The 57126-nt window shown below is 74.4% G+C and carries 52 protein-coding genes and 1 pseudogene (1 of these 53 only partly in view); 31 read left to right on the top strand and 22 right to left on the bottom strand.

What is annotated here, in order from left to right:
* From VGH76_RS12270 to VGH76_RS12285, 4 genes are all read right to left on the bottom strand, one after another.
* Window positions 1–778 (bottom strand): DNA-formamidopyrimidine glycosylase family protein (locus tag VGH76_RS12270; protein WP_331556961.1); only part of this gene is annotated, 778 nt, incomplete at its 3' end.
* Window positions 779–823: 45 nt separating this feature from the next.
* Window positions 824–2545: an MFS transporter gene (locus VGH76_RS12275; RefSeq protein ID WP_331556962.1), complete on the bottom strand. Its 1722-nt coding sequence runs from the start codon at window positions 2543–2545 to the stop codon at window positions 824–826.
* Window positions 2546–2735: 190 nt separating this feature from the next.
* Window positions 2736–3506, bottom strand: coding sequence for a type II CAAX prenyl endopeptidase Rce1 family protein (locus tag VGH76_RS12280; protein ID WP_331556963.1), 771 nt, complete (start codon window positions 3504–3506; stop codon window positions 2736–2738).
* Between the two features lie 125 nt (window positions 3507–3631).
* Window positions 3632–5479, bottom strand: a complete 1848-nt coding sequence (locus VGH76_RS12285) for an alpha/beta hydrolase (protein WP_331556964.1) — start codon at window positions 5477–5479, stop codon at window positions 3632–3634.
* A gap of 223 nt (window positions 5480–5702) precedes the next feature.
* On the opposite strand from VGH76_RS12285, the gene VGH76_RS12290 reads away from it, so the two are divergent.
* From VGH76_RS12290 to VGH76_RS12300, 3 genes are all read left to right on the top strand, one after another.
* On the top strand, window positions 5703–6509 hold the full coding sequence (locus VGH76_RS12290; protein WP_331556965.1) for an IclR family transcriptional regulator: 807 nt from the start codon (window positions 5703–5705) through the stop codon (window positions 6507–6509).
* A 339-nt stretch (window positions 6510–6848) separates the two neighbouring features.
* On the top strand, window positions 6849–7505 hold the full coding sequence (locus VGH76_RS12295; RefSeq protein WP_331556966.1) for a hypothetical protein: 657 nt from the start codon (window positions 6849–6851) through the stop codon (window positions 7503–7505).
* Between the two features lie 16 nt (window positions 7506–7521).
* Window positions 7522–8538 carry an adenosine deaminase gene (locus VGH76_RS12300; protein ID WP_331556967.1) on the top strand — a complete coding sequence of 339 codons (1017 nt, stop codon included), beginning with the start codon at window positions 7522–7524 and terminating at the stop codon, window positions 8536–8538.
* A 13-nt stretch (window positions 8539–8551) separates the two neighbouring features.
* On the opposite strand, the gene VGH76_RS12305 is transcribed toward VGH76_RS12300, so the two are convergent.
* Genes VGH76_RS12305 through VGH76_RS12315 form a run of 3 tightly spaced genes read right to left on the bottom strand, consistent with a single transcriptional unit; the run spans window position 8552 to window position 14506 of the window.
* Window positions 8552–9529, bottom strand: coding sequence for a hypothetical protein (locus tag VGH76_RS12305; RefSeq protein ID WP_331556968.1), 978 nt, complete (start codon window positions 9527–9529; stop codon window positions 8552–8554).
* Between the two features lie 31 nt (window positions 9530–9560).
* The gene (locus VGH76_RS12310; protein WP_414637717.1) at window positions 9561–14333 is read right to left on the bottom strand and encodes an ATP-dependent helicase; all 4773 of its coding nucleotides are present in this window, start codon (window positions 14331–14333) and stop codon (window positions 9561–9563) included.
* A gap of 29 nt (window positions 14334–14362) precedes the next feature.
* Window positions 14363–14506, bottom strand: coding sequence for a hypothetical protein (locus VGH76_RS12315; RefSeq protein ID WP_331556970.1), 144 nt, complete (start codon window positions 14504–14506; stop codon window positions 14363–14365).
* A gap of 71 nt (window positions 14507–14577) precedes the next feature.
* On the opposite strand from VGH76_RS12315, the gene VGH76_RS12320 reads away from it, so the two are divergent.
* From VGH76_RS12320 to VGH76_RS12345, 6 genes are all read left to right on the top strand, one after another.
* On the top strand, window positions 14578–14772 hold the full coding sequence (locus VGH76_RS12320; RefSeq protein ID WP_331556971.1) for a DUF3046 domain-containing protein: 195 nt from the start codon (window positions 14578–14580) through the stop codon (window positions 14770–14772).
* 219 nt (window positions 14773–14991) lie between these two features.
* The gene (recA, locus tag VGH76_RS12325; protein ID WP_331556972.1) at window positions 14992–16032 is read left to right on the top strand and encodes a recombinase RecA; all 1041 of its coding nucleotides are present in this window, start codon (window positions 14992–14994) and stop codon (window positions 16030–16032) included.
* A 4-nt stretch (window positions 16033–16036) separates the two neighbouring features.
* Window positions 16037–16702 (top strand): regulatory protein RecX, encoded by a 666-nt coding sequence (locus VGH76_RS12330; protein WP_414637718.1) that lies wholly within the window; start codon window positions 16037–16039, stop codon window positions 16700–16702.
* A gap of 217 nt (window positions 16703–16919) precedes the next feature.
* Complete coding sequence (locus VGH76_RS12335) at window positions 16920–17753, top strand: hypothetical protein (protein ID WP_331556973.1); 834 nt, start codon at window positions 16920–16922, stop codon at window positions 17751–17753.
* The gene (locus VGH76_RS12340; RefSeq protein WP_331556974.1) at window positions 17753–19747 is read left to right on the top strand and encodes a fumarate reductase/succinate dehydrogenase flavoprotein subunit; all 1995 of its coding nucleotides are present in this window, start codon (window positions 17753–17755) and stop codon (window positions 19745–19747) included. The genes VGH76_RS12335 and VGH76_RS12340 overlap by 1 nt, the downstream gene beginning before the upstream one ends.
* Window positions 19748–19749: 2 nt before the next feature.
* Window positions 19750–20601 (top strand): succinate dehydrogenase/fumarate reductase iron-sulfur subunit, encoded by an 852-nt coding sequence (locus VGH76_RS12345; protein WP_331556975.1) that lies wholly within the window; start codon window positions 19750–19752, stop codon window positions 20599–20601.
* Between the two features lie 67 nt (window positions 20602–20668).
* Here VGH76_RS12345 and VGH76_RS12350 read toward each other — a convergent pair whose 3' ends face one another.
* Complete coding sequence (locus VGH76_RS12350) at window positions 20669–21103, bottom strand: nuclear transport factor 2 family protein (protein WP_331556976.1); 435 nt, start codon at window positions 21101–21103, stop codon at window positions 20669–20671.
* Window positions 21104–21231: 128 nt separating this feature from the next.
* Here VGH76_RS12350 and miaB point away from each other — a divergent pair, with 128 nt between their 5' ends.
* The 5 genes from miaB (at window position 21232) to VGH76_RS12375 (ending at window position 25023) form a co-directional block, all read left to right on the top strand.
* On the top strand, window positions 21232–22752 hold the full coding sequence (gene miaB, locus VGH76_RS12355) for a tRNA (N6-isopentenyl adenosine(37)-C2)-methylthiotransferase MiaB (RefSeq protein ID WP_331556977.1): 1521 nt from the start codon (window positions 21232–21234) through the stop codon (window positions 22750–22752).
* Window positions 22749–23216: a hypothetical protein gene (locus VGH76_RS12360; RefSeq protein ID WP_331556978.1), complete on the top strand. Its 468-nt coding sequence runs from the start codon at window positions 22749–22751 to the stop codon at window positions 23214–23216. Before miaB ends, VGH76_RS12360 begins: the two co-directional genes overlap by 4 nt.
* 85 nt (window positions 23217–23301) lie before the next feature.
* Complete coding sequence (locus tag VGH76_RS12365; RefSeq protein ID WP_331556979.1) at window positions 23302–23472, top strand: hypothetical protein; 171 nt, start codon at window positions 23302–23304, stop codon at window positions 23470–23472.
* Window positions 23473–23506: 34 nt separating this feature from the next.
* Window positions 23507–24130 carry an allophanate hydrolase subunit 1 gene (locus VGH76_RS12370; protein ID WP_331556980.1) on the top strand — a complete coding sequence of 208 codons (624 nt, stop codon included), beginning with the start codon at window positions 23507–23509 and terminating at the stop codon, window positions 24128–24130.
* On the top strand, window positions 24127–25023 hold the full coding sequence (locus VGH76_RS12375; protein WP_331556981.1) for a biotin-dependent carboxyltransferase family protein: 897 nt from the start codon (window positions 24127–24129) through the stop codon (window positions 25021–25023). Before VGH76_RS12370 ends, VGH76_RS12375 begins: the two co-directional genes overlap by 4 nt.
* Before the next feature lie 26 nt (window positions 25024–25049).
* Here the strand turns inward: VGH76_RS12375 and VGH76_RS12380 are convergent, their stop codons facing one another.
* Window positions 25050–26738, bottom strand: coding sequence for a DUF349 domain-containing protein (locus tag VGH76_RS12380; protein ID WP_331556982.1), 1689 nt, complete (start codon window positions 26736–26738; stop codon window positions 25050–25052).
* A gap of 354 nt (window positions 26739–27092) precedes the next feature.
* On the opposite strand from VGH76_RS12380, the gene miaA reads away from it, so the two are divergent.
* The 4 genes from miaA to VGH76_RS12400 all read left to right on the top strand — a co-directional run bounded on the left by miaA (window position 27093) and on the right by VGH76_RS12400 (window position 31882).
* Window positions 27093–28049 carry a tRNA (adenosine(37)-N6)-dimethylallyltransferase MiaA gene (gene miaA / locus VGH76_RS12385; RefSeq protein ID WP_331556983.1) on the top strand — a complete coding sequence of 319 codons (957 nt, stop codon included), beginning with the start codon at window positions 27093–27095 and terminating at the stop codon, window positions 28047–28049.
* A 22-nt stretch (window positions 28050–28071) separates the two neighbouring features.
* Window positions 28072–28974, top strand: a complete 903-nt coding sequence (gene dapF, locus VGH76_RS12390) for a diaminopimelate epimerase (protein WP_331556984.1) — start codon at window positions 28072–28074, stop codon at window positions 28972–28974.
* Window positions 28975–29037: 63 nt separating this feature from the next.
* The gene (hflX, locus tag VGH76_RS12395) at window positions 29038–30585 is read left to right on the top strand and encodes a GTPase HflX (RefSeq protein WP_331556985.1); all 1548 of its coding nucleotides are present in this window, start codon (window positions 29038–29040) and stop codon (window positions 30583–30585) included.
* A 121-nt stretch (window positions 30586–30706) separates the two neighbouring features.
* A complete protein-coding gene (locus VGH76_RS12400) occupies window positions 30707–31882 on the top strand; it encodes a hypothetical protein (RefSeq protein WP_331556986.1) in 1176 nt (391 codons plus the stop codon).
* Window positions 31883–31910: 28 nt separating this feature from the next.
* Here VGH76_RS12400 and lexA read toward each other — a convergent pair whose 3' ends face one another.
* The gene (gene lexA, locus VGH76_RS12405) at window positions 31911–32753 is read right to left on the bottom strand and encodes a transcriptional repressor LexA (protein ID WP_331556987.1); all 843 of its coding nucleotides are present in this window, start codon (window positions 32751–32753) and stop codon (window positions 31911–31913) included.
* Window positions 32754–32993: 240 nt separating this feature from the next.
* Between lexA and VGH76_RS12410 the strand changes: the two genes are divergently transcribed.
* The 3 genes from VGH76_RS12410 (at window position 32994) to VGH76_RS12420 (ending at window position 37499) form a co-directional block, all read left to right on the top strand.
* Window positions 32994–33614: a hypothetical protein gene (locus VGH76_RS12410; RefSeq protein WP_331556988.1), complete on the top strand. Its 621-nt coding sequence runs from the start codon at window positions 32994–32996 to the stop codon at window positions 33612–33614.
* Between the two features lie 380 nt (window positions 33615–33994).
* Complete coding sequence (gene nrdR, locus VGH76_RS12415) at window positions 33995–34615, top strand: transcriptional regulator NrdR (RefSeq protein WP_331556989.1); 621 nt, start codon at window positions 33995–33997, stop codon at window positions 34613–34615.
* A 4-nt stretch (window positions 34616–34619) separates the two neighbouring features.
* Window positions 34620–37499: a vitamin B12-dependent ribonucleotide reductase gene (locus tag VGH76_RS12420; protein ID WP_331556990.1), complete on the top strand. Its 2880-nt coding sequence runs from the start codon at window positions 34620–34622 to the stop codon at window positions 37497–37499.
* A gap of 187 nt (window positions 37500–37686) precedes the next feature.
* Here VGH76_RS12420 and VGH76_RS12425 read toward each other — a convergent pair whose 3' ends face one another.
* The 5 genes from VGH76_RS12425 to VGH76_RS12445 all read right to left on the bottom strand — a co-directional run bounded on the left by VGH76_RS12425 (window position 37687) and on the right by VGH76_RS12445 (window position 41570).
* Window positions 37687–37839: an RGCVC family protein gene (locus VGH76_RS12425; protein WP_331556991.1), complete on the bottom strand. Its 153-nt coding sequence runs from the start codon at window positions 37837–37839 to the stop codon at window positions 37687–37689.
* 359 nt (window positions 37840–38198) lie between these two features.
* Window positions 38199–38606: a VOC family protein gene (locus VGH76_RS12430; protein ID WP_331556992.1), complete on the bottom strand. Its 408-nt coding sequence runs from the start codon at window positions 38604–38606 to the stop codon at window positions 38199–38201.
* A 50-nt stretch (window positions 38607–38656) separates the two neighbouring features.
* Window positions 38657–39520: an ABC transporter permease subunit gene (locus tag VGH76_RS12435; RefSeq protein WP_331556993.1), complete on the bottom strand. Its 864-nt coding sequence runs from the start codon at window positions 39518–39520 to the stop codon at window positions 38657–38659.
* On the bottom strand, window positions 39517–40485 hold the full coding sequence (locus tag VGH76_RS12440; RefSeq protein WP_331556994.1) for an ABC transporter ATP-binding protein: 969 nt from the start codon (window positions 40483–40485) through the stop codon (window positions 39517–39519). Before VGH76_RS12440 ends, VGH76_RS12435 begins: the two co-directional genes overlap by 4 nt.
* Before the next feature lie 26 nt (window positions 40486–40511).
* Window positions 40512–41570, bottom strand: coding sequence for an outer membrane lipoprotein carrier protein LolA (locus tag VGH76_RS12445; RefSeq protein ID WP_331556995.1), 1059 nt, complete (start codon window positions 41568–41570; stop codon window positions 40512–40514).
* A 73-nt stretch (window positions 41571–41643) separates the two neighbouring features.
* Between VGH76_RS12445 and VGH76_RS12450 the strand changes: the two genes are divergently transcribed.
* The 6 genes from VGH76_RS12450 to VGH76_RS12475 all read left to right on the top strand — a co-directional run bounded on the left by VGH76_RS12450 (window position 41644) and on the right by VGH76_RS12475 (window position 45788).
* Complete coding sequence (locus VGH76_RS12450) at window positions 41644–42309, top strand: response regulator transcription factor (RefSeq protein ID WP_331557028.1); 666 nt, start codon at window positions 41644–41646, stop codon at window positions 42307–42309.
* 227 nt (window positions 42310–42536) lie between these two features.
* A complete protein-coding gene (locus VGH76_RS12455) occupies window positions 42537–43814 on the top strand; it encodes a HAMP domain-containing sensor histidine kinase (RefSeq protein ID WP_331556996.1) in 1278 nt (425 codons plus the stop codon).
* A 60-nt stretch (window positions 43815–43874) separates the two neighbouring features.
* On the top strand, window positions 43875–44117 hold the full coding sequence (locus tag VGH76_RS12460) for a hypothetical protein (RefSeq protein WP_331556997.1): 243 nt from the start codon (window positions 43875–43877) through the stop codon (window positions 44115–44117).
* Complete coding sequence (locus VGH76_RS12465; RefSeq protein ID WP_331556998.1) at window positions 44114–44614, top strand: GNAT family N-acetyltransferase; 501 nt, start codon at window positions 44114–44116, stop codon at window positions 44612–44614. Before VGH76_RS12460 ends, VGH76_RS12465 begins: the two co-directional genes overlap by 4 nt.
* A 29-nt stretch (window positions 44615–44643) precedes the next feature.
* Window positions 44644–45414 carry a HipA family kinase gene (locus tag VGH76_RS12470; RefSeq protein ID WP_331556999.1) on the top strand — a complete coding sequence of 257 codons (771 nt, stop codon included), beginning with the start codon at window positions 44644–44646 and terminating at the stop codon, window positions 45412–45414.
* Window positions 45411–45788: a DUF3037 domain-containing protein gene (locus VGH76_RS12475; protein ID WP_331557000.1), complete on the top strand. Its 378-nt coding sequence runs from the start codon at window positions 45411–45413 to the stop codon at window positions 45786–45788. The genes VGH76_RS12470 and VGH76_RS12475 overlap by 4 nt, the downstream gene beginning before the upstream one ends.
* 3 nt (window positions 45789–45791) lie before the next feature.
* Here VGH76_RS12475 and VGH76_RS12480 read toward each other — a convergent pair whose 3' ends face one another.
* A complete protein-coding gene (locus tag VGH76_RS12480) occupies window positions 45792–47900 on the bottom strand; it encodes a prolyl oligopeptidase family serine peptidase (RefSeq protein WP_331557001.1) in 2109 nt (702 codons plus the stop codon).
* Between the two features lie 268 nt (window positions 47901–48168).
* Between VGH76_RS12480 and VGH76_RS27995 the strand changes: the two are divergent.
* Window positions 48169–48741 (top strand): annotated as a pseudogene (locus tag VGH76_RS27995) (DUF222 domain-containing protein); the annotation flags it as partial.
* A 589-nt stretch (window positions 48742–49330) separates the two neighbouring features.
* Here the strand turns inward: VGH76_RS27995 and VGH76_RS12490 are convergent.
* A complete protein-coding gene (locus VGH76_RS12490) occupies window positions 49331–50281 on the bottom strand; it encodes an alpha/beta hydrolase (protein WP_331557029.1) in 951 nt (316 codons plus the stop codon).
* A gap of 238 nt (window positions 50282–50519) precedes the next feature.
* The gene (locus VGH76_RS12495; protein WP_331557003.1) at window positions 50520–51170 is read right to left on the bottom strand and encodes a PadR family transcriptional regulator; all 651 of its coding nucleotides are present in this window, start codon (window positions 51168–51170) and stop codon (window positions 50520–50522) included.
* Window positions 51171–51671: 501 nt separating this feature from the next.
* Here VGH76_RS12495 and VGH76_RS12500 point away from each other — a divergent pair.
* Entirely contained in the window at window positions 51672–52868 is a 1197-nt protein-coding gene (locus VGH76_RS12500) for a nucleotide disphospho-sugar-binding domain-containing protein (protein ID WP_331557004.1), read from the top strand.
* Window positions 52869–52884: 16 nt separating this feature from the next.
* Here the strand turns inward: VGH76_RS12500 and VGH76_RS12505 are convergent, their stop codons facing one another.
* The 4 genes from VGH76_RS12505 to VGH76_RS12520 all read right to left on the bottom strand — a co-directional run bounded on the left by VGH76_RS12505 (window position 52885) and on the right by VGH76_RS12520 (window position 55400).
* On the bottom strand, window positions 52885–53142 hold the full coding sequence (locus VGH76_RS12505; protein ID WP_331557005.1) for a DUF6295 family protein: 258 nt from the start codon (window positions 53140–53142) through the stop codon (window positions 52885–52887).
* Entirely contained in the window at window positions 53142–53891 is a 750-nt protein-coding gene (locus VGH76_RS12510) for a dienelactone hydrolase family protein (protein ID WP_331557006.1), read from the bottom strand. The genes VGH76_RS12505 and VGH76_RS12510 overlap by 1 nt, the downstream gene beginning before the upstream one ends.
* Window positions 53892–54006: 115 nt before the next feature.
* The gene (locus tag VGH76_RS12515) at window positions 54007–54549 is read right to left on the bottom strand and encodes a FumA C-terminus/TtdB family hydratase beta subunit (RefSeq protein WP_331557007.1); all 543 of its coding nucleotides are present in this window, start codon (window positions 54547–54549) and stop codon (window positions 54007–54009) included.
* Window positions 54546–55400 carry a fumarate hydratase gene (locus VGH76_RS12520; protein ID WP_331557008.1) on the bottom strand — a complete coding sequence of 285 codons (855 nt, stop codon included), beginning with the start codon at window positions 55398–55400 and terminating at the stop codon, window positions 54546–54548. The genes VGH76_RS12515 and VGH76_RS12520 overlap by 4 nt, the downstream gene beginning before the upstream one ends.
* Before the next feature lie 63 nt (window positions 55401–55463).
* Between VGH76_RS12520 and VGH76_RS12525 the strand changes: the two genes are divergently transcribed.
* Both VGH76_RS12525 and VGH76_RS12530 read left to right on the top strand, forming a co-directional pair.
* A complete protein-coding gene (locus tag VGH76_RS12525; RefSeq protein WP_331557009.1) occupies window positions 55464–56255 on the top strand; it encodes a hypothetical protein in 792 nt (263 codons plus the stop codon).
* 128 nt (window positions 56256–56383) lie between these two features.
* On the top strand, window positions 56384–57126 hold the 5' portion of the coding sequence (locus VGH76_RS12530; RefSeq protein WP_331557010.1) for a hypothetical protein. It continues 385 nt past the right edge of the window; the window shows 743 of its 1128 coding nt (coding positions 1–743); the start codon lies at window positions 56384–56386; its stop codon lies beyond the right edge, outside the window.

Consider the following 57126-nt stretch of genomic DNA (forward strand, 5'->3'; position numbering starts at 1 on the left):
GGTCCTCGGCGTCGGGCCTGCCGTCGTCCTGGCAGGCCACGGCCACCACGTCCCGGCACCGCCGGCACCCGCGCCCGCCGCGCTCGAACACCCAATGCTGCGCGCCCTCGCCGACGTCGCCCGTCGTCGACTGCTCCGGGCGCCAGGCGTTGCGCAGCAGCAGCTTGCGCGACCAGGCGACGGCTTCGCGGACCTGGGCGTCGGACAGATCGCCCACGCGGATCCAGGGCGACACCCGGAGCAGGAAGCAGATCTTGGCCTTGTAGAGGTTGCCGACCCCGCAGGCCACCCGCTGATCGAGCAGCGCCGCGCCGAGCTCGCGGTCGGGGTCGGCCCGCAGCCGCCGCGCCACCTCCGCCGCGCAGCCGTCGGGATCGTCGTCCCACGCCGGGCCGAGCAGGTCCGGCCCGAGGTGGCCGACCCACCGGTCCTCGTCGGTGGTCGGCAGCAGGTCGAGGTCGTGCAGGCGGAACCCGACGGCGACCCGCTCGGGCACCTCGAGGATCGCCCGGATGTCGTGCTCCCGCCCCCGCCAGGGCCGCCCCGGGCGGTACAGGTGCCACGACCCGTCCATGCGGAAGTGGCTGTGCAGGCTCGTGCCGTCGTCGAAGCGGGTGAACAGGTGCTTGCCGACCGAGGCCACCCCGAGCACCGTGCGCCCGGCGAGGTCGTGCTCGATCAGCCGGGGGTGCCGCAGCTCGCCCCGGGACAGCGTCTTCCCGGCCAGCGCGTCGTCGAGGCGCCGGCCGGCGAGGAACACGGTGTCACCCTCGGGCACCCCCCGATGATGCCCCGCGCCGGGGGCCGGGAACCCGGCCGCGGCTCAGCGGGCCAGCACGAGGTCGCGGGGAGAGGACCGCTGCGCCGGCGAGACGTGCTGCGCGGTCGGCCGCCCGCCCGGGCCGCTGGCGATGACGATGACGAGGACCGTGCCGGGGTCGTCGACGGGCGCGCAGAAGGTCCCGTCGGGGTGCACCGGGACCACGGCGAGCTGACGCCCGTGCACGTCGACGAGCGTCACGCGGGCCTCGGGGGCGGGGTCGCCGTGCGCCAGCCGCACCCGGCCGTGGACGGCGGGGCGGGGCTCGTCGTCGGCCGACTCCTCGACGGTGACGCCGGTGTCCACCACCGTCTCGTCGACCGAGCGCGAGCGGGGGAGCACCGGGATCGCGGCGGTCGCGAGCAGGGCCACCACCCCCGCCCCGGCGGCGATGAGCAGCGTCGTGCGCAGCCCGGGCAGCGAGGGCAGCACGGCGTCGCCCACGCGGATCGTCATCGCGGAGAGCACGACGGCGGCCAGGGCGGACGCCGTCGAGGTGCCCACCGAGCGCATCAGCGTGTTGAGGCCGTTGGCCGACGCGGTCCGGTCGGTGGGGACCGCCCGCATGATGAGGTCGGGCAGCGACCCGTAGGCGAGCGCGACCCCGGCCCCCACCAGGGAGATCACGAGCGCCACCTGCCAGGCCTGCGCGAGCAGCAGCGTCCCCAGGACGTACGCCACGACGATGACCACCAGGCCGACCTGAAGCGAGGTCCGCGGGCCGAAGCGCGCGGAGACCCGCGCCGTCACCGGCGACATCAGCATCATGACGATGCCCATGGGGGAGAGCACGAGGCCCGCGACCAGCAGCGACAGCCCCAGGCCGTAGCCCGACGACGTCGGGGCCTGCAGGAGCTGCGGGAACGTCACCATGCCGGTGAACATCGCGATCCCCACCGGGACCGACACCAGGTTGGGCACCAGGACCGCACGGCGGGCGGAGACCCGCAGGTCGACGACGGGGTCGGTCGTGCGCAGCTCCCAGAGGCCCCACGCGAGGAGGACGATGACGGCGCCCGCGACGCACCCGAGCGTGGTCGCGCTGCCCCAGCCCCACTGCGCGCCCTTGGAGATCGCGAGCAGGCCCAGGACGAGCCCCACGGTGAGCCCGACCGCGCCGACGGCGTCGAACCGCCCGCCCGAGCGCTGCGCCGACTCCGGGATGACGGCGAGGATGAGGACGACGCCGGCCACGCCGAGCGCGCCCGCGACCCAGAACAGCGCGTGCCAGTCCGCAACCTCCACGACCAGCGCGGACAGCGGCAGACCGAGCCCGCCGCCGATGCCCAGGGTGGCGCTCATCAGCGCGATGCCGGAGCCGAGGCGCTCCGGAGGCAGCGCGTCGCGCATGAGGCTGATCCCGAGCGGGACGGCGCTGACGGCCACGCCCTGCAGCGAGCGCCCGACGATGACCGGCACCAACGACGACGTCAGCGCGCAGATCACGGCGCCCGCGACGAGCAGACCGAGCGTGGCCAGCAGCACCGTCCGCTTCCCGACCATGTCGCCGAGCCGGCCGGCGATCGGGGTCGCGACCGCGCCGCCGAGCAGGGTCGCGGTGATCACCCACGAGGCGTCGGCGGTCGTCGTGTGCAGCAGCGCGGGGAGCTCGGGGACCACCGGCACGACGAGCGTCATGCACAGCGACGCGATGAGGCCGACCGAGGAGAGCACCGCGACGACGAGCCCCGGCCTGCCGGGGCTCGCGTGGTCTCTCGTCGTCACCGGGCCTCCGTGCTGTCCGTTTCGTGCGCTCAACAACTCCGACGTCACCGTAGGACGACGGTTCACCACGAGAACGAGAACGTCCTCCTGCTCACGGTATTTCCGTCACGCCGTGACGACCGGGTGCTGAGCTGGTGACGTGACGCGCCTCCGGAGCCCGCCGACGACGTCGTCCGCGGTCTGCCGTGGGTTAGCGGGTGGCGAGGATGACGGCTATCAGGCCGACGACGTTCGTGCCCAGGTGGATGCCGACCGAGGCGAAGATGCTGCCCGTCCGGCGGCGCACCACGGACATGATCACGCCGCCGGTGGCCGTCACCACCAGGACCACCAGCACGCCCAGCACCGGGATGCCCCCGGCCGGCGCGGCCACCGCGCCGGCCAGGTGCCACACCGCGAACGCCGAGGCCACGGCGACCACGGCGCCGCGCCCGGCCCACCACCGGCCGGCCCAGGCGCGCTCGGTCAGCCCGTGCAGCACGCCCCGGAAGGCGAGCTCCTCGCAGAGCACCGTCCCGACCGGGATGAGCAGCAGCGCCCGCAGCACCACCGCCGAGGTCGGGCTCGCCTCCACGCCCGGGTTCTCCAGCAGCGGCCGCGTCGCGGGCAGGAGGAACGCCACCGCGTAGCCCAGCGCCACGATCCCGACCGCCGCGCCGCCCCACCGCAGCCCCGACAGCCACGTCGTCGGGCACAGGCCCAGGTCGCGCCAGGAGAGCCCGCCGGCGCGGGCGGCGAGGACGAGCACGAGCACGCCGACGACGTTGGCGATCATCCGCACGATCGGGTCCGCGGGGAGGGCCGGGACCAGCAGGTTGTTCCACGCGACGAGGCCGGCGGCGACGACCACGGCCACGGCCGACAGCACGACGACGGCGGGCACCCGGCGTGGCCGCGTCGCGGCGGACGGGGACGCCGTCGGGGCGGCCACGGCGGGCGCCGGGGCGGTGGGAGCGGTCATGTCACCTATGGGGTCGACGACGGCCCTGACCCTCCACGGTGCCAGGGCCGCCCGTGAGCGACCCGTGAGGGTCCGCGGGAGGTGTCACCGGGGTCATACCCGCCCTCGCGCCCGGGTGACACGTCTCACCCGTCGGGGCCGAGGACCTGCCGGGCCCGCTCGGTGTCGGCGGGGGTCCATCCCGGGGGCGCGCCGACGGCGGCCCAGCCGTCGAGGACCTCGGCCTGGTAGACGTGCCCGTGCCCGGGCGGCACCCCCACGGAGTTCATCAGGTCGATCGAGACCTGCCAGAACGTGACGACGGGGTACCAGCTCATGGCGCCCAGGACGTCGCGGCCCCGCGGTTCGACGAGCCAGTCGGGGCGGCTCCAGATGAGGTCGGGGGACCACCACACGACCGGGTCCGAGGGGTGCTGCAGGTAGAGCACGTGCGGGGCGATCCACGGCGTGGGCGGGGTCTGCGACACCGTGCGCGTGCCCTGGCCGCCGGTGAAGCGGACGACGAGCCCGTCGGAGTAGGTGGGGCGCACCTCCGTCGTGCCGGGGTCGCGGCGGTCCACGATCTGCGACCAGAGGCGGTTGGTGTTGGGGGGACCGACCCACAGCACCCCGTCGGTGTTGGCGCGCACGTCCGCGAGCGAGGTGAACGCGGCCTCCGAGCCCTGCGAGCCCAGGCTCTCGCCGAAGACGATCTCCCTGGGCCGCGGCCGCCCCAGGGGGATCGCCTGGATCCGGGCGTGCACGGCGTCGATGAGCAGCCGTCCGGCCTCGTCGGCCCGCGCGCCGTCGAACAGGAAGGACAGCCAGCTGGGCAGGTAGGAGTACTGCGTGGCGACGATCGCGCTGTTCCCGCCGTAGATCGCCTCCAGGGAGTCCGAGACGGGCGCGTCGACCCATCCGGTGCCCGTCGTCGTCACCACCGCGATCACCGGCCGCGAGAACGCGCCGGCGCGGTCGAGCTCGGCGACGGCGAGGTCGGCGCGGGCCAGGGCGTCGGGCGCGGACTCGAGCCCGACGTAGGCGCGGATCGGGTCCACGGCGGCCTTCCCGGAGGCGGCCGCGAGGTCCGCGGCGTCGCGGCCGCCGGAGACGAAGTGGCGGCCCTCCTTGCCGAGCGTGCCCCACGGCGCGAGCGAGGTCGGCGAGCCGGACCGGGTCGGGGACCGGGGCTGCGCCGAGTCCGGGTAGTTCTCGTCGTTCACCCCGCTGAACGCCTGGTCGACGATCGCGAGGGTGCCGCCCAGCACGACCTTGTTCGCCACCGCCGCGATGACGACCGCGAGCACGACGACCGCGACCGCGGCGGCGATGCGCCGCGGCAGGTGGGCGAACCGGCGCAGTCCCCGCACGAGCACGTGGTCGGCGTGCCGGACCAGGCGCACGAGCGCAACGGGGACGGCGGCGACCAGGACCGCCGTCGGAGCGGCGCGGAGGTAGCCGAGATAGCCCGGCTGCTCGAGGCCCATGAGCGAGGCGAGCTGGCGCTGCCAGTGGGCGCCGGCGACGAGCATCACGAGCACGACCACGGCCGCCGCCACCACCAGGATCGACCACGCCGCCTGCCGGACCCCGCGCGGCACCCAGAGCCGGCCGCGGGCGACGAGCCGCAGGCCGCGGTGGGTGCGCCGCAGCAGGAACCAGACGAAGGTGCCGACCGCGTAGCCCACGGCCGCGGAGAGACCGCTGGCGAGGCCCTGGACCAGCCAGGTCCGGGGGATGAGCGAGGGGGTCATCGCCAGCGAACCGGTGGCGACCGCGAGCGCGAGACCCAGCGCGTCCACCCGCAGCCAGCGCAGCCCGCGGCGGTCGAGCGGACCCGGCCCGCGGTGGACGACGTCCGCGGCGGGCGGCCGGGGGAGGGGGCCGTGGACGAGACCCCCGGTCGGTGTCGGGTCCTCGAGGGTCGTGGCGCGCCCGCCGCCGACGTCCGGCGCGGTCGAGGAGTCGTCGCGCTCGACCCCGGTCTCCGACACGTCCCCCATCGTGGACCACGTCCGTTCGGCGTAGTGACGCGGACGCTGCGCCGTCGACCACACGGGTGTCCGCCTGTGTCACGGCGGAAGCCGGCGCCGCGTGTTGCGCTCTGTCCAACATCCTTCGCATTGCGCAACAACGGCGCACTGATTCCGGGATGGTGTCGGAAATCGTGGGCCGGGGGTGACCTTGACGGGGTGTCCGGTGGCTACACTTTTCGCCATGTCGAGGGCCGACGGCGAGCGTGGAGACCGCTCCTCGGTCCAGTCCGTCGACCGGGCCGTGACGATCCTGGAGATCCTCGCCGCCCGGGGCGAGGCCGGGATCACCGAGATCGCCGAGGAGCTCGGCGTCCACAAGTCGACGGCCTCCCGGCTGGTCTCGGCCCTGCAGCGGCGCGGGCTGCTCGAGCAGCTCGGCGACCGCGGGAAGTACGCCCTGAGCTTCGGCATCGTCCGTCTCGCCGCGGCGACCACCGGCCGGATGGACCTCGCGCGTCTCGGGCAGCCGACCTGCCAGGCCCTCGCGGAGATCATCGGCGAGACGGTGAACCTCGCCGTCTCCGACGGCGAGGCGGCGATCAACGTCGCGCAGGAGTTCGGCAACTCCTCGGTGAGCTCGCAGAACTGGGTCGGGCGCCGGACCCCGCTGCACGCCACCTCCGCCGGGAAGGTCCTCCTCGCGCACATGGACGAGGGGGAGCGGCGGACGCTGCTGCGGCGGCGGCTGCCCCGGTACACCGAGGCCACGATCACCGAGGCCGCGGCCCTGCGAGCCGAGCTCGCCCGGGTGGTCGACGAGGGTTACGCCCGCTCGTTCGACGAGCTCGAGGTGGGCATGCACGCGGTGGCGGTGCCGGTGTGGGCGCACGACGGCAACGTCGTGGCCGCGCTGTCCGCGTCCGGACCGTCGTACCGCCTCCCGCGCCGCCGGGCCCGGTCCGTCGTCGCGGACATGCGCGAGGCCGCGCGCGAGCTCTCGGCGAAGCTCGGCTGGGTGGAGCCGAGCGGCAGCGGCTCGCTGCGCTGATCGACGCAACTCCCGGACGGCCGGACCACGTCACGGCATCATCCGCGGCTGTCCGGCCGGGCGATCGGGCCCCGCGCGGCCTCCCCCGGCTCTTGACAGCGCTCCTCCCCGGATTCCACCGTGTTGCGAGACGCAGAACCCGTTGCGCCTTGAGCAACACGCAGGCGGTGACTCGTCCGAGCGGAGACACCCCATGGGACCTCGCGTCGTCATCGTCGGGGCCGGCATCGTCGGGAATCCTGCCGTTCGGACCAACGCCCCGTGTGGACGGACTCAGTTGTCCACAGGCGCGGGCCCTCGTGGTTGTCCCGGCGTCGTGTCGCCGCGAGCGTGGGCGCCATGCGCGAGATGATCAGGGTCCGCGAGGCGGGCCGGGAGCTGCGGGTGCAGGTGCTCGACGGGCGGGCCTACGTGGCGATCGTCGCGACCGACGCCCCGGAGGACGAGGACGTGGGGACCCGGGCGGTGTCGTTGCCCGCGCGCCGGCTGCACGCCCTGCTGCGCGCCGCCTGGGCGGACGACCAGTACGGCGCGCTGGGCCCGCTCGACCCGCCCTGGCGGACGGCCGACGAGCCCCCGGACGGCCCGGAGCCGGACGAGGACCCGTACCGCGAGGAGCGGGTGAGGTTCGGCTGGCGCGACGACTGGTCCGACGAGTTCGGCGACGGCCTCGACGGGGACGGTGACCTCGTGCCGTTCCCGCGGCGGGGGTCGTGGAGCCCGCCGCCGTGGGATCCGCCGTCGTGGCGGCCGCGGGCGCGCGCGCCGCGCTCCGGTCTGCCGTGGCCGGCCGAGGACGACGGCGCGCTGCGCGAGGCGTGGCTCGCCGCGGCCGCGGACGCCGACCGCGCGGCCCTCATGACCGAGCTCGCGCAGCGCTTCGGGCGGACCACCGGCGGTGTCCTCCAGCGGCTGCACCGGGTGGGGTGCGACCCGGCGGTGCCCGGCGCGGCGCGGTTCGCCGCCCCGGTGCTCACCGGGCCCGCCGTGCCGTGAGCCAGGATGCGTGGCCATGAGCGCGCAGGACACCCCGCCGGCCGTCGAGCTGCACGTCCACGTCGAGGGCACCCTCGAGCCGGAGCTGATCGGGGAGCTGGCCGACCGCGGCGGCGTCGCGCTGCCCTCCGCGGACCTGGACGACCTGCGCGCCCGCTACGCGTTCACCGACCTCGGCCACTTCCTCGACCTCTACTACGCGAACATGGCCGTGCTGCGCACCGCGGAGGACTTCGCGGCGATGACGCGGGCCTACCTCGAGCGGGCGGCCGAGGGCGGGGTCCGGCACGTCGAGCTGTTCGTCGACCCGCAGGCCCACCTCGCACGGGGCGTGCCGCTCGAGGCGGTGCTCGAGGGCGTCGCGGGAGCCCTCGCGGCCGCCCCCGTCGGCATGACGACGGGGCTCATCCCGTGCTTCCTGCGCGACCGCCCGGTCGCCGAGGCCCTCGAGGTGCTCGACGCGCTCGTCCGCTCCGACGTCGCGTTCCTGGGCGTGGGCCTGGACTCCGCGGAGGTCGGGCACCCGCCCTCGGACTTCGCCGAGGTGTACGCCCGGGCCCGCGCGGAGGGGCTCCGGCTGGTCGCGCACGCCGGGGAGGAGGGACCAGCCGCCTACGTCACCGAGGCCCTCGACGTGCTCGGCGTCGAGCGGATCGACCACGGCATCCGCAGCCTCGACGACCCGGCGCTCGTGCGCCGCCTCGCCGAGGCGGCGGTTCCACTCACGGTCTGCCCGCTGTCCAACGTGCGGCTGCGCGCGGTCGACACGCTCGCCGACCACCCGCTCGCCCGCATGCTCGACGCCGGGCTCGCGGTGAGCGTGCACTCCGACGACCCGGCCTACTTCGGCGGCTACGTCGACGACAACCACCGCGCCGTCGCCGAGGCGCTGGAGCTCTCCCCGGACCAGGTCCGCACCCTCGCGGAGAACGCCGTCGAGGCCGCCTTCGTCGACGACGCCCGCCGGGCCGAGCTGCGTGCCGAGGTGGCCGCGTGGGCCGCCGGCCGGGACGGGGCGCGGCCCTCGTCCTGACCGGGGCGCGGGCTCAGCCCTGGGCGTGGGCCCAGAGCAGGAACGCGGCGGCGTCGTCGAGGTCGCGGAAGCCGGCCCCGAGGGCGTCGACCAGCAGGTCGTTCGACCGGCAGGCGACCCGCCCGATGGTGTGCCGGGTGCGGTCCACCGCCGGGATCTCGACGCCGAGCACGGAGCGGGCGATGTCCCGCTTGCCCTCGCCGCCCGAGCCGCTGTCCACGGTGAGCAGCGGCAGGAACCGTTCGGGCCGGGCGACCGTCAGGATGTGCATGAGGAGCGGCTCCCGGACCCCGCCCATCCCGTAGGGCGAGCGCTGCTCGGCCAGCGCGGTGAACCGGTCCTCGAGCGGCGGGTCGTCGGTGGACCCCTCGTCCTCGCCGCTCTCGCCGCTCTCGCCGCTCTCGCCGCGGAGCAGGTACTCGACGGCGCCGCGGAACCGCTCGGAGGCGTCGCGGTCGCCGAGGCGTCGCCACTCACGGGCGAAGGAGGTGGTGTTGCCGGAGAGGGCGAGGACGTCGCTGGAGACGAAGTCCTTGAGCTGTCCCGGCTCGGTGTGCGGCAGGCCGGCCTGGCTGAACATCAGCTCGTGGAGCCGGCGGAAGTCGGCCGCGTAGGGGTCGGGGCGGGGGCGCTGCCGCGGCCAGGCCGCCTTGAGGGCCGCGAGGCGCTGCAGGTGCTCGGCGGGGACGTCGTCGAGGGTCGGGAAGCGCACGACGACCGGCGGCGCGGCCGGGGTGGCCGCCCGCAGAGCTCCGTCCGACGACCCGCCGCCGGCCACCCGGGTGCCCGTCGACCGGGTCCCGGTCGAGCGCGGCGACCTCGTCGGGGTGGAGCGCGCCGGCTTCGCGGCGACCGCCCGCGGCGAGACGGGCTTGGCGCCGAGCAGCCAGTGGTGCCCGCACGCCGTGCACTTCATCTCGTTGCGACCGTCGTCCGCCATCCCGACGTACTCCGCGGCGGCCTCCTCGCAGCTCGGACACGCCAGCGCCATCGCTCTCCTCCCGTCGCCCGGCTCCCCGCACTCAGGCGCGCAACCGCAGGCCCTTCGGGCTGTTGCGGAAGCCGGCCTCGGCCAGTGCCTCCGCGAGCACCCCGTCGAGCGCTCCCGACCCGTCGGTCCGCTCCACCGAGAGCCCACCCAACCAGCCCTCGCGCACCGCCGCCGACAGAGCCCCCGCGGCCGCGGTGAGCGTCTCCTGGTCGTCGGTGAAGGACAGCAGCGAGCGACCGCCGCGCTCCACGTAGATCGTGGGCTCACCGTCGGTCAGCACCACCAGCGCGCCCGCCTTGCGACCGGGACGGTGACCGGTGGTGCCGTCCTGCGCGGCCCGGGTCGCCGGCCAGTCGAGCGCCGCCCCCCACGGCTGGGCCGGGTCCGTCGCAGCCAGCACCAGCGACGCCTGTCCGCGGGCGGACCCGTCGTCGTCGCGGGAGGTCGCCCGCAGCCGGTCGATCGCGCCGGGCACCGCGAACTGCGCCGCGCCGAGCCCCTCCACGACGTAGCCGCGACGGCACCGTCCGGACTCCTCCATCGCCCGCAGCACCGGGTAGATCCCCGAGAACCCGCCGGTGACCCGCTCGGTCTCGAGGGCCCCGCGGGTGAGCACCCCGTGGCGCTCGAGGAACGACTCCGTCCGGGCCTGCGCCCGCCGTGTGGGGTCGCTCTCCCGCGGCGGCACCCGGGACCACCGTCCGGCGGCCGTCGGAGGACCGGTGCGCGAGGGCATCTGCGGGCGCCCGACCCGCGCGTACCGCCCCCGCGACGGTGGGCGCCGTCGTTGGTGGGCCGCCTTGGAGCGGCCCCCGCCGCCCGAGACCAGCGCCCGCAGCGGGGCGAGGGTGTCGTTGGTGGCGTGCCCGGCCCACACCAGGTCCCACAGCGCCTCGACGGTGGTCGGGTCGTCGGGCGGCGACTCCCCGGCGTCGCGGAGGAGTGTGTACGCGCGGTCGGCGAGCTGGCGGAAGAAGAGCGCCCCGCCGCCCTCGACGGGGCCGAGCGCCTCCAGCAGCGCCCGGTGGATCGGCAGCCCGGCCAACGTGTCGTCAGGGTCGGGCAGCATCAGCTCGGCGACGTCGGACGGCGCGACGGCGAGCCACCCGTCGCCCCCGGAGAGCGTGCCGCACCCGGTCCAGGTCACCTCGCCCGCGCTGGTCAGCTCGTCGAGCAGCGCCGGTTGGTAGCCCGGCAGCCGGGTGGGCAGCACCAGCGACTCCCACGCGCTGGCCGGGACCGGGGCGCCGGCGAGCTGCTCGACGACGCCGAGGACGTCGTCGGGACCCGGCGCCCGTCGGCGGCGGCCGCCGATGCCGTGCCAGGAGGGGAGGAAGCGTCCCAGCGCCGCCGGCTCGACCGGTTCGACCTCCGCGCGCAGCCGTGCCAGCGAGCCCCGCCGGATGCGGCGCAGCACCTCGGCGTCGCAGTAGTCGACGCCGCCGGCCGCGGCCGGGTCGTCGTCGCGCAGGCCCGGTAGCGGGGGCGCGTCGGACGGCCGCAGCTCGCCCCGGGCGAGGCGCCCCGCCCCGGTCATGCGCTCCAGCACCGCCGTCACCACCGCGACGCCCAGCCCGAAGCGCCGCGCCGCGGCCGCCGCCGGGAACGGCCCCCGGGTGCGGGCGTAGCGGGCGAGCAGGTCGCCCAGGGGGTCGGCGACGGGCTCGGTGAACGCCTCCGGCACCCCCACCGGCAGGCCCGCGCCCAGGGCGTCGCGCAGCCGGCCGGCGTCCTCGATCGCGACCCACCGCGCTTCACCGGCGATCTTGACGCGGATCGCCCGGCGGGCCGACTCGAGCTCCGTGAGCCACTCCTCGCGCACCCCGCGCGCCGCGGCCTCGGCGGTGGTCAGGTCGCCGACGAAGCGCAGCAGGTCCGCGGTGCCCTCGGCGTCACGGACGTGGCGCTCCGGGTCGGTGCGCTGCAGCCCGGCCTCGATCTCGCCGACCACCGCCGGATCGAGCAGCTCGCGGATCGCTTCCGAGCCGAGCAGTTCGGCGAGCAGCGTCGAGTCCAGTGACAGGGCCGCGGCCCGGCGCTCGGCCAGCGGGGCGTCCATCTCGTAGAGGAACATCCCGACGTAGCCGAACATCAGCGTGCGTGCGAACGGCGACGCCGACGGCGTGGCGACGTCCACCACGTGCACCGCGCGCGACCGCACGTCGCGCATCAGCTCGACGAGGCCCGGCACGTCGTAGACGTCCTGCAGGCACTCCCGGTAGGTCTCGAGCACCACCGGGAACTGCTCGTACTTCGACGCCACCGAGAGCAGCTGCGAGGCCCGCTGGCGCTGCTGCCACAGCGGGGTCCGCCGGGTCGGGTCGCGGCGCGGCAGCAGCAGCGAGCGGGCCGCGCACTCCCGGAAGCGGGCGGCGAACACCGCCGACCCGCTCACCTCCGCCGTGACCATCTGCTCGACCTCGTCGGGGTCCAGCAGGACGTCCTCCGCGCCCGGCAGGATCTCCGCACCGGCCTCGTCGAGGGTGTCGGGCAGCCGCAGCACGATCCCGTCGTCGGCCGAGGCGGCGGAGACCTCCAGGCCGCGCTGCTCGCGGAACCGCGCGGCGATGGCCAGCGCCCAGGGCGCGTTCACCTGCGCGCCGAAGGGGGAGTGCACCACGATCCGCCAGTCGCCCAGCTCGTCGCGGAAGCGCTCTACGACGATCGTCCGGTCGCTCGGGACGTGACGCGTCGCCTCGCGCTGCTCACCGAGGTAGCCGACGAGGTTGTCGACGGCCCACGCGTCCAGCCCGGCCGCCTCCGCGCGGGCGCGGGCCTCCGCCTCGTCGGCACCGGCGACCTCCCGGACGAACGCCCCGAGCGCGCGGCCCAGCTCCAGCGGGCGACCGGGGGCGTCGCCCTTCCAGAACGGCATCCGGGCGGGGACGCCGGGCGCGGGCTCGGCGATCACCCGGTCCCGGGTGATGTCGAGGACCCGCCAGGACGTCGAGCCCAGCAGGAACGTATCGCCCGCGCGGGACTCGTAGACCATCTCCTCGTCGAGCTCGCCGACCCGTGAGCCACCGGTCCCGTTCTCCCCGGAGCCCGGCGTCACCACCGTGTACAGGCCGCGGTCGGGGATCGTGCCGCCGGAGGTGACGGCGAGGCGCTGGGCGCCGGGTCGCCCGGCGAGCTCGTCGGTGACGCGGTCCCAGGTGATGCGCGGCCGGAGCTCCCCGAAGTCCTCGCTGGGGTAGCGCCCCGCGAGCATGTCGAGCACCGAGGTCATCGCCGAGTCCGGCAGACCGGAGAACGGGGCGGCGCGGCGGACCAGCGCGGTGAGATCGGTCAGCGACCAGTTCTCCATCGCCGTCATCGCCACCACGTGCTGGGCGAGCACGTCGAGCGGGTTGCGCGGGTAGCGCATCGCCTCGATCCGGCCCCCGGCCATGCGCTCGGCGACGACCGCGCACGACACCAGGTCCCCCCGGTACTTCGGGAAGACCACGCCCTCGGAGACCGCGCCCACCTGGTGGCCCGCGCGCCCGACCCGCTGCAGCCCGCTGGCCACCGAGGGGGGCGCCTCGACCTGGACCACGAGGTCGACCGCGCCCATGTCGATGCCCAGCTCGAGGCTGGAGGTGGCCACCACGCACGGCAGCTGCCCGGACTTCAGCGCCTCCTCGACCAGGGTGCGCTGGGTGCGGCTCATCGACCCGTGGTGGGCGCGGGCCACGATCACCTCGGCGGGCTCGGCCACCCCGGACTGGCCGACCGCCTCGGCGGGGAAGGGCCCCACCCGCCCGACCACCGGGGCGAGCTCGTCGGCCTCGTCGTCCCGGCCGTCCGCGTCCTCGTCGGGCTCGTCGAGGTCGACCGGCTCCCGCTCGGCGGCCTGCAGGGCCGCGCGCTCGGTGGCGAGCTCGTTGATCCGCGCGGTGAGGCGCTCGGCGAGGCGCCGGGAGTTGGCGAACACGATGGTCGAGCGGTGGGACTCGACGAGGTCGAGCACCTTCTCCTGCACCGCCGGCCAGATCGAGGCCCGTTGCGCCGCCCCGGCCGCCGAGCCCTCCACCTCCTCCTCGACGCCCGGCCCGCTCTGGTTGTCCCCCGAGTCGAGCGCGCTCATGTCCTCGACGGGCACCACCACGCTGACCTGCACGGTCTTCGCCGTCTCCGGCTGCACCACCCGCACCGGACGCCCGCCGGCGAGGAACGTCGAGACCTCGTCGACGGGACGGACCGTCGCCGAGAGACCGATGCGCTGGGCCGGGGCGTCGAGCAGCGCGTCGAGGCGCTCGAGGGAGAGCGCGAGGTGGGCGCCGCGCTTGGAGGCGAGCACGGCGTGCACCTCGTCGACGATCACGGTGTCCACCCCGCGCAGCGACTCACGTGCGGCCGAGGTGAGCAGCAGGAACAGCGACTCCGGGGTGGTGACGAGCACGTCGGGAGGGGTGCGCGCGAAGCTGCGGCGTTCGTCGGCCGGGGTGTCGCCGGTCCGCGAGGCCACCTGGATGTCCGGCTCGGGCAGCCCGAGGCGGTGGCTGGCCTGCCGCAGCCCGGCCAGGGGCGAGCGCAGGTTGCGCTGGACGTCGACCGTCAGCGCCTTCATGGGGGAGACGTAGAGGACCCGGCACCGGCGCTGCGGCTCCTCGGGCACGGGCGCGGCCGCCAGCCGGTCGAGCGCCCAGAGGAACGCGGCGAGCGTCTTACCCGAGCCGGTGGGGGCGACGACGAGGGCGTGCTCGCCGTCGGCGACCGCGTCCCACGCCCCGGCCTGCGCGGCCGTCGGCTCGCCGAACGCGCCGGAGAACCAGTCACGCGTGGCGGGGGAGAAGCGGTCGAGAACGGTCACACCACCCATGGTGCCCCGGGGGTCCGACAGCGACGCGCTCAGCGCCTGCGGTGGGAGAGCCACCACCGCAGCAGCAGGACGAGGAAGGAGACCAGGGCGACGACCCCGACGACGTCCCACAGCCAGGCCGGACCCGTGGAGTGCAGGTCGATCTGCGCGACCACGAGCAGGAGGGGGTCCACCTCCGCCACGCTACCGAGCCGCGGCCGTCCCGGCTCCACCCCGCGACGACGCCGTCCCTACCCTCGGACGGGTGCGTCTGACCCACTTCCGGCAGCTGATGGCGGACGAGTTCGGCGCGGTCCGCGCCGGGTCGATCAGTCGCGACCACGTGTTCTCCGCGCTCGAGGGCCGGACCGTCGAGCAGGCGCTCGAGGAGGGCGAGGAGCCGCGCGTGGTCTGGCGGGCGGTCTGCGCCGAGTTCGAGGTCCCCGCCGAGCGCCGGTGACCGCACCGCCCGTCGATCCCCGGCGTGTCCCCCTGGGGCATCGAACATCTGTTCGTCTAGTCTGAACGTCCGACGCGGTCGTCCACAGCGGCACCGACCGCCCGGCCAGTCCACAGCCGAACACCCGCCGGCACCACGGTGTCGGACCCCCGGCCTAGCGTCCGCACCGAACCCGGACCGAGTGCCGGACCCACCACCCGTCCCGAGGGGGAACCCCGAATGCCTCAGGCCCCGGACCGCGACAAGGCGCTGGAGCTCGCGCTCGCGCAGATCGACAAGCAGTTCGGCAAGGGCTCGGTCATGCGGCTGGGCGACGAGGGCCGTGCGCCGGTCAGCGTCATCCCCACCGGTTCGATCGCCCTGGACGTCGCCCTCGGCGTGGGCGGCCTGCCCCGCGGCCGTGTCGTGGAGATCTACGGCCCGGAGTCCTCGGGGAAGACGACCGTGACGCTGCACGCGGTGGCCAACGCGCAGGCCCAGGGCGGGGTCGCGGCGTTCATCGACGCCGAGCACGCGCTGGACCCGGAGTACGCCAAGGCGCTCGGGGTCGACACCGACGCGCTGCTGGTCGCGCAGCCGGACACCGGCGAGCAGGCGCTCGAGATCATGGACATGCTGATCCGCTCGAACGCCCTCGACGTCATCGTGGTCGACTCGGTGGCCGCGCTCGTGCCGCGCGCCGAGATCGAGGGCGACATGGGTGACAGCCACGTCGGCCTGCAGGCCCGACTCATGAGCCAGGCGCTGCGCAAGATCACCGGTGCCCTCAACCACTCGGGCACCACGGCGATCTTCATCAACCAGCTGCGCGAGAAGGTCGGCGTGATGTTCGGGTCCCCGGAGACGACGACCGGTGGGCGCGCGCTGAAGTTCTACTCCTCGGTGCGCCTGGACATCCGCCGGATCGAGACGCTCAAGGACGGCACCGACGCGGTCGGCAACCGCACCCGCGTCAAGGTCGTGAAGAACAAGGTCGCGCCGCCGTTCAAGCAGGCGGAGTTCGACATGCTCTACGGGTTGGGCATCTCCCGGGAGGGCTCGCTGATCGACGTGGGCGTCGAGCAGGGCATCGTCCGCAAGTCCGGTGCCTGGTACACCTACGACGGCGACCAGCTCGGTCAGGGCAAGGAGAACGCCCGGAAGTTCCTCAAGGAGAACCCGGACGTCGCCGGCGAGATCGAGAAGCGGATCAAGGAGAAGCTCGGGGTCGGGCCGAAGCTCGACGCCGACGAGACGACGCCGGCCCCGGTCGACTTCTGACGCGGTGGGGCAGCTCGGAGGTGGCGGGTTCGGGCGGCGTCCGCGCAAGCGGGCCCCCGAACCCCCGGATGCCGGCGGCCACACCGCCGAGGGCCGACCTCGGGACCAGGAGGCGGACCCGCCCGCCGAGCCCCAGTCACGAGATCAACAGTCGGCGGCGCGCACGGTCTGCCTGGACCTCCTGACCACGCGGGCACGCACGCGCGCCGAACTGGCGGCCGAGCTCGAGCGCCGCGGGTTCGACGCCGACGTGGCGGCCGTGGTGCTCGATCGCCTGGTCGAGGTCCGGTTGCTCGACGACGCCGCGTTCGCCGAGCAGTGGGTGGACTCGCGCCACCGCCGTCGCGGCCTCGGCCGCCGGGCCCTCTCGCAGGAACTGCGTCGCAAGGGCGTCGACACCGAGACCGCCGACGAGGCGATCGCCGGGCTCGACCCCGAGACCGAGCGGGAGAAGGCCCGCGAGCTCGTCCGGCGTCGGCTGCCCTCCCTGGACCGCGTGGAGCCGCCGGCTGCGGCTCGCCGTCTCGTCGGGATGCTCGCCCGGAAAGGCTACGGCGCTGGGCTGGCCTACGAGGTCGTACGCACCGAGATGGCCGCACGGGGAGCCGAGCTCGAGGAGTCCGATCTGGACCTCGAGGACGCCGACCCGGTCTCCGGACCCCTCGCCTGACCTGCACGGACGGCGTTGATTCCCGCTCGTGACGGGGATCACGACGGCCAGGTCCTGTGACCCGGACGACAGCCCCCGCGCGACCGTCGTAGTGTGCCTCGCACCACGCGGCTCGCCGCCGCGCGGGTCAGCCGTGCGCGGTCACCACCACGACCGTGTCGAGCCGCGGCCCCGACCCCGCGAGCGCCGGCCGGCTCCGTCGACGAGGACAGGTGCAGTGACCACCACAGAACGCGACCACGGCGCCAGCCCCCCCATCGCAGCGGGGCGCGCCGACATCCGAGCGCGCACGCTCCGCCAGGACCGCTGGTGGCTGCCGCCGCTCGCGAACGCGCTCGGCCTGGCGACGTTCGTCATCTACGCGACGATCCGGTCGTTCTGGGGCTCGGCGTACTACGTGCCGCAGTACCACTACCTGTCGCCGTTCTACTCGCCGTGCCTCTCGGCGAGCTGCGTGCCGGGATCGAGCCACTTCGGGGCCGTGCTGCCGGCGTTCCCGCCGTGGATCCCGCTGGCGATCGTCTCGCTGCCGTTCCTGCTGGGCTTCCGCGTCACCTGCTACTACTACCGGAAGTCGTACTACCGGGCGTTCTGGGCCTCGCCTCCGGCGTGCGCGGTGGCCGAGCCGCATTCGACGTACTCCGGCGAGACCCGCTTCCCGCTGGTCCTGCAGAACGCGCACCGCTACTTCTTCTACGTCGCATTCCTCATCTCGGTGATCAACACCTACGACATGGTCGTGGCGTTCCAGAGCGACGGCCCCGAGGGTGCCCAGTTCGGGCTCGGCCTCGGGAACATCATCCTGGTGATCAACGTGATCGGCCTCTGGCTCTACACCGCGTCGTGCCACTCCTGCCGCCACATCACCGGCGGCCGTCTCAAGCACTTCTCGCGGCACCCGGTGCGGTACCGCATCTGGACGGCGGTCTCGAAGCTGAACACGCGGCACATGCTCTTCGCGTGGTTCACCATCGGGACGCTCATCCTCACCGACTTCTACATCATGCTCGTCGCGAGCGGCACCATTCCCGACCTGAGGATCGTGAACTGATGGCCGAAGGAACCGGCCCGGCCGACACCGGCCAGAAGCCCGAGATCACCCACCACACCTACGACGTCCTCGTCATCGGGGCGGGCGGCGCCGGGCTGCGGGCCGCGATCGAGGCGCGGTTGCGGGGCAAGCGGGTCGCGATCATCTCGAAGTCGCTGTTCGGCAAGGCGCACACCGTCATGGCCGAGGGCGGGATCGCCGCCTCGATGGGCAACGCGAACCCGAACGACAACTGGCAGGTGCACTTCCGCGACACCATGCGCGGCGGGAAGTTCCTCAACAACTGGCGCATGGCCGAGCTGCACGCCAAGGAGGCCCCCGAGCGCGTCTGGGAGCTCGAGACCTACGGGGCGCTGTTCGACCGCACCCCCGAGGGCAAGATCAGCCAGCGCAACTTCGGCGGCCACCAGTTCCCGCGGCTCGCGCACGTCGGCGACCGCACCGGCCTCGAGCTCATCCGCACGCTGCAGCAGAAGATCGTCTCGCTGCAGCAGGAGGACCACGCGCGCACCGGCGACTACGAGTCCGACCTCAAGGTCTTCCACGAGGCCACGATCACCGAGCTGATCAAGGACGGGGACCGGGTCGCCGGCGCCTTCGGGTACCACCGTTCCTCCGGCGAGCTGCTGTGCTTCCACAGCGCGGCGGTGGTGCTCGCGACCGGCGGCGTCGGGAAGTCGTTCAAGGTCACGAGCAACTCGTGGGAGTACACCGGCGACGGGCACGCGCTCGCGCTCCGCGCCGGGGCGAAGCTGCTGAACATGGAGTTCGTCCAGTTCCACCCGACGGGGATGGTCTGGCCGCCCAGCGTCAAGGGCATCCTCGTCACGGAGTCGGTCCGCGGCGACGGCGGCGTCCTCAAGAACTCCGAGGGCGAGCGCTTCATGTTCAACTACATCCCCGAGGTGTTCCGCGAGCAGTACGCGACCAGCGAGGACGAGGGCGACCGCTGGTACACCGACGCCGACAACAACCGGCGCCCACCCGAGCTGCTGCCTCGTGACGAGGTCGCCCGCGCGATCAACAACGAGGTCAAGGAGGGTCGCGGCTCCCCGGCGGGCGGGGTGTTCCTCGACGTCTCCAGCCGGATGCCGGCCGAGACGATCCGCAAGCGGCTCCCGTCGATGTACCACCAGTTCAAGGAGCTGGCCGACGTCGACATCACGGCCGGCCCGATGGAGGTCGGCCCGACCTGCCACTACGTCATGGGCGGGGTCGAGGTCGACCCGGACACCGCGGAGTCCGCGGTGCCGGGCCTGTTCGCGGCCGGCGAGGTGGCCGGCGGCATGCACGGCTCGAACCGCCTCGGCGGCAACTCGCTGTCCGACCTGCTCGTCTTCGGGTGCCGGGCCGGGGCCGGCGCAGCGGCGTACCTCGACGGACTCGGGGCGACGCCGTCGGTGTCCGACGAGGCGCTGGAGGCGGCCCGGGACGACGTCGAGCGCCCGATCCGCAACTCGGGCGGCGAGAACGCCTACACCGTGCACCAGGAACTGCAGCAGACGATGAACGACCTCGTCGGCATCATCCGCAAGGCGGACGAGATGGAGCTGGCGCTCAAGAAGCTCGACGAGCTCAAGGAGCGGGTCCCTCGGGTGGCCGTCGACGGCCGGCGCACCTACAACCCCGGCTGGCACCTGGCCATGGACCTGCGCAACATGCTTCTGGTCAGCCAGTGCATCGCGAAGGCCGCGCTCGAGCGCCAGGAGAGCCGTGGCGGGCACACCCGCGACGACTTCCCGACGATGGACGAGGAGTGGCGGCGCCAGCTGCTGGTGCTCACGCTGCACGACGGCGAGGTGGTGCTCGAGCACCAGGGGCAGCCGTCGATGCGCTCCGACCTCTTCGACCTCTTCGAGCTCGACGAGCTCAAGAAGTACTACACCGGCGACGAGCTGGGCGGGCACCGCTCGGACGCGCCGCGCGGCCAGCGCGCCGACCAGACCGAGGGCGGCCTCGGTGACGAGCAGCAGGCACAGGGACAGGGGACCTAGGCGTGGGTTACCAGGCGCACTTCAAGGTGTGGCGCGGCGACGACACCGGCGGCGACCTCCAGGACTTCCACGTGGAGGTGAACGAGGGCGAGGTGGTCCTCGACATCATCCACCGGTTGCAGGCCACCCAGGCCGGCGACATGGCGGTGCGGTGGAACTGCAAGGCCGGCAAATGCGGGTCGTGCAGCGCCGAGGTCAACGGCCGGCCGCGGCTCATGTGCATGACGCGGATGTCGACGTTCACCGAGGACGAGATCGTGACGGTGACGCCGCTGCGGACGTTCCCCGTCATCCGTGACCTCGTCACCGACGTGGAGTTCAACTACGTCAAGGCCCGCGAGATCGCGTCCTTCGCGCCGCCGGAGGACCTCGCGCCGGGCGAGTACCGGATGTCGCAGGTCGACGTGGAGCGCCCGCAGGAGTTCCGCAAGTGCATCGAGTGCTACCTGTGCCAGAACACCTGCCACGTGGTGCGTGATCACGAGGAGAACAAGGCGGAGTTCGCCGGGCCGCGCTACCTGATGCGCGTCGCCGAGCTCGACATGCACCCCCTCGACGTCCGCAACCGCAAGGAGGACGCCCAGGAGGACCACGGCCTCGGGTACTGCAACATCACCAAGTGCTGCACCGAGGTGTGCCCCGAGCACATCAAGATCACCGACAACTCCCTCATCCCGATGAAGGAGCGGGTGGTCGACCGTAAGTACGACCCGCTGGTCTGGCTCGGCAGGAAGATCTTCAAGCGCGAGGACCTCGAACAGCGCGGCGCCACCGGCAAGCGCTCGCTCGACGACGCCGGGCCCGACAACGGCTCCCCGCTCCGGGCCGACTCGATCGGCCCGGTCGGCAGCTGACCCGCTCTCGGCGCCGGGCGCGCACCACACGGACCGACGTGGTGCCCGCCCGGCGTCGCCGTGCCACTCACATCGGCGGGGCGCTGACACCCACCTGCGCCCAGAAGGCGGCGTTGGCCTCCCGGTCGCGGTCGTAGGTCTGCAGGCGGGTCCAGCGGCCGTCGCGGACGTCGATGACGTAGACCGCCTCGTTGTCGAAGACCGCGCCGCCGCGGCGGCCGGTCTCGTGGACGAGCATGACGACGTGGTCGTCGTCGCCGAAGACGCCGTGAGGTTCCTGGGCGAACGTGCCCTCGAAGAACTCGAACCAGGCCCCGAGGAACCGGAAGAACGCGTCCCGGCCCTCGATGAGGTGCCAGTCACCCGCGCCGTTGTCGTGGTTCTCCATGACGAAGTCCTCGGTCATGAGGGTCTCGCTCGGCCTGACGTCGCCCTGGAGCAGGGCAGTGAAGGCCTCGACCGCCGCGGTGACGTTCGGGTGCGCGGTGGCGGTGGTGGTCATGGTGGACTCCCCCTGGATCGGATGGACTGACCCGCGACGCTAGGGACGGCGCGGCCGGACATCGTCTGCCGTTCGGCAGAGGGGCTCCCGGCGGGTCGGTGCAGGTCGAGCGCCTACCCTGGGGAGCGATGACCGCAGCGGTGCGCACCTTCGCGATCCGGACCCACGGGTGCCAGATGAACGTGCACGACTCCGAACGCCTCGCCGGGGTGCTCGTCGAGGCCGGCTGGGAGCCCGCGCCGGCCGACGCCGCCCCCGAGGAGGCGGACCTCGTCGTGTTCAACACCTGCGCGGTCCGCGAGAACGCCGACAACAAGCTCTACGGGCAGCTCGGGCGGCTCGCCCCGGTCAAGGCCGCGCGGCCCGACCAACAGATCGCGGTCGGCGGGTGCCTCGCGCAGAAGGACCGCGAGACGGTCACCAAGCGCGCCCCGTGGGTGGACGTCGTCTTCGGCACCCACAACGTCGGGTCGCTACCGGCCCTGCTCGAGCGCGCCCGGCACAACGGCGAGGCGCAGGTCGAGATCCTCGAGGCGCTCGAGACGTTCCCGTCGCACCTGCCCGCCCGCCGCGAGTCCGCCTACTCGGGCTGGGTGTCGATCTCGGTCGGCTGCAACAACACCTGCACGTTCTGCATCGTCCCGTCGCTGCGCGGCAAGGAGGTCGACCGCAGGCCGGGGGAGATCCTCAGCGAGGTCGAGGCGCTGGTCGCCGAGGGCGTGCTGGAGGTGACGCTGCTCGGCCAGAACGTCAACGCCTACGGGGTGGGCTTCACCGACCGCGCGAGCGGCCGCACCGCGTTCGCCGACCTGCTGCGCGCCTGCGGGGAGGTCCAGGGCCTCGAGCGGGTGCGCTTCACGAGCCCGCACCCGCGGGACTTCACCTCCGACGTCATCGCCGCCATGGCCGAGACGGCGAACGTCTGCCCCCAGCTGCACATGCCGCTGCAGTCCGGGTCCGACCGGGTCCTGAAGGCGATGCGCCGCTCCTACCGGGCGCGGCGCTACCTCGAGATCGTCGACGAGGTCCGCGACGCGATGCCCGACGCGGCGCTGACCACCGACATCATCGTCGGGTTCCCGGGGGAGACCGAGGAGGACTTCGTCGAGACGCTGCGCGTGGTGCGCGAGTCCCGGTTCTCGCAGGCGTTCACCTTCCAGTACTCGCCGCGCCCCGGCACCCCGGCCGCGTCGCTGGCCGACCAGGTGCCCAAGGCCGTCGTGCAGGAGCGGTACGACCGGCTGGTGGCCCTGCAGGAGGAGATGTCCCTCGCGGGGAACCGGGAACAGGTCGGCCGCGACCTCGAGCTGCTCGTCGCCAGCGGCGAGGGCCGCAAGGACACCGCGACCCGGCGGATGAGCGGCCGGGCCCGCGACGGCCGGCTGGTGCACTTCACCCCGACCGGACCGGCCCTCGACGGCGAGGTCCGGCCCGGCGACGTCGTCACCGTCCGCGCCACCTACGGGGCGCCGCACCACGTCGTGGCCGACGGCGACGTCCTGTCCCACCGCCGCACGCGGGCGGGCGACGCGCAGGAGGCGGGGAGCCGCCCGACGACGCCGCGGGTGACGCTGGGGCTGCCGACGGTGGGGCGTCCCGCGCCACTGGCGGTGTCGAGCGGCTGCGGTGTGGGGAGTCCGAACGCATGAGCCGTCCCAACCCGTTCGACGAGCCCGCCGGCCAGGTCGAGGCCCCCGAGCCGGCGCGTCCGTCGATCTCCCGCGAGGTCGACTTCGGCCCGAAGGTGCTCGTCGCCGCGGTCGCGGTGCTGGTGCTGCTGGTGGCGGTCATCTTCCGCTGGACGGCCGACGGGGCGACCGGCTGGGAGGTCGTGTCCGGCATCTCCGGGGTCACGAAGCTGCCGCGGCTGTTCTCGATCCTCGCGCTGGTCTTCGGGGTCGGGTTCTCGGTGGCGTCGGTGCTGACGCGTCGGTGGGTGGTCGTGTTCGCGACGGCCGCGGGGTGCTGCGTCACGTCGGTGACGGGGCTGTGGGCGATCTGGTCGCAGAACACCGTCCCGGGCCACGGGGCCGGCTTCGGGCTGTGGCTGGCGCTCGTCGCGATGATCGTGCTCGCCGGCCGGTGGGCCACCTGGGCGCTCTCGCGCGACTGAGCTTCAGGGCCCCTGGCGGCGTCCACCCCTGTTGACGGATTGTTGAACGATCCTTACGTTGGGCCGACTTCGTCAGGGAGACCCCATGACCGACGTCCCGGAGAAGCACCCCGTCGAGCAGGAGCGCGGCGCGCCGGCACCCGAGACCCCACGCCCCGGCGTGTCGGTGAAGCGCTTCGTCGCCGTCGCCGGCGCGATGTTCCTCATGGCGATGTCCGCCGCCGGGCCCGCCGCGATCCCGTCGATCTTCCGGTGAGCCGGGTGGGGCACGGTCGCGCAGGATGGGCGCCGTGACCCGCTCCCTGCGGCCGTGCGGCGACACCGGTCTGCTCGTCGAGCTGGACACCCTGGCCGAGGTCCTCGGACTGCACGCGGCCCTCGCCGCCGACCCGCCCGAGGGCGTCGTCGACCTCGTCCCGGCGGCGCGCACCGTGCTGCTGCGCGTGCGCTCGGCAGCTGATCTACCCGGCGTCGCGCAGGAGGTGCGCGACCGCAGGGCGACGTCGCCCGGGACCCGCGAGGCGGGCGGCGAGGTCACCGAGATCGCGGTGACCTACGACGGCGAGGACCTCGACGAGGTCGCCGCGCACACCGGCCTGGACCACGACGAGATCCTCGAGGCGCACGCCGGGCGGGTGTGGACGGTGGCGTTCGCCGGCTTCACGCCCGGGTTCGGCTACCTCGCGCCCGAGGACGGCGACCCGCGGCTGCACGTGCCGCGGCGGGCGTCGTCGCGCACCCGCGTCCCGGCCGGGGCGGTGGGGCTCGCGGGCGAGTTCAGCGGGGTCTACCCGCGCGAGTCGCCCGGGGGCTGGCAGCTCATCGGGCGCACCGACCACGTGCTGTGGGACCTCGAGCGCGACCCGCCGGCCGTCCTCGTGCCGGGGGCCCGGGTCCGGTTCCGTCCGACATGAGCGCGTGGGTGGAGATCACGGCGACCGGCCCGCTCTGCACGGTGCAGGACGCGGCCGGGCGGCCGGGGCGGGCCGACCTCGGCATCGGGGTCTCCGGCGCGGCCGACCGGGCGGCGCTGCGGCGGGCCAACCGGCTCGTCGGCAACGACGAGGCCGCGGCCGGTCTGGAGGTCACCTTCGGCGGCCTGCGGTTCCGGGTGACGACGACGACGGTGGTGGCGCTGACGGGCGCCCCGGCCCCGATGACGGTGGGCGCCCGCCCCGGTGACCCGCACCGACCCGTCGTCGTGCCCGCGGGGACCGAGGTGGCGCTGGGGACCCCGCCGAGTGGACTGCGCAGCTACGTGGCGGTGCGGGGCGGGATCGCGGTGGACCCGGTGCTGGGCAGCCGGGCCACCGACACCGTCGCGGGCCTCGGGCCGCCGGTGCTCGCGGTCGGCACCGAGCTGCCGGTCGGGCCGCCGCCGTCGTCGCCGGTGCCCGCGGTGGACGTCGCGCCGGAGGCCGGGCTCGTGGGGGAGCTGGTGCTCGGGGTGGTCCCCGGCCCCCGCCACGACTGGTTCACCGACGCCGCCCTCGCGACGTTCCTGCGCGCGGCGTGGACGGTGACCGAGGACGCCAACCGGGTCGGGTTCCGGCTCGAGGGCCCCGAGCTCGCCCGCACGGCCGAGCGCGACGGCGCCGAGCTGCCGAGCGAGGGGGTGATCCGGGGGAGCGTGCAGGTCCCGCCGTCCGGGCGCCCGACGGTGTTCCTCGCCGACCACCCGGTGACCGGCGGCTACCCCGTGATCGGGGTGGTGCTCGACGCCGACACCGACCGCGCGGGCCAGCTCCGGCCGGGGGCCACGGTCCGGTTCCGCCGGGCGTCCGTGTCGGAGACGTCCCGCCCGTGACGGAGGGGTGCGCGTCGTGGTCGAGCTCAGCCGGTGGCGCGCTCCGCCGCGGCGAGCCACTCCCGCCATTGCTCGGCCTGGGCCTCGGCCTCCCTCGCGCGGCGCTCGTCCCCGGCCGCGCGGGCCTTCGCGGCCTGCGACTCGAACTGGGCGACACGCTCCCGGAACTGCCCGACGCGGGCCTCCCGCTCCGGGTCGACGCGCGACCAGCGACGGTCGACCGCGGCGCGCACCCGGTCCTCGACCTCCTTGAGCCGGGCCGCGAACTCGCGCACCCGCTCGCGGGGGACCTTCCCGATCTCGTCCCAGCGCTCCTGCACCGAGCGCAGCGCGGCGCGGGCGGCGTCGACGTCGGAGAGGTCGATCGCGGCGGCCTCGGCGAGCAGCTTCTCCTTGGCGGTCGCGTTGCCGGCGAACTCGGCGTCGCGGGCGTCGAACGTCGACGAGCGGCGGGCGAAGAAGTGGTCCTGCGCCCCGCGGAAGCGCGCCCAGAGGGCGTCGTCGGCGTCCTTCGACGTGCGCCCGGCGGCCTTCCATTCGGCCATGAGCTCCTTGTACCGCCCCGCCGTCGTGCCCCAGTCCTCCGACTCCTGCAGCGACTCCGCCTCGACGACCAGCTCCTCCTTGCGCGCCTTGGCGGTGGCGCGGGCGCGGTCGAGCTCGGCGAAGTGCGCTCCCCGACGACGGGTGAACGTCTCGCGGGCCTTGGCGAACCGCTTCCAGAGGGCGTCGTCGGTCTTGCGGTCGATCCCGCGGATCGTCTTCCACTCCTCGAGCATCGACGAGAAGCGGTCGCCCGCGTGCTTCCAGCGCGTGGTCTCCTCGGCCAGGGTCTCGGCCTCGCCGATGAGCGCCTCCTTGCGCGCCACCGCCTGCTCGCGGGCGGTCGCCTTCGCCGACTTCTCGGCGCGGCCGGCCTGCTCCGCAGTGGTGATGACGGCGTCGAGCCGGGTGACCAGTCCGGGGACGTCGCCCACGACGGACGCGACGTCGAGGCGCTCGCGCAGCACGGTCGCGCTGCGCAGCGCGCCCGCGGCGTCCCCGCGGCCGGACTGCAGTCGCCGGACCAGCAGGTCTGCCTCGGTGCGGAGGTCGTCGAAGCGGCGCGCGTAGTGGGCGAGCCCCTCGGCGGCGTCCCCGGCCTGCCAGGAGCCGACCGCCCGCTCGCCCTCGGGGGCGACGGTCCAGACGGTGCCGTCGGCGTCCACGCGCCCCCAGCGGGCGGGCTCGTCCGAGGCGGGCAGGACGGTCGGCAGCTCGGCAACGTCCGCGGCCGGGGTGGCCGGGGTGGGCGAGGGGATCGGTGCCTCGGGAGCCGGTGCTTCGGGAGCCGGTGCCTCGGGGGCCTCGGCGGCCGGCGCCTCGGGGGCCTCGGCGGCTGGTGCCTCGGGGGCCTCCGGAGCGGCGGGCTCGGGTGCCTCTGGAGCCGGGGACTCGGCCATGGACGACGAGGCGAGGTCGGCCGGTGTGGGCAGCGGGTCGGGCTCCGGATCCGGCACGTGCTCGATCGACGGTGGGGTCGCGGAGCCGACGCCGTCCCTGGACACGTCGTCATCCGTCGTCGCGACGGTCCCCTCCCGCTCCGTGACGTCCTCGGTGTCCACGCTGTCCACGGTGCCCGCGCCCTGCCCGTCCTCGCTCGTCAGCGCACCGGACCGCGTCCCGACCGCGTCCGGGACCGCGCCGGCCACCTCCGTGGCCTGCTCGTCGGCCATTCGCCGTACACCTCCCGCTCCGATCGTGCGGGCATTCAAACAGCTCCCCGGTCAGCGTCGCACCCCCGACCTGCGACGACCCGCACTTTCCTGCCGCGGCGAGCCGATCCACCGGACCGATCCGTCCCCGGTGTCCACGCCGCCCCTCGGGACCGACACCACCTGGGTGGCCACCACTTTCTGCGGCACGTAGTTCGTCGAGGTGTAGCGCCAGCAGTGGGCGGCCCAGTCCCAGTACCGGCCGTAGTAGTGGTGGCCGGTGCCGCCGTCGGCGTCGTGCTCGTACTGCGGCGGCGGGGAGCAACGAGCCGCTGGTCACGGCGGTGCGCTCCACGCGCCCGATAGCGTGGGCCCGTGATCGAGAGGGCGGCGCCGTCCCGGCCGATCGCGCTCGTCGGGCCGACGGCGACGGGCAAGTCCGAGCTGGCCCTGGCGCTGGCCGGGCGGCTGGCCGGGGTCGAGGTCGTCAACGCCGACGCCATGCAGCTCTACCGCGGCATGGACGTCGGCACTGCGAAGCTGCCCGTCGAGGCCCGCCGCGGGGTGCCGCACCACCTGCTCGACGTCCTCGACGTGACCGAGACCGCCACCGTCGCGGCCTACCAGCGCGACGCCCGTGCCGCGGTCGACGACGTCCTGTCCCGCGGCGGCACCCCGGTCGCCGTCGGCGGCTCGGGGCTCTACGTGCAGGCCCTCGTCGACGACCTGCGCTTCCCGGGCACCGACGCGGCGGTGCGCGCCCGGCTCGAGGCGGAGCTCGCGGACCTCGGGCCCGGGGCGCTGCACGAGCGGCTCGCCCGCGTCGACCCGGACGCCGCCGCGGGCATCCTGCCCAGCAACGGCCGGCGGGTGGTGCGGGCGCTCGAGGTCGTCGAGATCACCGGGGCGCCGTTCGCCGCGAGCCTGCCCCGCCCGGGAGCGCCGCGCCGGGGCACGCTGCTCGTCGGGATCGACCGGGACACGACGGCGCTCGACGCCCGGATCGAGGCGCGGGTGGACGACATGCTCGCCGCGGGCCTGCTCGACGAGGTCCGCGGGCTCGTCGCGCGGGGCCTGCGCGACGGCGAGACCGCGTCCCGGGCCGTCGGCTACCGCGAGCTCCTCGAGGTCCTCGACGACGACGGCCGCGATCCGGACCCGGCCGCGCTCGCGGAGGCGCGCCGCCGGATCGTCGTCGCGACCCGCCGCCTGGTCCGCCGGCAGCGCTCGTGGTTCCGCCGCGATCTGCGGGTGCGGTGGTTCGACGCGTCGTCGGCCACGCTCGTCGACGACGTCGTCACCCTCACGCGTGAGCCGGCCGGCGCTTCGTAGGCTGGTCAGGAGGAGGCGCCGCATGGAGTTCGTGCTCGGCCACGGCACGGAGAACGACTTCGTGCTGCTGCCCGACCCCGAGGACCGGCTCGACCTCGGCCCGGCCGCCGTCCGCGCGCTGTGCCACCGCCGCCGCGGGCTCGGCGCCGACGGGGTGCTGCGGGTCGTCCCGTCCCGGGAGCCGGGCGCCGAGTACGCCATGGACTACCGCAACGCCGACGGCTCGCTCGCCGAGATGTGCGGCAACGGGGTGCGGGTCTTCGCCCGCTACCTGGTCGAGGCGGGGCTCGTCGCGGCCGGGACGTTCGCCGTCGCCACCCGCGCCGGACTGCGCACCGTCACCCTCGGCGACGACCCCGACGGCGAGGTCACGGTCGACATGGGCCCGGCCCGGCTCGGCGAGGAGTCGGTCGCGATCCTGCCGTCGGCGGTCGGGCCCGCGGCGTCGGTCACCTCCTACGCCGGGGTGGCCGTCGACGTCGGCAACCCGCACCTGGCCTGCGTCACCACGGCCGACCTCGACGCCCTCGACCTCACCCTCGCCCCCGGCCACGACGCCGAGCTCTTCCCGGGCGGGGTCAACGTCGAGTTCCTGACGCCCCTGACCCCCGACGGGGCCACCCGGCTGCGGGTGCACGAGCGCGGGTCCGGCGAGACGCGCTCGTGCGGCACCGGGACGGTCGCGGGTGCGGTCGCGGGGCTGCGGGCCGCAGGCCTGGACGCGGGCACGGTGACGGTGACGACGCCGGGTGGCGTGCTGCGGGTGGGGGTCGGCGTCGGTCTGGGCTCGGGTCCGGGCTCGACGACGACGCTGACCGGCCCCGCCGTCCTCGTCGCACGTGGCGAGGTGGCGCTCGAGGACGACCCGGACCGTCCCGGGGAGATGCGGGCCCGCGTCGGTCTCCGCTCCGCAGCCGGGGTGTGACTCCGCGTCGCGCGCCGGAAAACGTGGTGACGGCGCGTCGACCGTGGGACAGTGGAACGCACGATGACAGAACCTGCATCCGATCGTTTCGTCCCGGCCGAGTCGAGCGTGCCCGCGCGCCGCGGCCGTCGTCCCGACCACGCGGGCATCGAGATCGACCCGGCGCCGCTCGACGCGGACGCGCCCGAGGAGACCGATCCGACCCGCGGTGCCCTGGACCTCGAGGAGCGCTCGTCGCTGCGGCGCGTCCCCGGTCTCACGGGTGCGTCGACCGAGCTCACCGACGTCACCGAGGTCGAGTACCGGCAGCTGCGCCTCGAGCGCGTCGTGCTCATCGGTGTGTGGACCGAGGGCAGCGCCGCGATGGCCGATGCCTCCATGGTCGAGCTCGCCCGGCTCGCCGAGACGGCGGGCTCCGAGGTCCTCGACGGGCTCGTCCAGCGACGTTCCCACCCCGACCCGGCCACGTTCGTCGGCTCCGGCAAGGTTGCCGAGCTGCGAGAGACGGTCTCCTCGACCGGCGCCGACACCGTGATCGCCGACGGTGAGCTCTCGCCCGGCCAGCTCCGCCAGCTCGAGGAGAAGCTCAAGGTCAAGGTCGTCGACCGGACCGCCCTGATCCTCGACATCTTCGCCCAGCACGCCCGCTCCCGAGAGGGCAAGGCGCAGGTCGAGCTCGCCCAGCTGCGCTACTTCCTGCCCCGCCTGCGCGGCTGGGGCGAGTCGATGTCCCGCCAGGGTGGCGGCGCCGGCGGTGGCGGCGGTGCCGGCGGCGGCGGGGTCGGCACCCGTGGTCCCGGTGAGACCAAGCTCGAGACCGACCGACGGCGGATCCACCAGCGGATCGCGAAGCTGCGCCGCGAGCTCGAGGGCATGAAGACCGTCCGGGAGACCCAGCGCGACCGTCGTCGCCGCCGCGAGGTGCCCGCCGTCGCCATCGCCGGGTACACCAACGCCGGCAAGTCCTCGCTGCTCAACGCCATCACCGACGCGGGCGTGCTCGTCGAGGACGCCCTGTTCGCCACGCTCGACCCGACCACCCGCCGGTGGGAGACCCCGGACGGGCGGGAGGCGACGCTCACCGACACCGTCGGCTTCGTGCGCCATCTGCCCCACCAGCTGGTGGAGGCGTTCCGCTCGACGCTCGAGGAGGTCGGCGACGCCGACCTGGTGGTGCACGTCGTCGACGGCTCCGACCCCTCGGCCACCGACCAGATCGCCGCGGTCCGCGGGGTGATCGCGGACATCGGGGACGCGAAGGCCACGCCGCCGGAGCTGCTGGTGGTCAACAAGGTCGACGACGCCGACCCGCTCGCGCTCGCCCAGCTGCGGGCGACGCTGCCGGGCGCGGTGTTCGTCTCGGCCCGCACCGGGGAGGGCATCGAGCTCCTGCGGCGCCGCGTCGCCGAGGCGCTGCCGCGCCCGGAGGTCGAAGTCGACGTCCTGCTGCCCTTCACCGAGGGCGCCCTCGTCGGTCGGGTGCACGCTGAGGGCGAGGTGCTCGCCGAGCGCCACGTGGCCGAGGGCACCGTGCTGCAGGCCCGCGTCGGGCCGGAGCTGGCCGCCGCGGTCGAGCGGGCGTCGGTGGGCGCGGACCTCCCGGTCTCGTGAACGACGGTCCCGGCAGGGATGTCGGTCCGGTGACGTCCGCCCTCGGGTGAGCGGCGCCGTCCTGGCGTCACATGCCAGGAACGCGCCGTTGCTGCCGTGGGGCGGCCGGGCTCGTCGTCGGGTGAGCGGCGCCGTCCTGGCGTCAGATGCCAGGAACGCGCCGTTGCTGCCGCCGCCCCGGCGGGTGCTCTGCGTGGCCCTCGCCGTCCTCGGGACCGTGACGGTCCTCGTCGCTCCCGGTGCGGTGCCCGCCGCCGCGGCCCCGGCGGCGCCGGTGAGGCGGTGCGTGCTCAGTGATCCGCGGCTCGACGAGGTCTCCGGGATGGCGGTGACGCCGGCCGGACCCGCCGTCGTGGACGACAGCGGCAACGCAACGGTGGTCTACACCCTCGCGCCGGACTGCTCGGTCGTCTCGGCCCGGTCGGTCGGCGTCGTGGGCCGCGACGTCGAGGACCTCGCCCGCAGCGCGGACGGCACTCTCTGGCTCGCCGACATCGGCGACAACGACCGCCGGCGCACGACGATCGCCCTGATCCGGCTGCCGGTGCGCGGCCCCGCGTCGGTCCGGCGGCTGGTGTACCCGGACGGCCCGCACGACGCCGAGACGCTCCTGCTGCCGCCCGACGGCCGCCCGGTGATCGTCACCAAGGACCTCGGCGGGCGCAGCGGGGTCTACACCACGGACGTGCCGCCCGTCGGGTCGTCGCCCACCCCGTTACGGCACGTCGGCGAGCTGGTCGTCCCGCTCTCGGCCACCGACGGCGGGCCGGCCGGACCGTTCGGACGCGGCCTGCTCACCGGCGGGGCACTCTCCGCTGACGGGCGGGTCGTCGCGGTGCGGACCTACACCGACGCCTGGCTCTACCGCGTCGACGGTGACACCGCCTCCGCCGACGCCGTCGTCGCCGCGCTGCGCGGAACGCCCGTCGACGTGCCACTGGCCGGGGAACCCCAGGGCGAGGCGGTCGCGTTCACGGCCGACGGGACGCTGCTCTCCGCGGGGGAGTCCCCGACGTCCCGGGCGGGCGGCGGGACGGCCTCCCTGCGGGCGGTCGCCGGCGCCGCGTCGCTCGTCCCGACCTCCGACCCGGCGTCACCCGCGCCCTCGTCGTCGGCACCGCCGCCGGGCTCCGGAAGCCGTGACGCGGCAACGTCCACGCCGGGGACGGGAGGTCCGTCGACGGGCGTGGTCGTCGGTGTCGTCGGGGCGGTGCTGGGCGCGGCGGTGCTGCTCGGGGCTCTGGTCCTGGCGGTGCGGACGCGGACCGTCCGGCGCCGGGCACGGGGCCGCCGGTGATCGTTCCCGGCGCGGGTCGGCGTGTGGCTCAAAGCTTGCGCAGCACCGCCACGACCTTGCCGAGCACGGTCGCCTCGTCGCCGGGGATGGGCTCGTAGGCCTGGTTCGCCGGGAGCAGCCAGACGTGGCCGTCGCGGCGCTTGTAGGTCTTGACCGTGGCCTCGTTGTCGAGCATCGCCGCCACGATCTCGCCGTTGTCGGCGACCGGTTGCTGGCGGACCACCACCCAGTCCCCGTCGGTGATGGCGGCCTCGACCATCGAGTCCCCGACCACCTTGAGCAGGAACAGCGACCCTTCGCCGACCAGCTCCTTCGGCAGCGGGAACACGTCCTCCACGGCCTGCTCGGCGAGGATCGGCCCACCCGCCGCGATCCGGCCGACCACGGGTACGAACGACGGCGTCGGCCGATCGGCGCGGAGCGACTCGGTGTCGGCGGCCGCGCCGAGCTCGGGGTCGAGCTCCTCGGGCAGGCGGACGTCGAGGGCCCGCGGGCGGTTCGGGTTGCGCCGCAGGTAGCCCTTCTTCTCCAGCACCTTCATCTGGTGCGCGACCGACGAGGTCGAGGTGAGGCCGGCCGCGTCCCCGATCTCCCGGACGCTCGGCGGGTAGCCGACCCGCTCGACGTGGTCGCGGATGACCTCGAGGACCTTGCGCTGCCGGGGCGTCAGGCTCGGGGCGCCCGAGGCCGACGGCTCCGGCTCGCGGTCCGGGAACGCGTGGACCTGTGCCGTGACCACCGCGGGCGCCGGGTCACCGCCCTCCACCGGACCGGCGGTGACGACGGCGTCGACGTCCCCCAGACCCTCCGGGGCGCCGACGTCCCCCGCTCCCGGCGGGGGCGAGTCGCCTCCGCGCCTGCGTCCAGCCATGGTTCCTCCTCCGTCCGGCCCGACAGCGGGCGCCGCGGCCGACAGCGATCTTGCGATCACGGTGTCGCCGGGGCGCCGGTGACGCTGCGTGCTCCCGAGACCCGAAGGTAGCGCCGACGGCCGACGGGATCAAACACGTGTTCGAACGACACGCCGGTCGGTCCGTCGACGTTGTCAGGGGTCGATGCTAGACATCGCACACGCGTTCGATCGAACGCCTGTGCGAGGGAGAGGCTTCCGATGACGACACCGACGACGACCCCGACGGCGGCCCGCAGGAGCACCGTGACCGACCCGCGGCCGGGCTCCGCGGCGGAGGTCCCGGCCCAGGTCGGCCGGGGTGGCGTGGCGGCGGCCCGTGGCGTGGTCCCCGGAGTGGCGCGGCCGGCGTTCCCGGCCCCGGCGCCATGGGTGCCGGCACCGACGCGGCCCGCGGGGCGGCGCGACGCCCGCCGGCCGGCCGGCCGGCCGGCCGCCCTCGTCACGCCGCTCGTGCGGCCGCCGCTCTCGCCCGACCGGGTGAACCCCGTCGCGGGGTCGGGGCGGGTTCCTGCGCCGGGGGTGGCCGCGCGGCGGCGACGCACCGTCGCGACGGTCGTCCTGGGCGTGGTCCTGCTCGGGCTCGTCGTCCTGGCGGTGCGCCTGGGCGGTGCCGCGACGCCCGAGGCGCCGCCGGGCCCGGTGCCCGCGGGGAGCACGGTCGTGGTCGTGGCGCCGGGGGAGACGCTGCTCGACGTCGCGCGGCGGGCTGCGCCCGCGGCCGACACCGACGCCGTCCTCGCGCGGATCCGCACGGACAACCATCTCGACGGCTCGGTGGTCATCCCGGGGCGTCCGCTGGTCGTCCCGGCCGGTTCCTGAACGGCCCGGCCTCCGGTCTCACTCCCACGGGTCCCAGGGGTCCGGGCCTTCCCGGTGCGCCGCCGCCCGTCACCCGACCCGCCGCCGCTCGGCGCGCGGGTCCCCGGGAGGCGTGATGGGAGTTGCACCGATTCCTCGGGTGTCGCTAGCGTCCCGCCCCAACATCTTGTGGTTACATTGATGTAGTTAGTCCACAGGTTGTGCATGTAGGTGGAGGCCCCGTCCACAGGGAAGTCCACCGCGGTCGGTGGTCCGTCCACCGGCGGCGCCGCCCGGTCCACGGCCGGAGGTGCCAGGTCCACAGGGTTGTCCCCAGGACGACGGCCGTCGGCCGGCGATCCAGAGGGACTCCGGGTCTCGACACGGGAGGGGAGCCGAGGGTGCGTTGTCCGTTCTGCCGCAACGACGACTCGCGGGTCGTCGACTCGCGCGAGGCCGACGAGGGCCAGGCGATCCGTCGCCGCCGCTCCTGCACCGCGTGCGGGAAGCGGTTCACCACCGTCGAGGAAGCAGTCCTCGCGGTGGTCAAGCGCAGTGGGGTCACCGAGCCGTTCAGTCGCGACAAGGTCGTCCGCGGTGTGGCCCGGGCCTGTCAGGGGCGCCCGGTCGACCCGGACGCGATCGCGCTGCTGGCCCACAAGGTGGAGGAGACGGTGCGGGCGTCGGGTACGGCCGAGGTGCCGAGCCACGAGGTCGGGATGGCGATCCTGGGCCCGCTGCGGGAGCTGGACGCGGTGGCCTACCTGCGGTTCGCCAGCGTCTACCGCAACTTCTCCTCCGTGGCCGACTTCGAGGCCGAGATCGCCGATCTGCGCGGGCGGATGTCCGTCGACGGCGATGCGGGGGACGGCGCCGGGGTCGGCGGGGTGAGCAGCACGGACGGGACGGACGAGCGGCCGGACGGGAGCGGTGCCGAGGGCGCCGCCGATGGTGACCGGTCGGGGACATCGATGCCGGGTCGTGGGGAAGCGTCCCCGGCACACGCGAGCACGAGGGGATGAGCGGATGACGGAAACCGTCGGGTCCGACACGAGCACGGGCGGCGCCGCGGACGGAGCGTCCGGCCGTCCGGCCGCGGGCCGCGGGCTGTCGATCGGGCGCGTGCACACCACCGCGGGGCACCACCCCTACGACGAGGTGGAGTGGGAGCGCCGCGACGTCGTCATGACCAACTGGCGCGACGGCTCGATCAACTTCGAGCAGCGCGGGGTCGAGTTCCCCTCGACGTGGTCGGCGAACGCCACCAACATTGTCACCAGCAAGTACTTCCGCGGCGCCGTGGGAACGCCGCAGCGCGAGTCGAGCCTGCGCCAGCTCATCGACCGCGTGGTGCGCAGCTACACCGAGGCGGGCCGCCAGCACGGCTACTTCGCCACCCCCGCCGACGCCGAGGTCTTCTCCGACGAACTGACCTGGATGCTGCTGCACCAGTACTTCAGCTTCAACTCGCCGGTCTGGTTCAACGTCGGCACCGCGTCGCCGCAGCAGGTCAGCGCCTGCTTCATCCTCTCCGTGGACGACACCATGGAGTCGATCCTGAACTGGTACCGCGAGGAGGGGCTGATCTTCAAGGGCGGCTCCGGCGCCGGCCTGAACCTCTCGCGCATCCGCTCCTCGAAGGAGCTGCTCTCCTCGGGCGGGACCGCCTCCGGTCCGGTCTCGTTCATGCGCGGCGCCGACGCGTCCGCGGGGACGATCAAGTCCGGTGGCGCCACCCGGCGCGCGGCCAAGATGGTCGTCCTCGACGTGGACCACCCCGACGTCGCCGAGTTCATCGAGACCAAGCGCTCCGAGGAGCGCAAGATCCGCGTGCTGCGCGACAACGGGTTCGACATGGACCTCGGTGGTGCGGACATCGCCTCGGTCCAGTACCAGAACGCGAACAACTCGGTCCGCGTGTCCGACGAGTTCATGCGCGCCGTCCAGTCGGGCGGCGAGTTCGGGCTGCGCGCCCGGTTGAGCGGCGAGGTCATCGAGTCCGTCGATGCCAAGGGCCTCTTCCGGAAGATGGCCGAGGCGGCCTGGGAGTGCGCCGACCCGGGTCTGCAGTACGACGACACGATCAACGACTGGCACACCTCGCCGGAGTCCGGACGCATCACCGCGTCCAACCCGTGCTCGGAGTACCTGCACCTGGACAACTCCAGCTGCAACCTCGCCTCGCTGAACCTCATGAAGTTCCTGGGCGACGACGGCCGTTTCGACGTCGACGGCTTCGTGCGGTCGGTCGAGCTGGTCATCACGGCCATGGACATCTCGATCTGCTTCGCGGACTTCCCGACCGACGCGATCGGTGACACCACGCGGGCGTTCCGCCAGCTCGGCATCGGCTACGCGAACCTCGGGGCCCTGCTCATGGCCACCGGCCACGCGTACGACTCGGCGGGCGGGCAGGCCCTCGCCGCCGCGATCACCTCGCTGATGACCGGCACCGCGTACCGCCGCTCGGCGGAGCTCGCCGGGGCGGTGGCACCCTACGACGGCTACCCCCGCAACGCCGACGCCCACCGCCGGGTGATGCGCAAGCACGCGGCCGCGAACGACGCGATCCGGACGCTGCACCGCGAGGACGCACGCATCCGCGGCGCCGCCACCGAGCAGTGGCAGACCGGTCTCGAGGTCGGCGCGCGGAACGGTTGGCGCAACGCCCAGGCCAGCGTGCTCGCCCCCACCGGGACCATCGGCTTCATGATGGACTGCGACACCACCGGGGTGGAGCCGGACTTCTCGCTGGTCAAGTTCAAGAAGCTCGTCGGCGGCGGCTCGATGCAGATCGTCAACCAGACGGTGCCGCGCGCGCTCGCCGCGCTCGGCTACCAGGGCGAGCAGATCGAGGCGATCGTCGAGTACATCGCCGAGCACGGCCACGTCGTGGATGCGCCGGGCCTGCGCCCCGAGCACTACGAGGTGTTCGACTGCGCGATGGGCGAGCGTGCGATCGCCCCGATGGGCCACGTCCGGATGATGGCCGCGGTCCAGCCGTTCATCTCCGGCGCGATCTCCAAGACGGTGAACATGCCCGAGCGGGCCACCGTCGAGGACGTCGAGGAGATCTACTTCGAGTCCTGGAAGCTGGGGCTCAAGGCGCTCGCGATCTACCGCGACAACTGCAAGGTCGGCCAGCCGCTCTCCACCGGCAAGCCGGGCGGCTCGACCGCGGAGTCGACGACCGGTGCCGAGGTGGCCACCACCGACCACCGTCCGGTGCGTAAGCGGCTGCCGAAGAAGCGCCCGAGCGAGACGGTGTCGTTCGCCGTCGCGGGCGCCGAGGGCTACATGACGGCGGGCTCCTACCCCGACGACGGCCTCGGCGAGATCTTCGTCAAGATGTCGAAGCAGGGGTCGACCCTCGCCGGCGTCATGGACGCGTTCTCGATGGCGATCTCCATCGCGCTGCAGTACGGCGTGCCGCTGGAGACCTACGTGTCGAAGTTCGTGAACATGCGCTTCGAGCCGGCGGGCATGACCGACGACCCGGACGTGCGGATGGCGACGAGCATCGTCGACTACCTGTTCCGTCGGATCGCCCTGGACCACCTGCCCTACGAGAAGCGGGCGCAGCTCGGCATCTTCTCGGCCGACGAGCGTTCCGCCCAGGTCGAGGCCGACTACGGCTCGGCGCCGGCGGCCGCGCCCGTCACCGGCGGGTCGGTCGACGTCGAGGAACTGCGCTCCACGGTCGACGCGGCGGCCGAGGTGGCTAACGCGGAGCCGGTCGGCACCCGCAAGGCGGACGTCTCCGTCGGCAGCTCCACCGAGCTCCTCGAGCTGCAGCTGGGCAAGGCGGCCGACGCGCCGCTCTGCCTGACCTGCGGCACGAAGATGCGCCCCGCCGGCTCCTGCTACGTCTGCGAGGGCTGCGGCTCCACCAGCGGCTGCAGCTGAGGACGCGCGGCGATGGCTCGTCATCGGCCGTCCCTGGTCGGCCCTGAGTGCTGACGGGATCTCTCTCGCCGCACAGCTCCCACCTCTCGAACAGGTGTCCGGTGCCAGTGGCGACGGAGCACCGCGCCGAGCCCGGCGGCCGCCCGACCAGCGGCGGCGTCGGGCCTCGCTCAGGGCGGTCGCCGGCTCATCGACAGATGCAGCCGCGGCTCCAGCCGCCGTTACGGGTGGCTTCGCAGAAGCGACGCCCCAGTGCGTCGTGCTCGGCCCACTGGTGCGGGCACGCGGGGCACGTCGTCCCGGTGCGCTGCTCGTGGCGGCCCCGCTTGGGCTCATCCATGCGACGCGGCCACGATCGGCTCGGGGAGCGCCTCGGCCGTGGGTGCTGGGTCCGGCATGGTCGGCGCCGCCGTTCCCGGCCGCCGGGCGGCCGTGGTGTCGTTCATCGGGGGCGCCCGGCGTTGATCGCCGGAGAAGCGAGGAGCACTCGACACCCGGAACGCTACTCCGCAGGGCGCGGGTGGGGGCCCACCTCGACCGGCTCCACCCGGTGATCACCGAGCCGCGCGGCGACCGTCAGGACGTGGTCATCTCAACGATGCGTGACCGGGGGCGTGGCGCCAGGACCTGATCGAGCGGCTGACAGGGCGGGGTGGGGAGGTGCGTCCACCCTCCCCACTCCTTCCCGGCCCCGGCCCGTCAGCCGGCCGGCGGGGCCTCGACGACCACGACGTGGTTGCCGTCGGGGTCGCGCAGCATGAACATCAACGGCGCGCCGGGGGTCTGCATCGGCTCGGGGTCGAGGTCGATGCCCCCGATCGCGGACAGCCGCCGGTGCTCCCCGAGGACGTCGGCGGTCTCGACGCCGATCGAGGTCCCGCCCGGCTCGTCGAACATCGGCGGGTTGAGCGCGAGCCGCGTGAGCGACTCCGGCGGGGCCACCTCGACCCACCGGTTCTCACCGTTCTCCCCGAACCTCGTGTCGCCGCGCAGCTCCCAGCCCAGGCGGTCCCGGTAGAAGGCGATGGCGGCGTCCACGTCGGCGACCGTGAACATGACGACGCCGATGTTGGTGACGGTGGTCGGCGTGCCCGTCGGGGTGCTCATGCCTCGGTACGATAATGGGATCGCGTGATCTGCCTCAAGGACCGATCGGGTCAGGCGTCCCGGCGGCGCATCCGCGCGAGGGTCACCCCGAGACCGAGCACGACGTAGACCAGCGCCCGCAGCGACGACGACGCCAGCCCGCCGAGCGGCAGGGGGTCGCGCAGTACATCGGTGCCCGCCGAGAAGCCCGTCGTCAGCAGCACCGGCTGCAACCAGTCCAGCGAGGGGACCGCGGAGAGCACCCCGAACACGATGAGGCCGCCGAGCACACAGGCGAGCACGACGAGCGGGTGCTCGGTGAACGTCGAGATCGCCAGCGCGACCGCGCCCACCGCGAGCAGCTGGCCCACCGTCCACACCGCGACCAGCGCAATTCGGCCGAGCGCCTCGCCGATCCCGAGCTGCGTGCCCGAGAGCGTCACGAGGGTGCCCTGGGCGCCGCCGACGACCACGGTGCCGGCGATCATCCCGACCACCGCGACGACCAGCACGGCGAGCACCGCCACCGTCACGACCCCGGCCGCCTTCATCACCACCAGGCGCATCCGCCCGACGGGGGCGAGGAGAAGACCCCGCAGCGTGCCCGTGGCGGCCTCGCCCGCGATGGCGTCGGCACCCGCGCTCGCCACCGCGAGCGGCAGGAGCAGCGCCAGCGACAGACCCAGCGCGACGACCGGCAGGACGAACCCGTTGCCCGCGATCTGGGCGACCAGCCCCGGTCCCCGGCCCTCCGACGGACCACCGGTGGTGGCGATCCCGATCGCGATCGCCAGCGGCACGAGCGCGAGCAGCCCGAGCACCACCAGCGTCCGCGGCCGGCGCAGCACCCACCGCAGCTCGGCCGCGAGGAGCCGGCTCAGGGGCGCGGTGGTGCGGGTGGCAGCGGCACCCCGGGTCGCCACGGTGGTGCTCACGTGTCCTCCTCGGTCAGCCGGGCGAAGAGTTCCTCGAGGTGGGCGCGGCGGCGGTGGACCTCCCACACGCCGACCCCCCAGTGCACGAGCGCCTCGACGACCTCCGGCGGCTCCAGCGTGCCGGCCGGGACGACCACCCCGCCGTCGCGCACGTACGGACCGGCGCCCGCGGCCCGCAGCGCGTCGAGAGCGGCGTCGTGGTCGTCCACGGTGAGGACGAGCTCGCCCGCCCCGCCGTCGAGCAGGCCGGCGAGCTCACCCGAGACCAGCAGCGTGCCCCGCTGCAGCACCGCGACGTGGGTGCACACCGCCTCCACCTCGGCGAGCAGGTGCGACGAGAGCAGCACGGTCGTCCCGGCCTCGTGCAGCTCGGCGATCACCCGGCGCACGTCGCGGGTGCCGGCCGGGTCGAGACCGTTGGTGGGCTCGTCGAGCACCACCAGCCGCCGCGGCACCAGCAGCGCCGCTGCCAGGCCGAGGCGCTGCTTCATTCCCAGCGAGTAGCCGCGGTAGCGCCGGCGGGCGGCGTCACCTCCCCCCGTCGCTCCGCTCGCCCCACCGCCCAGTCCGACGCGCTCCAGCGCCGCGTCGACCGGCGCCCGCAGATCGCCGTCGAGACGCGGCTCCGTCGCCGCCGCCCGCAGCAGGTTGTCGCGTCCGGAGAGGAACGGGTGGAACCCGGGGCCCTCGACGAGCGCACCGACGTCAGGCAGGGCGGCGGGCAGGTCGTCGCCGCGGCGGCCGAGGAGCTCGACGCTCCCCGCGGTCGGGCGGGTGAGCCCCAGCAGCATCCGGATCAGCGTCGTCTTGCCCGAGCCGTTCGGCCCGAGCATCCCGACGATCGCCCCCTTCGGCAGGTCGAGGTCCACCCCGTCGACGGCCACCACCCGCCCGAAGGTCTTGCGCAGCCCCCGCACGCGGGCGGCGGGCTCGGCGTCGGGGACGGGTCCCTCGGGTGGCGGCACGACGCCGAGGGTTCCAGGCGACGCCGTCACTGCCCGAGCGCCTCGGAGAGCACCTGCTCGGGCACGGCCCCGGCGGCGATGCGCCCGTCGTTGGTGACGATCGCGGTCGCCACCGCGGTGGTGATCAGGCGCCCCTGGCCCCACGGACCGCTGACCGGGGTGCCGAGGCTGTTGAGGTCGATGGAGCCGTCGGGGCGACCCGGCTGGTTCGGCTGGTTCGCGGGCCGCTGTGCGATGACGACGCGGTCCCACCCGTCACCGACCACCTTCGGCGCCTGCGCACCGGCCGGCGGACCGGGGTGCGCGCCCTGGCCCCGCGCCGGAGCGTCCTTCACGGTCGTGCCCGGCGGCGGGGTGAAGGTGAACAGCGACTGGTCCTGCGGGCCGAACGTGATGTCGGAGAAGCCGATCGTCAGCGCCGGCTGCGGCTGCCCCGTCGCGAGGACGGTGAGCTGCAGTGGAATGCGCTTCTCGGCGTCGACGGCGACGCGGACCTCGCGCAGCAGGGTGCGCTCGGTCGGCAGCGGGGTGAGCACGAGCTGGTAGGCGGAGCGGCCGGCGACGTCGGCGGTGCCGTCGACGGCGACGGTGCTGGTCTTGCGCAGGTCGGCGATCATCTGCGTGGCTGCGCCGGTCGGGTCGGTCTGCGGGTCGATCCCGCCGGGCCGCCCGGGGTGGGAGGGCTCGTTCGCGGGGTGCGCGGGCGCCTTGGTGGCGGTGCGGTCGGTCGAGTCGTAGGACCACCGCGTGGTGCCGTCGGAGACGAGGGTGCGCTCACCTTGGGAGGAGGGCAGGGCCACCCGCCCCTTGCCGTCGCCGTTCGACCACACCCGGGCCGTCTGGGTGCCGTTGCCCAGCTGCGGGGCGTTCGGCAGGGCCGGCAGCCCCAGCTCGTTGTCGACGGTGACGGTGCCGTTCAGCGGCCCGGGCTGCGCGGTGATGACCGAGGCGACGAGCGCCTCCGGGGTCACCGGCGGCAGCGGCGGCGCGGCGGCGGCCGACGGGGCGATGGCCACCCCGATCGCGATCGCCCCGGCCGCGACGATCCCCCCGAGACCCGCGCCCCAACGCTTCCGACTGCTCATGGCGCCAATACTCAGGGTTCGTCCCTGAGACGCCCACAGTGTTCCCGGCGCTACCGTCGCTGGTGTGCCGCGCGTGCTGGTCGTCGACGACGAGCCGGGCGTCCGCGCGGCCCTGACCCGCGGGCTGGGCGCCGAGGGCATGGACGTCGTCGCGGTCGCCGACGGCCGGGCCGGGCTCGCCCAGGCCGAGAGCGGCGCGTTCGACGTCGTCGTGCTCGACGTCGTGCTGCCCGGGCTCTCCGGCTACCGCGTCCTCGAGCGGCTGCGCGCGGGCGGTGTCGAGACCCCGGTGCTGATGCTCTCGGCCAAGGACGGCGAGGTCGACCAGGCCGACGGGCTCGACCTCGGCGCCGATGGCTACCTCGTCAAACCGTTCTCCTTCGTCGTGCTCGTGGCCCAGCTCCGGGCCCTGCTGCGTCGTCGCGGTCCGGCGCCGGCGCGGGTAGTCCTGGGGCCGCTCTGCATCGACCCGGGCGCGGGGACCGCGAGCTGGGAGGGCCGCGAGGTCGAGCTCTCGGGACGGGAGGCGGCGCTGCTGCACGCCCTCGCCACCCGACCCGGCCGCACCATGACCAAGGACGAGCTGCTCGCCGTCGTGTGGGGAGACGGCGCCGCGGCCCGCAACGTCGTCGAGGTCTACGTCGGCTACTTGCGCCGCAAGCTCGCCGCGGTGGGGGCCGGGAACCTCGTCGTCACCGTCCGCGGTCGCGGGTACCGGCTCGACCCGCCGTCATCGTGAGTGGCGGAGAACTGACCGAAGGGCACCTTCGGTCGGATAGATCGACCGAAGGGCACCTTCGGTCGGAACCATCGGCGGAGCGGGATTCCGGCGAGGGGCACCCCCTGCCGGATAGACCGACCGAAGGGCACTTTCGGTCGAAATCAGCCGGCTCCTCACGGAGTGGGCTCCGCGCCTGGTGGGCCCGCCGCGGACTGCGGACCCGGATCACGCTGGTCGTCGCGGTCGTGGCCGTCGTCGTGCTCGCCGCGCTCGCCCGGCTCGGGGCCGGCCTGCTGCTCTCCGCGGTGACCACCTCCGGTGACGGCGAGCTACGGGAGGGGGCGAGCGCAGCGGGCGCCGCCGTCACCCGCGGAGCGCCGGCCCCGCCCGGGATCCGCGTGACCGACGTGGCGGGCACCCCGACCGACGGCCGCGGCCCCCTCCCGCTCGACCCCGCCGAGGCGCGCAGCCTCGCGGCGGGCGAGCCGGTGACCGCGGGCGGCCCGCCCGGCCGCGCGCACGACGCGGCCGGCCCGCTCACCCGCTGGGTGGCCGTCCCGGTGACGCTGCCCGACGGATCCCGCCGGCTCGTGCTCGCCTCGCGCGACCTGCTCGGCGCGGTCGTGATGCTGGCCGGCGCGGCCCGCTGGTTCCTGCCGGGGGTGCTCCTCGCGGCGGCCGCGCTCACCGCCGCGGCGTGGCTCGCGAGCGGGGCGGCGCTGCGCCCCGTCGACCGCCTGCGCCGGGCCGCCCGGGATCTCGGCCCGGGGCAGCGCCTCCCGGTGCCGTCGACCGCGGACGAACCCGCCGCCCTCGCCGTCGAGATCAACGCCCTGCTCGCCCGCCGTGACGACGCCGTCGACCGGCTCCGGCGCTTCTCCGACGACGCCGCCCACGAGCTGCGCTCGCCGATCGCGTCGCTGCGGGCGCAGGCCGAGGTCGCGGTCGCGCACCCGTCGCCGGGCTCGTCGGAGGAGGAACGGGAGGCATGGCGGTCGGTGGCCCGCGACGCGCAGCGGCTCTCCGACCTGGTCGCGGACCTGCTCGCGCTCGCCCGGGCCGAGGGCGGCGTCCGCGGCGAGCCGGTCCCGGTGGACCTCGCCGACGCGCTCGGGGAGGCCCTGGCGCGCTCCCCGGACGACGACGGCGCCGTCGCGGTCACCGTCTGGGTTCCCGTCCGGGTCCGCGCGGCCGCGACCTCCGCCGAGGTCGGGCTGGTCCTGGACAACCTGCTCGCCAACGCCCGCCGGCACGCGCGCAGCGTCGTGCACGTCTCCGCGGTGCCCGCGGGCCGGTGGGTGCGCCTGGTCGTCGACGACGACGGGCCGGGCATCCCGCCCGCCGACCGCGAGCGGATCTTCGACCGCTTCACGCGGCTCGACGCCACGGGCGGCACCGCCGGGGCCGGCCTGGGCCTCGCGCTCGTGGCCCGGCTCGTCGAGGGCCGCGGCGGGTCCGTCCGCGCGGGCGACTCGCCCGACGGCGGCGCCCGGCTCGCGGTGCGCTGGCCCGCGGCCGGCTGAGTCCGTCCCCGGACGACCCCGCCCACTACGCCGCGATCGGGTCGACATGGAGGTCGGGGCATGGCAGCGGGCACCGACCGGCAGGGCTTCCACTCGCACGCCGTCCAGGGCGAGCACGAGTACTTCGACCTGGGGTCGTTCGTCCTCGGGTCCGGCTACACGCTGCCGGGCGCGACGCTGGCCTTCCGCAGCCACGGCACGCTGAACGCCCGCAAGGACAACCTCGTCCTGTTCCCGCACATGTACTCGGGGATGGACCCCGGGTCCCTGACGGTGCGTGTGCGTCGCAGAATGAGGCCGTGAGCACGACGATCGTCCTGCGCGAGGCCCACCCCGACGTCGAGCCCGGGCTCGGCGCGCTGTCCGGCTACCTGCACGACGTCATCGGCCGCATGCAGGGCCGGCCCGCGACCGACGACGAGGTGGCGGCGTTCGCCGCCGAGAGCCCGAACGACGGGCTGGTCGCGCCGGACGGGACGTTCCTGGTGGCGGTCGAGGGCGACGGCGAGGCCGTGGGCTGCGTCGGGCTGCGCTGGCGCGGCGCGGGCGTCCCCGCGGACGCCGCGGAGCTCAAGCGGATGTGGACCTCCCCGGCGGTGCGCGGGCACGGCGTCGGCAAGCTGCTGCTCGACGAGGTCGTCCGTCGCGCCCGCGACGGCGGGTGCGCCCGGCTGGTGCTCGACTCGCGCGCCGACCTCGTCGAGGCCCGCACCCTCTACGAGCGCGCCGGCTTCGTCGAGGTCGCGCGGTACAACGACAACCCCCATGCCCAGGTCTGGTACGCGCTGGACCTGCGGTGACGCCCGGGGCCGCCACCACGCTGCGGCGCGTGACCGCGACCCGCTACGTGACGCCGCTGCGCGAGGGCGGATCGCTGCCCGGGGTGGTGGAGGCCGACGACCTCGGCACCTACGTCGTCAAGTTCACCGGCGCCGGGCAGGGCGTGAAGGCCCTCGTCGCCGAGGTCGTCGCCGGCGGCCTGGGCCGCGCGCTGGGCCTGCGGGTGCCCGACCTCGTCGTCGTCGACCTCGACCCCGTCGTCGCGCGCGCCGAGCCCGACTGGGAGGTCCAGGAGCTGCTCGCCCGCTCCGGCGGGCCGAACCTGGGGATGGACTTCCTGCCGGGCGCGATCGGGTTCGACCCGGTGGCGCACCGGGTGGACCCCGACGAGGCCGCGCGGGTGCTGTGGTTCGACGCGCTCGTCGAGAACGTCGACCGCACCTGGCGTAACCCCAACCTGCTGCGCTGGCCGACCTCCTTCCCCCGTCGCTCCGCTCGCCCCTCGAGCGACCTCTGGTGCATCGACCACGGCGCCTGCCTGTACTTCCACCACTCGTGGGCGCGCGCGGCCGGCGTCGTCGGGCGGGCCTACGACGCCTCCGACCACGTGCTGGCGCCCTTCACGACGACGGCGTCGCGGGCGGCGGCCGACGGGGCGCTGGCGCCGATGGTGACGCGGGGGGCGCTCGAGGCGGTCGCGGCGGCGGTGCCCGAGGAGTGGCTGGCCGAGGACACGTTCTTCGACTCGGTCGCGGCGGCCCGCGAGGGGTACGTCGAGCACCTGCTGGCGCGGCTGACCGAGCGGGCGTGGGTGCCGTGACGGCCACCCCGAAGAACACCTACGAGTGGGCCGCCCTGAAGGTGGTACCGCGCGTCGACCGCGGCGAGTGCGTCAACGTCGGGGTGCTGCTCTACTGCCGTCACGAGGTGCACCTGACGATCCGGCTGGCGCTCGACCGGGCGCGCCTCGCGGCGCTGGCGCCGGACCTCGACGTCGAGGAGGTCGCGACGGCGGTGCACGCGTGGGCGCGCACCGTGGCGGGGGAGGGGCCGGCGGGCGTGCTGTCGGCGGGGGAGCGGTTCCGCTGGCTCACCGCGCCGCGCTCGACGGTGGTGCAGCCCGGGCCGGTGCACACCGGGCTGACGGCCGACCCCGACGCCGAGGCCGACCGCCTGCTGGCGCGTCTCGTCTGAGGCTCAGCCCACCTGGCGGCGGCAGAACTCCAGGACCAGCGCCCACTGGAAGGCCCGCTGCGCGTTGTCGGCCGCGCCGCCGTGCCCGCCCTCGACGTTCTCGTAGTACTCCACCGGGTGCCCGTACTCCCGCAGCCGTGCGACGAACTTCCGCGCGTGCCCCGGGTGCACGCGGTCGTCGCGGGTCGAGGTCGTCACGAGGATCGACGGGTAGGACGCCCCGCGCGCCAGCTTCTGGTACGGCGAGTAGCCCGAGAGGAAGGCCCAGTCGTCGGGGTCGTCGGGGTCGCCGTACTCGGCCATCCACGACGCGCCCGCGAGCAGCAGGTGGAACCGCCGCATGTCCAGCAGCGGCACCATCACCACCACCGCCCCGAACAGCTCCGGGTACCGCGTGATCATCACGCCCATGAGCAGGCCGCCGTTGGACCCGCCGTGGATCGCGAGCCGACCCGGCGTCGTGATCTCCCGCGCCACCAGGTCGCGCGCCACCGCGGCGAAGTCCTCGTAGGCCCGGTGACGGTGCTCGCGCAGCGCCGAGGTGTGCCACTCCGGGCCGTACTCGCCGCCGCCGCGGATGTTCGCGACGACGTAGATCCCGCCGTCCCAGCCCTGCTCCGGCGACGCCTCGATCCAGCCGCGTCCCATCACCCCGGAGTACGACGGCGTCCGGGAGATCTCGAACCCCCCGTAGCCGGTCATCAGCACCGGACCCGGGGTCGAACGCTCCTTCCCGACGACGAAGTAGGGCACCTGCGTGCCGTCGTCGGAGGTCGCGAAGAACTGCCGGACCGTGACCCCGGTGGCGTCGAAGAACTCCGGCGCGGAGCGCAGCGTCTCCAGCGGGGCGTCCTGCTCGGCGATGTCACCGATCTCGGTGCGCAAGAACGTCGAGGGCCGGGTGAAGCCGTCGGTGTCGAGGAAGACCTCGTCGCTCTCGTCCGGGTCGACCCCGACCACCCCGACGACGGAGAAGTCGTCGCCGGTGGGCAGCTCACGGCGGGGCCAGTCGCCGGGCGTCGCCTGCTCGGGGCCCGTGGGCGGCGTGAGCACCTCGAGCCGGGTCGCGACGTCGTCGAGCAGGGTGAGGATGAGGTGGGTCTTCGTCCAGGCCCAGCCGGCGAGCGATCGGCTCGGCGTCGGGGTGAAGAGGACGGTGTGCTCGCGTCCGCCGTCGAGGAAGTCCTCGGCACCGAACGCGAGCAGGGTGCCCGCCGGATATTCGGTGCCGTCGACGGTCCACGCCGACCGCGTCCGGACCAGCAGCCAGGCCCGCTCCATCTCGGTGTCGGCGTCCGGGGGCACGTCGACGAGCACCCGGGTGCCGTCGGCGCGCAGCACGAACTCCTCGCTGGTGTGGAAGTCGGGGCTGCGCCCGACGACGTCCCGCTCGAAGCCGACGGCGTGGTCGTGCCCGGCGAAGGCGGACACGTCGGTCTCGGCGGCCTCGAACACGACGGGGGCCTCGGTGACCGGGGTGCCGCGCGTCCAGCGGCGCATCACGCGCGGGTAGCCCGAGGTCGTCATCGACCCGGGCCCCAGGTCGGTCCCGACGAACACCGTGTCGTCGTCGATCCACGAGATCCGGCTCTTGGCCTCGGGCAGCGCGAACCCGCCCTCGGACTCCGGGACGAAGCGCTTGGCCTCGAGGTCGTACTCGCGGACCACGGTCGCGTCGGCGCCGCCGCGGGAGAGCTGCACGAGCGCGCGGGTGTAGTCCGGCCAGCGCGCGCCCGCGCCCGCCCAGACCCAGTTCTCGTCCTCCCGGGTCGCGAGCGCGTCGACGTCGAGCAACAGCTCCCAGTCGGGGTCGCCGGTGCGGTAGGAGTCCAGGGTGGTGCGCCGCCACAGGCCGCGCGGGTGCTCGGCGTCCTGCCAGAAGTTGTAGAGCAGCTCTCCCCGACGGCGGGTGTAGGGGATGCGGTCGTCGGAGTCCAGGACGGCGCGCAGCCCGTCGCGCAGGGCGGTGAACCGCTCGCCCTCGGCCAGCACCCCCAGGCTCTCGCCGTTGCGGGCTCGGACCCAGTCCAGGGCCTCGTCGCCGGTGACGTCCTCGAGCCAGAGGTAGGGGTCGTCGGTGCTGGTCTCGGTCGGGGCAGGCGTGGAGGTCACGCGTCCAGTCTGCCCACCGGCGGGCGCCGTGCCGATCAGGCGCCCCAGAGTGTCAGAGGGTCCCGCTAGTCTCTCGAACATAAGTTCGAGCGATGCGGGCGGGGCGGGTGACGCGGTCAGCGCCGAGCTGACCGCGCTGCTCGCGCGCCTCGCCGAACTCGCCGACGCCGCAACCGATCCCGCCGCCGACGGCGGCGCCGCCTTGGTCGATCGGATCGCCGTCCTGGAACGCATGCGGTCCTCGCTCGCGGCGGCGCAGCACACCGCCATGGTCGCGTTCGCCCGCACCCAGGTCGAGGTCCAGTCCGCTCAGGTCGCCGCAGGTCGGCTGGACCCGCGCACGCTGGGTCGCGGTGTGGCCGACCAGATCGGGCTGGCCTGCCACGTCTCCCCGGTCACCGGCTCCCGCCGGCTGGGGGTGGCCCGCGCCCTGCACATCGATCTCCCGGCCACGCGGGCGCTGCTGACGGCGGGGCGGATTCCCGAGCGGCTCGCGGAGACGATCGTGTCGCTGACGAGTCACCTCGAGCCCGAGCAGCGCCGACTGGTCGACAAGCAGCTCGCCGAGGCCGGCCTCGAGAACCAAGGATTGCGCGAGGCCGAGGCCACGGTGAAGAAGCAGGCCTACGAGGCCGACCGGGCCGGGTTCACCGCCCGCGGCCGCACCGCCCGCAAGGATCGTCGGGTGACGTTGCGTCCGGCGCCGGACACCATGGCCGTGCTCTCCGGGCTGCTGCCGGTCGAGCAGGGGGTGGCGTGCCTGGCCGCGCTGCGGAAACACGCCGACTCGTTGATCGCCTCCGGGGACACCGACGGCCGCACCCGCGACCAGCTCGTCGCCGACACCCTCGTCGAACGTGTCACCGGACAAGCCGCAGCCGCCGACGTGGACGTCGAGGTGGGGATCGTGCTGCCCCTCGACGCCCTGCTCGACCCCGACGACGAGACCCCCGGGGAGTTGGTCGGGCACGGGCCGCTGCCCGGCGGGATCGTGCGCGACCTCCTGGCCAGCACGCAGGGCAAGCGGTGGTGGCGGCGGCTGTTCACCCACCCCACGAACGGCACCCTGGTCGGCGGCGACCCGAAACTGCGCCGGTTCGACGGGTTCCTCGCCACGCTGATCGACCTGCGTGATCACGGCCGTTGCCCGGATTCCTCCTGCGACGCCCCCATACCCTATCGGCGTGCTCCCCTGATTCACGACCAGACATCCGGCCCTTCCGCGCCGGCGGGCCGACCAGCCTGGCCAACGGCCGCGGAGTATGCGCCCGCGGCAACTACGTCCGCGAGATGCCCGGCTGGCAGCTCCACACCGTCCACGACGGACTCGGCGACGAACCCCACACCGTCCGGACCACCACCCCTACCGGACACACCTACACCAGCCGTGCCGGGCCCTGATGTTCACGCCCCACGGCTCGGACCCACCGTCAGTGGGCGTGACCGTTCCGACCGGCCACCGTCTCGGCCGGGGCGGGAGGTATCGACCAGGCCGGGGGAAGCGCGGCGGGTGCCGGTGGCTCGTCGTCGGGAGCCTTCTCACGCCCGGTGCGCAGCAGCTCACGCCACTCGGCGGGGCTCCAGTGCGCGGGCTCCGTGGTCGCGAGGAACTCCCGCAGGACGGTGAGGAAGCGCTGCGGGTGGGAGTGGAACGGGAAGTGCCCGGCCCGCTCGAACACCTCGAGGCGGCTCTCGGGCATCGCGGCGTGCGCGGTGCGGCCGTGCTCCACCGGGACGACCATGTCGTCGGCGCCCCAGACCAGCAGCGTGGGCATGCCCGCCGTCAGGTAGCAGCGGTCGAGCATCGTCACCACCTGCCCGCGCCAGTCGACGACCGCGCGCAGGGTCCGCAGGAACGCGGAGCGGCTGGTCGCGTCGGGCAGGGCGTCGACGAGGCGGACGAGGTCCTCGGCGTCCCGACCCAGCGACGTGTCGAGGGCCTGCAGCGTGCGCAGGACCAGTTCGGTCGGGAAGCGGACGCCGGGCCAGCGCAGCATCGGCAGCACGAGGTCGGCGAGCGGCAGCGACGCGGCCCGCAGCGCGGGGGTCACGGACTGGGCGACGCCGCCGGCGCCGACCAGCACGAGGCGCTCGGTGCGCTCGGGGTACTGGTAGGCGAACTGCATGGCGACGCCACCGCCGAGGGAGTGCCCGACGAGGGTCGCGCGGTCGATGTCGAGGACCGAGAGCAGGTCCCGCATACCGTTGGCGTAGGCGCCGATCGAGTAGTCGCCGCGGGGCTTGTCGGAGCCACCGTGGCCGAGGAGGTCGGGGGCGAGGACGGTGTGGTCGCGGGCCAGGTCGTCGAGGACCGGCCCCCAGGTCGAGGAATCGTCGCCGATCCCGTGGATCAGCAGCAGGACGGGGCCGGACCCGGCCATGCGGAACGCCCGCCGGTACCCGTGGACGGTCCGGTACTGCAGCGCCCAGCGCTCACCGGCGACCGGGCGTGCGACCGGACCGGGCGCCGGCGGGGCTCCCCGCCCCGGACGTCGACCCAGCACCTCGTGCTCCTCTCCGGACCCGATCCGATTGGGGGCCACGGAAGATCGAGCGTAGGAGCGCCGTGTGACGTCCGGTGACGGGGAGATTGCGCCGACGTGGCGGCGCGGTCGGCGGTCACGAGGTCCCTGCGGCCGAGCCCTCCGGCCCGTCGTCGCGTGGCTCGTCGTCGCCGCCGGTCTCGTCGGCCGGAGTGGCGTCGACCTCGGCGAGCAGCAGGTAGAGCCGCCGCCGGGCCTCGTCGAGGATGCCCGTGGCCTGCGTGACCTGCTCCGCGGTGCCGACCTGGGCCACCTGCGCGACCGCGCCGGCCAGTCCTCGTCCCGCGGTGCGGAGCGCGGTGAACCCGTCGTCCGCACCCGCCTCGACCTGCGACCACACCGCGTCGAGCTCGGAGGCGTGCTCCTCGGTCCAGCGCTTGCCCTCCTCGGTCAGGTGCACGACCGTGCGGCCGGACTCCTTCTCGGTGTGGACCAGGCCCTCGTCGGCCAGCTGGGAGACGGTCGGGTAGACCGAGCCCGGGCTGGGCTTCCAGGAACCGCCCGAACGCTCGGCGATCTCCTGGATGATCTGGTATCCGTGCCGCGGCTCCTCGCGCAGCAGGGCGAGGATCGCGAGGCGGACGTCGCCCCGCGAGCGTCGGCGCGGGCCGCCACGGCCACCCGGGCCACGGCCGCGTCCGCGACCACCCGGACCGCCACGACGACCGCGCGGCCCACCCGGGCCCCACGGGCCGGGGAACCCGGGACCCGGGTCCTCACCGGGCACCTGGACGGCCTCCTCGTCCTCCGGGCCGCGCCCGCGTCCGCGGCCACGGGGTCCCCCGGGGCCGAACGGGCCACCGAAGGGCGGTCCGAAGTCGGAGAAGTCCCTGCCGAACGGGCCACCCCGTCGGCGTGCACCGCGACGTGGCCCGCCGGGCTCGCCTCGATGCGCCTGCGGCCCACCCGGGCCGCGCTTTCCTTGCGTCCACTCGGGGCGCTCGTGGTTGGTGAACATGTGGATGTTCCCTTCGTTGATGTACCGCCGGCTGTCGGCGATGGTTCAACGATATATCGTTAACTGTCGCCGAGCAAAGTGGTCTGTATCACACCGAGGTCATGGGTGAGCGTCGCCGTTCTGACGTCGGACGCCAGGAACGTGCCGTTGCTGCCACGGTGGCGACCGGCCGCCCACGAGTGAGCGGCGCCCTTCTGACGTCGGACGCCAGGAACGTGCCGTTGCTGCCACCGAGCAAGGGGCCGTCGCCCTTCTGACAGGCTCGTCGCCGTGAGGATCCTCTTCGCCTCGGCCCCGGGGTACGGACTGACGCTGCCGTTGGTCCCGCTGGTCTGGGCGGCCCGCGCGGCCGGGCACGAGGTGCTGCTGGCGACGACGTCGGAGATGGCCACCGTCGGGCCGGCGGCCGGGCTCCCGGTGCACGACGTGTACCCCGACCGCGACGTGTGGGCCGACCTCATGGCTCGGGTGATGGGCGGCGGCGAGCCCGCCGACGACCTCCCCGAGGAGTACCGGCTGGCGGCGAAGGCCGGGAACCCCTTCGGGCTCTTCACCGTGACGATGACCGGGGGCACCGTCGAGGCGGGCCGCGCCTTCGGGGCCGACCTCGCCGCCTACCCCTCCGACCACGCTGCGGGCATGCTCACCGCCGCGGCGCTCGGGGTCCCGGCGCTCGAGGTCGGGAACCGGGTGTCGTGGTCGATGCGCGACGTCGACTGGCGCACCGGTCACGACGGCTTCGGCGACCCCGAGATCCACGAGATCGTCCGGCGCAAACTCGGCATCGCCGGTACCCCGGTGCCCGTCGCCCGGATCGACCCCCGGGCACCCAGCATGGGCGGGCTGGCCGCTGACGAAGTCACCCACGACGAGCGCGACGGCGCGCCCTGGTGGCCGATGCGGTTCGTGCCCTACAACGGCGGCACCCTCGTGCCGGACTGGGCGCTGCACCGTCCCGAGCGGCCCCGCGTCGCGGTCACCCTCGGCACCGTCGTGCCCGCCGTGAGCGGGCTCAGCTCCCTGGCGGTGGTGCTCGAGGGGCTGGGCGGGATGGACCTCGAGGTGGTCCTCGCCGCCGGGACCGCGGACCTCACCGGGCTCGGGACGCTTCCGGCGAACGTGCGGTCCGTCGGCTACCTGCCGCTGTCGGCGTTCCTCCCGACGTGCGCCGCGATCGTCCACCACGGCGGCTCGGGCTCCACGGCGGCGCCGCTCTACTACGGCGTCCCGCAGCTCGTGCTGCCCTCGTTCGCCGACAACCCGCTGGCCGCGGCGCGGGTCGCCGAGCGCGGGGTGGGCCTCTCGCACGACCCGGCCACGCTCGACGTCGCGACGGTGCGGCTCTCGGTGGGGCGGCTCCTGGCGGACGAGGCGTTCACGACGGCGGCCGCGCAGGTCCGGGCGGAGATGGCCACCCAGCCCAGCCCGGCCGCCGTCCTCGAGCGCGTCGAGGCGGCGCTGTCCTGAACCCAGTTGTCCTGACTCAGTGGAAGGCGGCGCGCTCCACCGTCGTCTGCAGGGCGGCGAGGAGCTCGCGGGCCGAGTCGAGCGAGAGCTCGACCGCGATGCGCGACGCCGGCCCGCGGTCCGGGGCCAGGAAGTCGATGTTCACGGTGTGCGCGTCGGGAGCGTGCACCGGGTGGTCGTAGTAGACCGTCGCCTCGGACATGGCCTGCCAGCCGTCGCGGGTCTTCCCCGACGAGCGGGCGAGGGCGACCTTCTCGGTGGAGTACGTGCACATCAGGCGGCTCCGAGGTGGGTGCCGAGGAACGACTCGATCCTCTGCCAGGCGTCGACGGCGGCCTCGGGGCGGTACGCGGGCCGGTCGACGGAGAAGAACGCGTGCCCGGCGCCGTCGTAGCGGTGGAACTCGTAGGTCTTGCCGTGGTGCTGCAGCAGCTTCTCCAGCTCGTCGACCTGGTCGGGCGAGGGGTAGGAGTCGTCGTTGCCGAACAGGCCGAGCAGGGGCGCGCCGAGCTCGCCGATGCGGTCGGCCAGCGGGGAGACCTGCAGCGGGAAGCCCTCCGGCGGGGTCCCGACGACGAAGGCGCCGTAGCAGTCGACCGCCGCCTGCACGTCGACCTCGATGCCGGTGAGCACCGCCTGGCGCCCGCCCGAGCAGTAGCCGATGACGCCGACCCTGCCCGTCGCGTTCGGCAGCGCCCGCAGCCAGGCCGCCGCCCCGCCCGCGTCGCCGACGAAGCGCTCGTCGGGCACCCCGCCGTTGGCGCGCGCGGTGGCGGCGGCATCGTCGGGGTCGGCGTCGGGGGCCTCGCGGGTGTAGAGGTTCGGGCAGATCGCGGAGTAGCCCATCGTCGCGAAACGACGGGTGATCTCCTTGGTCCCCGCGTCGTAGCCCGGCATGTGGTGGATGACGATCATGCCGCTGTGCGGGGCGGCGTCCATCGGACGCGCGGTGTAGGCCTCGATGAGGTCGCCGCCGTGTCCCGTGATGCCGACCGTCTCGGCCAGGACGGCGTCGTACTTCATGGCGAGCACTCCCTCCTCGTCGGTGCCGGCGGCACCGCTCTCCCGGTCGATCAGAGCACTTCGGCGACGGCGGGGCAGGGCCGGGGCGACGCGCGTCCCGTTTGCGTACCGGAGGTCAACGGCGCCAGCGCGCCGGGCCGTCGTCGTAGAGGTCGCCGCCGTGGGTGTCGTTGACGACGAGGGCCGGGAAGTCCTCGATCGTCAGGCGGCGGACCGCCTCGGCGCCCAGGTCCTCGTAGGCGACGATCTCGGCGCTCGTGATGCAGCGGGAGAGCAGTGCGGCGGTGCCCTCGATCGCGCCGAAGTAGACGCAGCCGTGGCTGCGCATCGAGTCCTTGACGTCCTGGCTGCGCCGCCCCTTGCCGATCATCGCCCGCAGTCCCCGCTCGACGAGCATCGGGGAGTACGCATCGCAGCGGCTGGCGGTGGTGGGGCCGGCCGAGCCGATGACGTGGCCGGGGCGGGCCGGGGTGGGGCCGACGAAGTAGATCGTGGCGCCCTCGACCTCGAACGGGAGGTCCTCGCCGACCGACAGCGCCTCGGCGAAGCGGGCGTGGGCGGCGTCGCGCGCGGTGTAGACGATCCCGTTCAGCAGGACGGAGTCGCCGGCGTGCAGCGAGGCCGGGTCCTCGAGCGGGAGCGACAGCGACGTCGTCACAGGGTCACGCTCCGCACCCGGTGGGAGTGGCAGTCGAGGTTGATCGCCACGGGGAACGCGGCGATGTGGGTCGGGTAGGCCTCGACGTGCACGGCCACCGTCGTCACCGTCCCGCCGAACCCGGCCGGGCCGATCCCGGTGGCGTTGATCGCGTCGACCAGCTCCGCCTCCAGCTCGGCCAGCTCCGGGTCCGGCGACGGCGAGCCGGTGGGATCGCGCGTCAGCGCCCACTTGGCCAGCACCGCGGCGCCGTCGAAGGTGCCGCCCATCCCGATCCCGACGGTCACCGGCGGGCTGGCCGACGGTCCCGCCTTCTCGATCGTCTCCACCACGAAGCGCTTCATGCCCTCGACCCCGGCCGCCGGGGTGAGCATCCGCAGCGCCGACATGTTGTCGCAGCCCGCGCCCTTGACCAGCAGCGTCAGCTCGATGCCGCCGCCCGGCACGAGGTCGTAGTGGACCATCGCCGGCGTGTTGTCCCCGGTGTTGACGCGGTCGACGGGGGAGCGGACGAGCGAGGCGCGCAGGTACCCGTCGCGGTAGCCCTCGGCGACCCCGCGGTCGATCGCCTCGGCCAGCGAGCCGCCGGTGAAGTGCACGTCCTGCCCGATCGTCAGGAACACCACCGCGTACCCGGTGTCCTGACAGAACGCGATCTGCTCGGCCGCGGAGACACGGGCGTTCTCGAGCAGCCGGCCGAACACCTCGCGCCCGGTCGGCGACTCCTCGGCCAGCCGCCCGCGCTCGAGGGCCGCGACGTGGTCGGCGCGCAGCGCGTGGTTGGTCTCCACGCAGAGCTTCCGTACGACCGCCTCGACCTCGGCGACGTCGACCGTCCGCAGTTCGGGCACGTGCCAGGCCTACCGCACCCGCCGTCGTCGTGCACCACGTGACACACGCCAGAGGCTGACCCCGTGGAGGCGGCACCGGCCGCACCAACGCCCACCTCGCTCGGATCCGCGGTGCCCCACCTCGCTGACCGGCAGACGCCCGCGCTCGTCGTCGACGCCGACGCGCTGGAGGCCAACCTCGCCGACATGGCCGCCCGGAGGCCCGGCGCCACGCTCCGCCCGCACGTCAAGGCGCACAAGACGACGGCGCTGGCCCACCGGCAGGCCGCTGTCATGGGCTACGAGGGGCACCTGCAGGCCCTGCCCGACGTCGCCGAACGGGCGCGGCTCACCGGGGAGTGCATGGCGCGGCTGCTGGCGGCGCACGCCGACGTCGGGGGCGACGTCGTCTCGGGCGGCGGGACCGGGACCTCGGCGGTGAACACGTGGGTCACCGAGATGCCGGCCGGGTCGTACGCGCTGATGGACTCGGCGTACACGGCGGCGGGGGTCGGGTACCGGCAGGCGCTGCACGTGCTCGGGACGGTGGTGTCGGCGTCCGCGGCGGGCCCGGACATGCCCGCGTACGCGGTGGCCGACGTCGGGCTCAAGGCGCTGGGGATGGACCACGGCAATCCGTCGATCGCCAGTGCTCCTGGGGCGAGCGGAGCGACGGGGGGAGGTCACGTCTGGTTCCGCTCCGACGAGCACGTGACGTTCGCGGCCGACGCCGGCACCGAGCCAGCCCGCGTCGGCGACCACGTGCTCGTCGTACCCGCCCACATCGACCCGACGGCCGCCCTGCACGAACGCATGCACCTGGTGCGCGACGGCGAGGTCCTCGACACCTGGCCGGTCGACCTGCGTGGCTGGTGAACCACCTCGCCCAGGACGTACCCGCTCGGACGCGCATGGTGCCCCGGGTCGACCGGGTACCGCTCCCCGCGAGAACCGAAGGCATCCGCGCTCACCCCAGCGGGCGCGGCGAGAAGGAGGAAGACCGGATGGACCTGTCGCGCACGAGGGATCTCTTCGAACGGCAGGGGCCGTTCGCGACGGTCTACCTGGAGGCGACGAACCCCGGCGAGAACGCGGCCAAGCAGACCGAACTGCGCTGGCGCGGGCTCTCGGACTCGCTCTCGGAGCAGGGGGCCGACGACAAGACGATCGCGGCGCTGGACGAGTTGTTCTCCTCGACCGCCGGCGGCGACCTGAACGCGTACGGCCGCGTGGTCGTCGCGTCGGCCGACGGCGTGCTGTTCGACGAGGCCGTGGAGGGCGTCGACCGCTCGGGCGACTCCGCCACGTGGTCCCCGTTGCCCGAGCTCGGCGCGTACTACCGGTCGCAGTCCGGCTCGGTGCGCGTGCTGCTCGTCGTGGCCGACCAGACCGGTGGCGACGTCCACCAGCTCGTCGCCTCGAACGTCGAGGGCGCGCGCGAGCTGGACGAGGAGACGATCCGCGGCTCCGCGGTCGAGTCGGTGCACAAGCCGCGCGAGGGCGGGAACGCCCACAAGCACCGCCAGCGCCGTCACGCCGAGGCCGCGTACCAGAACGCCGCGGACGTCGTGAAGGGCGTGCAGTCGGCGGTCTCGTCGTTCCGGCCCGAACTGATCGTCCTGGCGGGCGAGGTCAGCGGTCGCGAGGTCGTCCGCACCGAGATGCCCAAGGGGCTCCTCGAGATCACCCGCGAGGTCGAGGCCGGCAGCCGGGCCGCCGGGGCGAGCGAGGACGCGCTCGAGGAGGC

Source organism: Actinomycetospora sp. (assembly GCF_036497585.1).
Classification (GTDB): Bacteria; Actinomycetota; Actinomycetes; order Mycobacteriales; family Pseudonocardiaceae; genus Actinomycetospora.

What these genes read in the sequence shown, in the direction of transcription:
- VGH76_RS12280 (WP_331556963.1), bottom strand. Translation starts at nt 3,506, where the DNA reads ATGACCGCTCCCACCGCCCCGGCGCCCGCCGTGGCCGCCCCGACGGCG.
- VGH76_RS12290 (WP_331556965.1), top strand. Translation starts at nt 5,703, where the DNA reads ATGTCGAGGGCCGACGGCGAGCGTGGAGACCGCTCCTCGGTCCAGTCC.
- VGH76_RS12295 (WP_331556966.1), top strand. Translation starts at nt 6,849, where the DNA reads ATGCGCGAGATGATCAGGGTCCGCGAGGCGGGCCGGGAGCTGCGGGTG.
- VGH76_RS12300 (WP_331556967.1), top strand. Translation starts at nt 7,522, where the DNA reads ATGAGCGCGCAGGACACCCCGCCGGCCGTCGAGCTGCACGTCCACGTC.
- VGH76_RS12305 (WP_331556968.1), bottom strand. Translation starts at nt 9,529, where the DNA reads ATGGCGCTGGCGTGTCCGAGCTGCGAGGAGGCCGCCGCGGAGTACGTC.
- VGH76_RS12310 (WP_414637717.1), bottom strand. Translation starts at nt 14,333, where the DNA reads ATGGGTGGTGTGACCGTTCTCGACCGCTTCTCCCCCGCCACGCGTGAC.
- recA (WP_331556972.1), top strand. Translation starts at nt 14,992, where the DNA reads ATGCCTCAGGCCCCGGACCGCGACAAGGCGCTGGAGCTCGCGCTCGCG.
- VGH76_RS12340 (WP_331556974.1), top strand. Translation starts at nt 17,753, where the DNA reads ATGGCCGAAGGAACCGGCCCGGCCGACACCGGCCAGAAGCCCGAGATC.
- VGH76_RS12350 (WP_331556976.1), bottom strand. Translation starts at nt 21,103, where the DNA reads ATGACCACCACCGCCACCGCGCACCCGAACGTCACCGCGGCGGTCGAG.
- miaB (WP_331556977.1), top strand. Translation starts at nt 21,232, where the DNA reads ATGACCGCAGCGGTGCGCACCTTCGCGATCCGGACCCACGGGTGCCAG.
- VGH76_RS12360 (WP_331556978.1), top strand. Translation starts at nt 22,749, where the DNA reads ATGAGCCGTCCCAACCCGTTCGACGAGCCCGCCGGCCAGGTCGAGGCC.
- VGH76_RS12365 (WP_331556979.1), top strand. Translation starts at nt 23,302, where the DNA reads ATGACCGACGTCCCGGAGAAGCACCCCGTCGAGCAGGAGCGCGGCGCG.
- VGH76_RS12375 (WP_331556981.1), top strand. Translation starts at nt 24,127, where the DNA reads ATGAGCGCGTGGGTGGAGATCACGGCGACCGGCCCGCTCTGCACGGTG.
- VGH76_RS12380 (WP_331556982.1), bottom strand. Translation starts at nt 26,738, where the DNA reads ATGGCCGACGAGCAGGCCACGGAGGTGGCCGGCGCGGTCCCGGACGCG.
- dapF (WP_331556984.1), top strand. Translation starts at nt 28,072, where the DNA reads ATGGAGTTCGTGCTCGGCCACGGCACGGAGAACGACTTCGTGCTGCTG.
- hflX (WP_331556985.1), top strand. Translation starts at nt 29,038, where the DNA reads ATGACAGAACCTGCATCCGATCGTTTCGTCCCGGCCGAGTCGAGCGTG.
- lexA (WP_331556987.1), bottom strand. Translation starts at nt 32,753, where the DNA reads ATGGCTGGACGCAGGCGCGGAGGCGACTCGCCCCCGCCGGGAGCGGGG.
- VGH76_RS12410 (WP_331556988.1), top strand. Translation starts at nt 32,994, where the DNA reads ATGACGACACCGACGACGACCCCGACGGCGGCCCGCAGGAGCACCGTG.
- VGH76_RS12420 (WP_331556990.1), top strand. Translation starts at nt 34,620, where the DNA reads ATGACGGAAACCGTCGGGTCCGACACGAGCACGGGCGGCGCCGCGGAC.
- VGH76_RS12425 (WP_331556991.1), bottom strand. Translation starts at nt 37,839, where the DNA reads ATGGATGAGCCCAAGCGGGGCCGCCACGAGCAGCGCACCGGGACGACG.
- VGH76_RS12430 (WP_331556992.1), bottom strand. Translation starts at nt 38,606, where the DNA reads ATGAGCACCCCGACGGGCACGCCGACCACCGTCACCAACATCGGCGTC.
- VGH76_RS12445 (WP_331556995.1), bottom strand. Translation starts at nt 41,570, where the DNA reads ATGAGCAGTCGGAAGCGTTGGGGCGCGGGTCTCGGGGGGATCGTCGCG.
- VGH76_RS12460 (WP_331556997.1), top strand. Translation starts at nt 43,875, where the DNA reads ATGGCAGCGGGCACCGACCGGCAGGGCTTCCACTCGCACGCCGTCCAG.
- VGH76_RS12490 (WP_331557029.1), bottom strand. Translation starts at nt 50,281, where the DNA reads ATGGCCGGGTCCGGCCCCGTCCTGCTGCTGATCCACGGGATCGGCGAC.
- VGH76_RS12505 (WP_331557005.1), bottom strand. Translation starts at nt 53,142, where the DNA reads ATGTGCACGTACTCCACCGAGAAGGTCGCCCTCGCCCGCTCGTCGGGG.
- VGH76_RS12510 (WP_331557006.1), bottom strand. Translation starts at nt 53,891, where the DNA reads ATGAAGTACGACGCCGTCCTGGCCGAGACGGTCGGCATCACGGGACAC.